Genomic DNA, 55832 nt, shown 5'->3' on the forward strand with positions numbered 1-55832 from the left:
TGAAGGAGGTAAATTCGGCAAACGACAACAAGGAGGTTTGGCTGCCACGCAATCGTTCGGTGCTTCGTCGGACTGGATCGTAGCACAGGGTTGCGATCGCGTGCCTGGCTGTAGTTCCAGTCCAGGCGGAAGGACCGCTCTCCACCATTTTAGGTCGTACGAGCGGCTGACTCAGTCGCCGAGAACCTGCCGTTCAACGAGATGAACGAATGGCCGAAAACGGGAAGCGGCTAGGGGTGCTCGAATGTCCGGGCCTGGGTCAAGGCGGTTCAGGGCGCAGCAGTGTGCTACTGCGCCCAAGTGTATCAGCCGATAGCGTTGAGTTCGACGACGGCCTCCTCGGGCAGCTTTAGCGATGCCGCGGCAAGGTTCTCGTGCAGGTGCGCCACCGACGAGGTGCCGGGGATCAACAGGATGTTGGGCGCGCGTTGCAAGAGCCAGGCAAGCGCCACCTGCATCGGCGTCGCGCTTAGCCGTTCCGCAACGTGGGAAAGCGCCGACGACTGAAGCGGGTTGAACCCGCCGAGTGGAAAAAAGGGGACATAGGCGACGCCCTCAGTTGCCAGCATGTCGATAAGGACATCGTCTCCGCGATGGGCTAGGTTGTAGTGGTTCTGGACGCCAACGATCTCGGCGATGTCGCGGGCTTCCTCGAACTGGGCGGGGGTGATGTTGCTGAGGCCGATATGCCGCACTAGCCCCTGACGTTGCAGATCCGCGACCGCCTTCAGCGGCGCGGCCAGCGATCCTTCCGCCGGGCCGTGCACGTCGAACATCAGGCGGAGGTTGACGACGTCGAGCGCCTCCAGCCCGAGGTTCACGAGATTGGTCTCGACTGCGCGCGCGAGCTCCTCAGGTCCGAACGCCGGCAGCCACGACGCATCCTCGCCGCGGCGCGCGCCTATCTTGGTAACGATCAACAGGTCATTGGGGTAGGGCGACAGCGCCTCTCGGATCAGTCGATTGGTGACGTGCGGGCCGTAGAAATCGCTTGTGTCGATGTGGTTCACGCCCGCCACGATCGCGGCGCGCAGCACCGCGATCGCCTGGTCGGGATCGCGCGGCGGACCGAACACGCGGGGTCCGGCCAACTGCATCGCGCCATAGCCTAGCCGCTTCACGCTGCGCCCGGCCAGCGAATAGGTTCCTGCTTCGTCGATCATGGTCATCTCCTGTGCTGGAACGGAGATACGACTTGCGGATCGTGCAGATAAGCCCGACGGATCCGCACGGGTTGTACGGAAAACCGAACGATGAAAGCCGAGCTTGCCGATCTCAACGCCTTTCTAGCGGTCGCGCGGGCGCGGGGGTTTCGCGACGCCGCCCGTACGGTTGGATCGAGCGCTTCGACGCTCAGCGAAGCCGTGCGGCGCCTGGAAGCGCAACTGGGCGTTCGACTGCTCCACCGCACCACGCGCAGCGTCACGCCGACCGAGGTGGGCACGCAGCTGATCGAGCGACTGACGCCTGCATTGGACGAGGTGAAGGCGGCGCTCGAGGTGGTCGACCTGTTCCGCGAGCGGCCGGCGGGTGCGCTCCGCCTCAACGTGCCGGTAAGCGCGGCGCGACTGGTGCTGCCGACGATCCTGCCCGGCTTTCTCGCCGCGTATCCCGAGATCCAAGTCGAGATCGTCGCCGAGGACAGCTTCGTCGACATGGTGGCATCGGGCTGCGACGCAGGCATCCGCTATGACGAGCGGCTGGAGCAGGACATGATCGCGGTGCCGATCGGCCCGCGCGTGCAGCGCTTCGCAACGGCGGCGTCGCCGGCCTATCTGGACGCGCATGGTCGCCCGAACCATCCGCGCGACCTACTCGACCATGCCTGCCTGCGCGGCCGGTTCACCAGCGGCGCGCTGACCAGTCCATGGGAGTTTGAGCGCAAAGGCGTGATCGTGCGAGTCGAGCCGCACGGCCCGTTGATCGCCAGCGTCACGGGCGCGGCGGATCTGCTGGTCGACGTGGCGATTGGAGGAGGCGGGATCGTCTCCCTGTTCGAAAGCTGGCTGCGGCCAGCGATTGATAGCGGAACTTTGGAACCGGTTCTGCCGGACTGGTGGCAGGCATTCTCAGGACCCTTACTCTACTATTCGGGCCGCCGCCTAGTGCCGCCGCCCCTGCGCGCGTTCGTCGACTTCATTCGCAGCCAGGACGCAGCCGCTGGTGAATGCCCGGCCAAATGAACAGATGTCCGCTCTTGGGAAGCGGCTTTGTGCGTCTGAATGGCCGTTTGTGGGTCAGCCACGCCGGCTGCTGGGGTCGGCTCTCGACCAATATGCGTCGTTGCCAGCTTGGCCTCGAACAACAGCTTCCACCAGAACCTGCCGTTCGCCCAGCGCGAAGCCGTCTGGCCGCAACGCGTCCCATTTTCGCCGTTCAGCGCGTCGATCTGTATCCCTGAAACCGGCCGTTCATCCGGGTTCGCCGTCGCGCGCATTTGATGGTCCGGAGTTGGGGACTTCGCCGCCCGAGCGGCTATCGGGCACATCGAGGTGGATAGCTGCCGCTCGCTACGCGCCAGCTGTCCCGAAAGGCATCATAATTTGGGGTAGTTTGCGAAGGTAGCCTGCCCTTTCGTTGCTAGATATCCTCCTGCAAGCCGTCGCCCCGTTTTGATGCGTCATAGACACACTGCGCGCTTTCGAGCGCGGGACCATTGGCGAGCGCCCAGTTGTAAAGGGCAGCAAAAGGTTCGCGTAGCGAGCAGCCGAGATCCGTAATCGTGTACTCGACGCCGATCGGCTGCGTCGGCAGGACCTTGCGACTGATGAGTCCGTTGCGTTCCAGACGCTTCAATGCCTCGGACAAAGCCTTGTGGGTGATGCCGTCGAGACGGCGCTTGAGGTCGTTGAACCGCGCCGGCTGGGTGCAGAGGACGCTCAGGATCAGCACCGTCCACTTGTTGGCAATATGGTCGAGAACGGGCCGCGTCGCGGCGACATCGAGCGGCAGTTCGAGCACGTCTGTGGCCATCGGTATACGCCTCAATATCTACGCACCATCAGGTGCCTTATTGTGATTAGATATAGAACTTATATCTGTCTGTCATCATCAGTGATGCGAGGACATACGGGCATGGTTTCAGGAAAAATCGCCGTCGTGGTCGGCGGCCACGGCGGCATCGGTGGTGCCATCGCGGAGCGGTTCGCGGCGGAAGGCGCCACGGTTTATGCCACCAGCCGTCGCGCCGAAGAGGGGGAGGTCCAGCATGGGGCGGGCAAGCTGCGCGCGCGCCGCGTCGATGCTGCGGATCCGACGGCGCTTGCCGCCTTCTTCGAGACGGTAAGGCGCGAGGCCGGACGGGTGGACGTGCTCGCCGTCAACGCCGGCATCTCCGAGTTCGCGACGCTCGACGCGATCAGCGAGGATCATTTCGACCGGACCTTCGATCTCAACGTGCGCGCGCTGCTGTTTGCTGCCAAGGCTGCGACGCCGATCATGCCAAACGGTGGCTCGATCGTGTTGGTGGGTTCGATCGCCGCCGCGATCGGCACGAAAGGCTATGGCGTCTACGGGGCGACCAAGGCCGCCGTACGCTCGTTCGCGCGGACCTGGGCCAACGAGCTGGCGCCGCGCAACATCCGCGTCAACGTCGTGGCACCGGGACCGACCGACACCGCCATGATGGCCTCGGCGTCCGACGAGGTTCGCGCGACGCTCGCGAAACTCATCCCGCTCGGCCGTATGGCGTCTGCCGAAGAAGTGGCCGCGGCGGCGCTGTTCCTCGCCAGCGACCAAAGCAGCTTCATCACCGGGGCCGAGCTGCCGGTCGATGGCGGAATGGCGCAGGTCTGATCCCGCCCCAAGAACGACCAACCTGGCTCAGTGGCAGCCGCCGATGCTATGCCATGACCGATCGCGCTGCGGTCGGTCATGGCATAGCCGCCAGCATCATTCTCCGGCGGCGACCGTTGCGTCCTGAGCCTCGGCCGCGATGTTGCGGAGAGCTTGCTCGAAGGCTTCCGGCGGCTGCCCACCGGAGATCAGATACCGCCCGTTGATCACGACGGCCGGAACCGAGCTTATGCCGCGCGATTGCCAAAGCTGCTCCTCCTTCCGGACGTCCTCCGCATATCGGTCCGACGACAAGATCGCCTTCGCCTCGATCGGATCGAGCCCGACGGCCGTCGCAACCTGCACCAGAGCCTCGTGACTGGAAGGATCGCCGTGGGTGGCAGCGGCAGCCGCTTGGTGCCGACGGCCATGCCATTGTGGCCATGATGGCCTCCTATTGTCCTGGTGTTGGCAGCGACGCCGACCAACTCACCGTGGCGGACAGTGCGCATCTGCTCGACCGTTGGGTGTACGTCACTCTCGGCGATCTGATTGGTGGGCATGGTCGGGATCGCTGCACACTGCGATCGCGCGAAGGGACCGGAGAGGGGACGACAGGAAGGGCAAGCGAAGCCCGGAAAGCGAAATGAAAAGCGAGCGGGCCTGATCCGAACCAGTCGGTTCGGGGAACACGCAAGTAAGAAGGCTCAACCTCCATGCCCCGCATATTGCACGAACCGCTGCCGTCCACATCGATCGCGATCCTCGACTACCTCCTCGCTGCGCTCGGCGGTGAGACCTATTACCCGCTTGGTGGCAACACCGGCCTGCCGGCGGGTGCTCTCGAAAGTCTCGATCACAATGTCGTACTGGCCGCTACCCCGGTCAACGTCCGCGTTTTCGATCAGGCCTTGCTGCGCTCGGCTGCGCACCGCGACACGATCCTGGTGCGTCACGGTTTTCATCCCGAGACGCTCGACCCGGTGTGGGTGGATGTTGCGCTAAGATCGACGACCGGGCCGATCCTCATGCCTGATCTTGCTTTCTTCCGGGACACGGACGGGCAGCTTCACCTCGTCCCGCAACACGATAAGCTGTTTCTCACGGTCGGCCCGGACGGGATCTGGGTGTCGCTCGTTGCGCCATTCAACCACTGGACCGACCGTACGGTCGGACTGGAGAAAGCCGCTGCGGAGGTTGTCCGCGCCTGCGCGCACTCCCGCTTCGGCATGTAGGATATAGAAGCGGCGAGGCGGTAAGCGGAAGCTTTCCGATGATGGTAACGGCAAGGCCATGGTCTTATCTGCGGCCTTCGCCAATCCATTTTGCCAAGGGGATGGATACGGTCCGCTCAGGCACTTGTTTCGAGCCTCGAACAGACCGTTTGCGCCAACATCATCCACCGGCACATATCTAATCCTGTCTGGGGATAAAGTGTGCGCATCCGGCCCGTTACGGACGACTTCGATATGGCAGCGTTCCTTGAACCGTTTAACCCTGAGACGCGCTTATCCGCGCTGCTTGGATCAGGCGTGGCCAGTCAATGAACCCGAGATCCAGATTCTTGAGATGACGATACTGGAGCTGGATCGATACAAGGCCGTATTTATCGCCTTCAGTAAGGTTCGCATGTCCCTTGATGCTGTTCGCAACTCGAGTAGGCATCAGGCTAAGATCGGCGCGGTCAGTAAACTCGTGCCGGGTAGAGTGAAAAACGTAGCGCGGATCATCAGTGACCACTCGATCGAGATAACGATTGAGACGCTGGCTCAAGCCTTTGGTGAGCGACGCATTTTAGTGGCTTTGAGATCAAACAGTTGCTGTTTCCCTGCCTTGCGACGCCGTTGGACGTAATCGAGAAAACCGAGGTCGATCAGCTTTTCGTGAAGCACGACATAGCGCTCGGACGCATCGTTTTTGGTATTTTGACCCGAGCCGGTTCCGGTGATGTGAAGGAAGGTGCAATGTCCATCCAGCTCACCATTAAACGTGCGCTTTAAGTCGCAATCGTGAATGTCTTTGAGAGCAATTTGGCCGATTTCGCCCAGGCGCGGCCCACCGACGACGCCAAATAGCAGACACCAGTAAAGCTCGTCCTGAAAGATGTGGGGTCCAGGCCGCGTTCGATCCATGTCGCCGATCCCAGCGCACCCCGTAAACAAGGGGCTGTCGAACCGCCGCTGCATCATCATTGGCGTGAAAGGAAGGTGAGGCCGCTGCTGTCCCTGCCGGGTCCTGGAGTAGCCGGCAATCTGGATGCCAGCTGCGACGTTCGTCCCTTCACCGAGGTCTGAATGGATGGCGCCAAGGATTTGGCTAATCGCACCTAAATCCTTTTTGACCGAACCTGGTGCCAGCCTGCCTGGCTCCGGCTGCTGTCGGTCGCTTTCCTCCCAGATCTTCCGTTTCTGACGCGCCTGATCGATCACCGAGCGTAGTGTGGAGCGGGTAGCGGCGAGCTTGGCGAGTTCGGTTTGAGGCGGGATGTCCGCGATGAGATTGCGGAACTCGATCACCTGCGCCCGGGTAATGTCGCCTACGATGACATCGCCGAACAAGGCGATGTAACGGGCGACACCACGTCTAGCTTCGGTCACAGCCGACTGGCGGGGACGACGCTGATTAATCCAGTATTGCAGGCCTTCCGACAGGCGCATCGCCGAGAGGCTAGGATTGTCCACGGCAACCGGGACAGGTTGCGGTACGGCGATCGGGACAGGTTGCGGTGTGGCAGGCTCTGCCGGAGCCGCAATCCAACCGAGCGGTGACAGTGCTTCGATAAAATTCTCCGGCCAGCTCTCAAACCGATGTTCAACCAGTCGACGTAAATAGGCTTTGGCAACAACCTCGTAGAGTGTGTCGGGTTCGAGAGGCAGGTCGGGCTCCAGCGAGCGCATATAACTGACTACCGACCAGAGTGGATGATACACTCCCCGGTCGAGGAGAATAGCAGCAAGCTCTTGATGCACGAGACCGTCGACGATGCCGCGCCCCTCCAGCAGATTGGCTTTCAGCCGATAGATCGTGCGCTCGCGTTCGCTATCGAGAGAAGGAACGGGTTCATCGCAAATGACTGGCTCACGGACGAGGAAGTCTCCCCACCACTGCTCACCCAAGTCCTGTCCTGCTCCGGCCCAGGAATCCACGACCAGGTTCGCCAGCAGCTGTAGTTGCAATTGAATCGCGCGGTCCATCGAGCCTCGCGGCTTGGCCAGCCGCTGAAAGGCTTGATCCAGCAGAGCTACGGCATCAACCTCCGCCTGGCGGGCGATCTCCGCTTGTGCTGCCGCGATCCCCGCTCGCGCAGCCGCGATCTCCGCAGTGTATCTGGCCACCAGATCGGCGCGCTTTCTGCAAGCTATCAGATGGTCAGTGGTCCGAAGCGATTCCGTCCATGCGGTTTTGCCGATGAGCGCACGGACGTCCTTAGGAACGACCATGCGAAATTGCTCGATATGCGATTTGCTGCGCTTGACGGAATGCGACATGCGACGTCCCATTTGTAGCACCCTTTTGTAGCACCGGGCGCCTTACGAAGCATTGATTTTCTTGGTATTACGCCAGTCTCAACCACTTAGTGGCGAGTTGGTGACCCCTACGGGAATCGAACCCGTGCTTCAGCCGTGAAAGGGCCGCGTCCTAACCGCTAGACGAAGGGGCCGTCCCCGATTGCTCGGGAAGCGAAGGGCCGGTTAGGCAAAGTCTGCGCGGCGGTCAAGCGCTTTACGCATCAATTTGCCCATGCTGCGTCATCGAGGTGTAATTCTGCGGATGGTCGCGTGCCCCAGTCGTCCAGTTTAGCGCGCCCTGCGAGCCACAGGCGGCGGTGGGGCGGGGCGCCGAGCAGGGCCTGGCCCAGCAGCCCTTCTGCTGCGCGAAACGCGACCGTCTTGAGCGTTCCGCCTCCGTCCCCGGAAACAATCGCCCGGACATGCCCGTTGCCGACGATGTCGGCCTTGATCACGCGGACCGGTCCCGCGACGATTCGCGGTTGCGGCCAGCCCATGCCGTAGGGGCCGCCCGCTTCCATCGCCGCGACCAGTTCCGGGTTCACGCCCGCGGTCGTCAGCACCGCGTCGAGCAAGAGGGCGCGGTCGCCCATGGCGCGCGTGACCGCTGCGTCGAGCCGGTCGCTCAGGAAGTCGTCGAGAAGCGCGATTCGGTCTTCGGCAATCGTCAGCCCTGCCGCCATGGCGTGCCCGCCACCCGCGACGAGCAGCTCCGAGTCCTTTGCCGCCAGCACTGCCGCGCCAAGGTCGACCCCCGGGATCGATCGGCCCGATCCTTTGCCCATCCCGGCATCGTCGATCGCAATCACGAGCGCCGGGCGTCCGTATTTCTCCTTCAACCGTCCCGCGACGATGCCGATGACGCCGGGGTGCCAGCCATGCCCCGCGACGACGAGCACCGCACGGTTGCTCTTGGACTGCGCGATGATATCCGCGGCTTCCTGGACGATCGCCTCGATCGCACGGCGTTCCTCATTGAGCCGATCGAGTTCGACCGCGATCGCATCCGCTTCGGCCTGATCGCAAGTAGTAAGCAGCCGCACGCCGAGATCGGACTTGCCGACTCGCCCGCCCGCATTGATGCGCGGTCCGAGCGCGAAGCCGAGATCGCTGCACGTCGGTGCCCGCGTCAGCCGCGACGCGGTGATCAGCGCGTTGAGTCCGATATTGCGACGCTGCGCCATCACCTTGAGGCCCTGCGCGACGAACGCGCGGTTGAGGCCCTTGAGTTGTGCCACGTCCGCAACCGTGCCGAGCGCGACAAGGTCGAGCAGATCGAGCAAGCGTGGTTCGGTACGGGTCTCGAAATAGCCGCGTGCACGCAATGTGCGCACCAGCGCCGCGGCGAGCAGGAAGGCAACGCCAACGGCGGCGAGGTGACCGTGCGCCGCGCCATCGGTCTCGTCGAGACGGTTCGGATTGACCAACGCATGCGTCAGCGGCAGCGCGGCGGCACATTTGTGGTGGTCGACGACGACGACGTCGACCCCGGCTTCGCGCGCGGTCGCGAGCGCGTCGAACGCCTGTGCGCCGCAATCGACGGTGATGATCAGGCTTGCGCCCTCATCGTGCAGTCGGACCATCGCGGGACCGGTCGGACCGTACCCTTCGGTCAGGCGATCGGGAATATAGGGGCGGGCCTCTATCCCGAGATCCCGCAGCAGCAGGATGACGAGTGCGGCGGACGTGGCCCCGTCGACATCGTAATCGCCGAACACTGCGACCTGTTCACCTGCCACGACCGCATCGGCTAGTCGGTTCGCGGCCTTGTCCATGTCCTGGAAGATCGACGGGTCGGGCATGAAGCCACGGATGCTCGGTGCCTTGTACAGCGCGATGTCGTCACGCGAACACCCGCGCGCGAGCAACAGTTGGGTGACGAGGTCGTCGGGCGCGAAGCCCGGGTCGCGGGCGTCGGTTTCGAGCAAACGCCAGCGCCAAGGCTGGCCGAGGATCGAGCGGTCGATATTGAGGACGGTGTTCACGGCCTCGCTGTAGGGGATCGGGCCGCATGCGCAAAGGCCGCGACGCGGTTGACCGATCAGGACTTGATCCAACTGCCTTCGCGAAACCATTTGGTGATGATGTATTTTGTGCCCCCGGTGACGGGCATACCCTCATGCAGGGTGTCGGTATTCGGGCTGCCGTCGGGGCGCATGTTGTTCCACGCGAGCAGCAAGCCGCGTTTGGGCGCGATCCGCACGCCGATCAGCGGGAACCACGTCGCCCCACCCTCGTCGACGTCGTTGAGGTAGATCATCGCGGTCCAGGTCCGTTGCCCGCCGCTTTCGATCATCTTGGGCCAGTAGGGCTGGTCCTGGTTGAAGTAATCGTTGTGCGCGCGGAAATGCTGGCCGACCGCGTAGCGTTGCCCCTGCATTGTCTCGCCGTGGACAGGATCGATCCCGAGCAGCGCGGCGATCGCCTCGTCGGTCGGGCGGACGTCGGGGGACCAGCGATCCATGTCGCAGCTCTCGCTGGTCCGGAATTCCTGCACGGCGTCCTCGGCGAGAACGGTCGAACGACGGCGGTTGGCGTCGATGATCTTGACGAACTTCGCGCAGGTGGCGGCATCGAGGAAATTGGGGTGGCGATAAATCTGTGCCCCGTCGACCGGCGACTGCGTGACGGACGGATTGGCGTCGAGGCGGCGCGATACCGTCTCGCCGAACGTGCGACGCACCGGCGACGTCGCCGGCGACTTTTTGGAAAAGAAGCCCATAGGCCTTAACTTGCCGCCGACTTGGCAAAAGACAAGGGGGGACAGGCTGCCCGAGGGTCGCGTCGCTCGCGCAACGCGACCCCGTCTGGCTTACCAGAAGATGTCGTAGACCGTGTCGACGACGTTACCGGTGCGGACGTCGACCAGTAGTGCGTCGTTATAGTAGCGGACCCAGCGATAGGGGCCGTAAGCGGGCGGCAGGCGGTAATAGTCTGCGTTGTCGATCCAGTAATCCTGCCGGAACAACAGCGAGTTCAGCTGGAAACCGATCCCGAACCGGCGATAGCCATAGCCCCAGCCACTCGGCGCATAATAGCGGGGGAGGCGGTAAGCGGCGTAATTCTGACGTCGATAGGTGCCGTAATTGAACCGATTGTCGCGCCGCCAGTCCCGATTCCAAGCACCGTTGCCACCGTTCCAGCCACGATTGCCACCGTTCCAACCCCGGTTTGCGCCGCGTATGTCGCCCCCGCGGCCATTGCCGTTCTGCCAGTCGTTGCCTCGGCCGTTCAAATCCCGGCGATCGTTTCCGCGCCAATCACTGCCCCGCCGATCGTCGCCCCGCTGATCGAAAGAACGGCGATCGTCAAACCGCCGGTCGCCCTCGGTCCCGCTGCGCTGACCAAAGCCCTGGTTGGGGCGCTGGCCGGGTTGAGCAGTGCGATCCCATCCGCCGGGGCGCTGGAAGCCGCCGCGGTCGCCGTCCGGTCGGTTCGGCCGGTCTGGACGTTCGAACCGCGCCTGGGGTTGTCCCTGAGGTTGTCCCTGCGGCTGTGGCTGCGGTTGAACCTGGGGCTGGGCCGGCGGCTGACCCTGGAACTGGGGTTGCCCGTTGGCGCGCTGCTGCCAGCGTTGGCCGCCATCCGGTCCGCGATCGCCGCGGAACCCCTGGCCCCGATCCTCGCGCTGGAACTGGCCCTGCGGTTGCGCCTGTTGTCCGGGTTGGCCGCCGCGCCCTTCGCCGCGACCGCGGCGTTCGCCGCCGTCCTGCGCGAACGCCGCCGCCGGGATCAGGGCGGTTGCCGCAATGATGGCGGCGAGCAAAGACTTGCGCATCGATGATGTCCTTTACCGCGGCAGGGCAGAAGACCGGGCCGTTATGTACGATCTACTCTGCGCACGCTGCATCATGGCTGAATTGTCATGACAGCATTGCGAAAGCTTTCCTCACCGTCGCACGACCAGCGCGGGAACGCTACGCGCTGCTTCGGCGGGGAGGATGCCGGGGGCAGGGGGCGCGTCGACCGTTTCGTCGCCGCGCTGGATACTCGCCGCGAGCAGGATCGCCTCGACCAGTCGCGGGTAGATGCCGCAGCGGCACAGGTTGGTGATCTCGCGGCGGATGTCGTCTTCGCTGGGGGCGCGATTGTGTTGCAGCAATACCGCCGCCGCCATCACGATCCCCGGAATGCAAAAGCCGCATTGCACGACGTTTTTGGCGATCAACGCGGTCTGGACCGGGTGGCTGCGGTCGCGCGACAGGCCCTCGATCGTGGTGACGTAACTTCCCTCCACCGCGCCGATCGTACGTTGGCAGGATCGGACCGCGGCACCGTCGATGTCGACGATGCAGGCACCGCAATCCCCAGTGCCGCAGCCGTATTTCGTGCCGGTGAGATTGGACGCGTCGCGCAGCGCCCACAGCAGCGGCGTGGCGGGGTCCATCGCATATTGGACGGGCTGATTGTTGACGGTGAAGCGGGTCATGACTGCGTCGGTCTTACGGGAACTTCGAAGGCTATCAAGCGCTTCGAGCGACGGGTGGTGTCGCGCCGTATCAGGGTGTGGCGATCAGGTGCAGGGATTACACGCAATGACGCCGGTTCGGTTGTTACGCGGTGCCGTTCGATACGGTGCCTGGGCGAGCATCGCGGGTGCGCCTGCGCTTGCGGGCGCACAGTCGTTGCCCGCTTCCCCGGCATCATCGACCGAGAAACCGGGGCAGGAGAATACCGCCCCCGCAAAGGACGACAGCGGTCTTCTCGTTACCGCGGCGATGCGCGTCCGGTACGAAACCGTGGGGGGACGGCCTCGCCCGGACTTCGCAAGATCGGAGCAGGCGTTCCTGGTGCGCACGGGGGTTGCGGTGGAATATGGCCCCGGGCCGCTGACGATCGGGGGCGAACTGGTGGATAGCCGGGGCTACGGCATCGGCAGCACCAGCCAGCTCGACAGTGACGACATCAACGCGCTCGAACTCCCGCAGGCGTATCTCAAGCTGCGACTGGATCATGGCAGCGGCCCGGTCGGCAAGGTGGCGATCGAGGGCGGTCGGTTCCTGGTCAACCTGGGGTCCGGGCGGCTCGTCGCGACTGACGAATATCGCAATACGATCACGGGGTTTACCGGCCTGCGCGTCGATCTCGAGCCGCGGCGCAATACCGATATCAGCGTGTTCTACCTCCTCCCGCAGGAACGCCTGCCCGACGGCGAGGACGCTATTCGACGCAATGTGGTCCGGTTCGATCGCGAGACGTTCGACGAGGTGTTCTTCGGGGCCTATGTTCGACAGAAGCAGGTGTTTGGTCGCGGCCAGATCGAAGCGGCCTATTACCGACTGGCAGAGCACGATTCGGTCGATCGCACCACAGCGGATCGGCGGCTCCACACGATCGACGTGCGGCTGTCCCGGGAGCCGGAAGCACGCGCGTATGATTACGATTTCGAAGGGGCTTACCAGTTCGGTCGCGCAAGCGATTCGACGATGGCCGACGCGACCAATGCGCGGATGACGGCGGGCTTTGCGCATGCGGCGGCCGGGTACAGCTTTGGCGGTCCGCTCAAGCCGCGCATCGGACTATTCTATGATTATGCGAGCGGGAACGGGCGGCAGGACGGCACGGGCGGCGTGTCGCATCGGTTCGATACGCTGTTCGGCAGCCGTCGCGACGACTTCGGTCCGTCGGGCACCTATTCGGCGCTGGCGCGGGAGAACATCAGCGCACCCGGCATCCGGTTCGAAGCGAAGCCGACCAAACGCACCGAGGTTCTGGCGGACTATCGCGGCGTCTGGCTCGCATCGCGCTATGACAGGTTCTACAACATCCTGGACCGTACGGGTCGATCGGGTCGGTTCGGCGGGCAACAGGTCGAGGGGCGCCTGCGCTATTGGGTCATACCGGAGCATCTCCGTCTCGAGAGCAACTTCGCCGTGCTGTTCAAGGGCGACTTCCTGCGGAACGCGCCCGATGCGATCGCGCAAGACGATACGACCGTGCGCTTCATCGAAACCAACCTGCTCGTCACATTCTAAAGACGGCGCCCAGAATCCTGAGATCGAAACCTGACATCGCCAGCAGAGTCCGATGTTTGCCGGATCGGTTCGGTACCGATACGGCTATATCCCATCATCGGCATAACGGCAGCGATTCGGAGCCAATCGAACCGCGATCCAGGGAGAGAAACGAATGACGTTCCGTGTCGCGGCTGCGCCGCTGTTGCTGATCGCCGGGGCCGCATCGGCGCAGGTCGCCGCGCCGCCTCCGCCCGCCAAGGTCGCACCCGATGCGGGGATGCCGGCACTACCGGCATGGGACAAGCCTGCGCTGAAGGGCGCATGGAACGACACGAAGCGGACCCCCGAAGCACGCGCCAAGGCGCTCGTCGCCGCGATGACGCGCGATGAGAAGCATACGTTGGTGTTCGGCTACTTCGGCACCGATTTTCCCATCTCGCGCTACACCGCGCCCAAGGAAGCCCTCGCGGGATCGGCTGGCTATGTTCCGGCAATCCCGCGCCTCGGCATTCCAGCGCAATATCAGACTGACGCGGGCGTCGGCGTCGCCACGCAGGGCGGGGCGAAGGTCAAGCGGGAGCGGACTGCCCTGCCATCGGGGATTGCGATCGCGGCAAGCTGGGATCGCGACGCGGCCTATGCGGGCGGCGCGATGATCGGCGATGAGGCGCGGCGGTCCGGGTTTAACGTGATGCTCGCGGGCGGGGTCAACTTGATGCGCGAGCCGCGCAACGGGCGGAACTTCGAATATGGCGGCGAGGATCCGGTCCTCGCGAGCACGATCGTCGCGCAGCAGGTGATCGGCATCCAGTCGAACCATGTCATTTCCACGATCAAGCATTACGCGTTCAACGACCAGGAAACCGATCGCAACGCGGGTAACTCGGTGATCGACCATAGCGCCGCACGCGTCTCCGACCTGCTCGCGTTCCAGTTGGCGATCGAGGCCGCCAAGCCCGGATCGATCATGTGTTCGTACAACCGCGTCGACGGCGCCTATGCCTGCGAGAACAGCTGGTTGCTGACCGACGTGCTGCGGCGTGACTGGGGCTTCAAGGGCTATGTGATGAGCGACTGGGGCGCGGCGCACAGCACGGTCGCCGCCGCCAACGCCGGGCTCGACCAGGATTCGGGTTTTCCGTTCGATACCAAGCCCTTCTTCGGGCGTCCGCTGGCCGAGGCGCTTGATCAGGGGACGGTCAAACCCGCGCAGCTCGACCTGATGGCGGAGCGCATTCTGTACGGGATGTTTGCGCAGGGGCTGTTCGAGCATCCGTTGCAGCAACAGACAATCGACATGCCCGGCCATGCCGCGATCACGCGCGCCGCGGCCGAGGCGGGAACAGTGCTGCTCAAGAACGAGCGCAACCTGCTGCCGCTGACTGCCAGCGCCAAGCGGATCGCGATCATCGGCGGCAACGCCGATAAGGGCGTGCTGGCGGGGGGCGGATCGTCTTTGGTCTATCCCGTCGGTGGCAATGCGGTCCCCGGGATCACCCCGGTCTACTGGCCGGGCCCGGTGATGTATTATCCGTCCTCGCCGATGGAGGAGATCAAGCGGCAGGCCCCCGGTGCGGACGTCCGCTTTGCCGACGGCAACGACCCTGCCGCCGCCGCCGCGCTGGCGCGGGACAGCGACGTCGTGATCGTGTTCGCGACGCAATGGGCCGGGGAATCGTTCGATGTGCCGATGGCGCTCGACGGGAAGCAGGACGCGCTGATCGATGCGGTCTGCGCGGCCAATCGCAACACGGTGGTGGTGCTCGAGACCGGTGGGCCCGTGGCGATGCCGTGGCTCGACAAGGTCAGCGCGGTGCTGGAAGCCTGGTATCCGGGCACTGCAGGCGGGGCGGCAATCGCCAACGTTCTGACCGGCAAGGTCAATCCGTCCGGTCGTCTCCCCGTCACTTTCCCGCGCGGGGTGGACCAGTTGCCTGATCCGGCGGTGCCGCATAGCGGCGACGTCGTGTACCGAGAGGGCGCTGCAATCGGTTACAAATGGTTTGACGCAAAGGCTATTAAGCCGTTGTTTCCGTTCGGTTATGGTCTGTCCTACACGCAGTTCGCCGGCAGCGGGCTGAAGGCAGGCGTAGCAAACGGGGCGATCACCGCGCGCTTCCAGATGCGCAACACCGGGGCGCGGGCGGGGGCTGCCATTGGGCAGATTTATGTCTCGCCGGTCGCGGGCGGATGGGAAGCGCCCAAGCGGCTTGGCGGGTTCGCGAAGGTGGCACTGGCCCCCGGTGCGAGTAAGGGTGCGTCGGTGACGGTCGATCCGCGGGTGCTGGCGACGTGGGACGAAGCCGGGCAGCAGTGGCGCATCGCCGGTGGCGCTTACCGTGTGATGTTGGGGACCTCCGCTGCGGACATCACCCAGACGGTGACGGTGACCGTCCCGGCGCGGACGATGCCTGCGACGTGGCGGGCGCGGTAACTGGCTGGCCGTTGACCTGAGCGAGGTGGGCCAGTGCGAAGGTGGCGCTGGTCCTTCGACTTCGCTCAGGACGAACGGTGGTGGTGAGGACCGAATTGCGGGTGCGTAGGTGCTTACCGTTGCACCCGCCCCCCGTTCGGGCTGAGCGAAGTCGAAGCCGCTTACCGGGCGTGCCCTTCTTCAGGCGCGCCACCCGGTGTCGATCTTGTCGACCAGCCGTACCATCGCGGCAAAGTCGGCCTGGCCGGGGCCACCCGGGACCTGCGCCATGTGCAGGTCGCGCTGGTGGACCGCGACCACCTCGGGGGATACCTTTAATGGGGTCCCCATGCTCGCCGTCGCGATCTGGATCTCGCACGCGCGTTGCAGCGACCAATGCTTGATGAACGCCTCGGGCAAGGTCCGGCCCATCACGAGAATGCCGTGGTTTTTGAGAAGCATGACGCGCTTGCTTCCCAGGTGTTCTAAAAGACGCGCGCCTTCCTCGTCGCGTACGGTGACGCCCTCGAAATCATGATAGGCGATCTGGCCTGCGAAATTGCACGCGTAGAAGTTGGTCGGGCGTAACCCGCCCTCGACCGAACTGACCGCCATGCCGGCGGTGGTGTGCGTATGCATGATGCAATGCGCATCGGGCAGGTGGCGGTGGAACAGCGCGTGCTGGACGAACCCGGCACGGTTGACGGGGTAGGGGCTGTCGTCGAGCTTGTTGCCGTCGATGTCGATCTTGACGAGGCTGGAGGCGGTGACTTCGCTGAAGTGCAACCCGAACGGGTTGATCAGGAATGCGCCGTCCTCGCCCGGGATCTTGAGCGTGATGTGGTTGTAGATCATCTCCGACCAGCCGAGCATCGCGAACACGCGGTAGCAGGCGGCGAGCTGCTGGCGCGCCTCCCATTCGGCCTCGGACATCGGCACGGTACGGACTGCGGCGGTGGCCATGGATCGTCTCCTATCTGTGCTTTTCTGGAATTATCGCATGATCGCCGGGAGCGCGCAAATCACAGCAGCGCCGCGATCTCGGCGGTGCTGAACCCCGCTTCCTGGAGGATTGCCGCGCTGTCTGCCGCGCCTGCCATCCGGGGCGGAACGGTCGCGCTGGCGGAATAGCGCGGGGCGGGGGCGGGTTGAACGACGTTTCCGCTGGTGACGAACGTTCCCCGCGCGACGTTGTGCGGATCGGCGAGCGCTTCGTCGAAACCGAGCACCGGGGCGACACACGCCTCATGCCCGGCGAAGGCTTCGATCCAGGCATCGCGCGAGCGTTCCCGGAACCGCTCGGCGAGCGCGATCTTTAGTCGTGGCCACTGCGCCACGGCGAACTGTCCGTCCCATTCCGGCCCGTCGAGTGCCATGACGCGACGCAAGGCTGCATAGAATTGCGGTTCGATTGCGCCGACCGCGATCCACTTGCCGTCGGCGGTTTCGTAGGTGTCGTAGAAGGGCGCGCCGCCGTCGAGCAGGTTGGTGCCGCGCGCTTCGTTCCACAGCCCCATCGCGCGGAAACCCCAAACCATGCTGGACAGCACCGCCGCCCCCTCGGTCATCGCGGCATCGACGATCTGACCCTCGCCGGTCGCTTTGGCGTGCAGGATCGCGGCGAGCATCCCGAACGCGAGCATCATCCCGCCGCCGCCGAAATCCGCCGCGAGGTTGATCGGTGCGGTCGGTTTGCGCCCCGCCTCACCGAGCGCGTGGAGCGTGCCTGAGATCGCGAGATAATCGATGTCGTGCCCGGGCGTATCGGCGAGGGGGCCGGTCTGCCCCCAACCGGTCATGCGCCCGTAGACCAGCCGCGGATTGTCCGCGAGTAACAGATCCGGGCCGAGCCCGAGCCGCTCCATCACCCCCGGACGGTATCCTTCGATCAGGCCGTCGCACGTGCCCGCCAGCCGCCGCACCGCGGCGACCGCATCCGGCCGCTTCAGATCGAGCACGATCGTCCGGCGCGATCGCAGCAGGGGATCGCGCGACGGATCGGTCAGGCCGCCGCTGGACGGGCGCTCGACACGGATGACCTCGGCACCGTGGTCCGCCAGCATCATCCCGCAAAACGGCCCCGGCCCGATCCCCGCCAGCTCGAGGATGCGCAATCCGGCGAGGGGCGGGGCGGCGGTCATTAGAAGGCCGCGATGCCGGTGATCGCGCGCCCGAGGATCAGCGCGTGGACGTCGTGCGCGCCTTCATAGGTGTTGACCGTCTCCAGGTTCATCATGTGGCGCATCACCTGATATTCGCCCGAGATGCCGTTGCCGCCGTGCATGTCGCGCGCCATCCGTGCGATATCGAGCGCCTTGCCGACGTTGTTGCGCTTGACGATCGAGATCATTTCCGGCGCGAACCGGCCCTGGTCCATCAACCGCCCGACCCGAAGGCTCGCCTGCAGCCCGAGCGCGATTTCGGTCTCCATGTCGGCGAGCTTCTTCTGGAAGAGCTGCCGGCCCGCCAGCGGGGTGCCGAATTGGTTGCGATCGAGCCCGTATTGCCGCGCCGCATGGAAACAGAACTCCGCCGCACCGAGCGACCCCCAACTGATCCCGTAGCGTGCGCGGTTGAGGCAACCGAACGGACCCTTCAGGCCCTGCACGTTCGGCAGCAGCGCGTCTTCGCTCAGTTCGATCTCGTCCATCAGGATCATGCCGGTGATCGATGCGCGCAAGCTGAGCTTGCCCTCGATCTTCGGCGCGGACAGGCCCTTCGCACCCTTCTCGACGATGAAGCCGCGGATGCCGTCGCCATGCGCGTCCGACTTTGCCCAGATGACGAAGACGTCGGCAATCGGCGAATTGGAAATCCACGTCTTCGCGCCCGACAGCAGATAGCCGCCATCGACCTTCTTCGCGCGCGTCGTCATGCCGCCGGGGTCGGACCCCGCATCGGGTTCGGTCAGACCGAAGCAGCCGATCCACTCGCCCGTCGCGAGCTTGGGCAGATACTTGTGCTTCTGCTCTTCCGAACCATAAGCGAGGATCGGGTACATCACGAGGCTCGACTGGACCGACATCATCGAGCGGTAGCCCGAGTCGATCCGCTCCACCTCGCGGGCGACGAGGCCGTAAGCGACATAGGACGCGCCGACGCCGCCATATTCCTCGGGCACGGTCGGGCCGAGCAGGCCGAGCGCGCCCATCTCTCGGAAGATCTCCGGGTCGGTCGTTTCGTTCTGGAACGCGTCGACGATCCGGGGGGCGAGCTTGTCCTGCGCATAAGCCCGCGCGGTGTCGCGGATCATGCGTTCGTCGTCCTCGAGCTGGTCGTCGAGGAAGAAGGGGTCGGCCCAATCGAAACGCGCCATGTCGGCCATGAGATACTCCGTTGACTGTCTTACTTGCTTCCCCGGTCTGGTCCGCTTCCCCGGCGGAGGCCGGGGCCCAGGGGCGGAACGATCGTTGTCGAACGCTGCGTCCGCCTGGCACGTCCATCGCTCCTGGGCCCCGGCCTTCGCCGGGGAAGCGTAGGATGGGGGGGTAGGTTATGTGTTCAGCACGCGATCATCGAACAATCCGAACACGATGGTGGATGCATAATAAGCGATCGCGCGGTCGCGTGGCATCGTGCCAGCCCACTTCCGCATGTCGAACGCGGCATTCTGCAATGCCATCAGTGCCTGTGCCGCGATCAGCGGATCGACCGCACGGATCGACGCTTCGGCGACGCCGTCGCTGATCGTCCCCGCATAGCGACGCGCGATGCGGTTGGAGCGATCGACCATCTCGCGCCGTCCCTCGGCCGGGAGCCCGGACAAGGCGGTCGTGCGCAACAAGGGCCCGCGTTCGGAGAATTGGACGTCGAGCAGTGTCGCAATCGTCCCCGAAAGCCGATCCCATTGCGACCCGCCGCGTTCGTCGGCGAGATGCTGCGCGTCGGCGATCGTGTCGAGGCTGCGCTTGTAGCAGGCGAGCACTAGGTCGTCCTTGGCATCAAGGTGATGGTAGAAACTGCCCTTGGTGACGTTCAATTGCGACGCGATCCGCTGAACCGACGCGCCGCGATAGCCGAGTTCGTTGATCAGCCGGGTCGCCGCAAGCAGGAAAGCCTCGCGCCCGGGCTCGGGTTCGTCATGCGCGAGGTCGATCAGCTCGGGATCCCAACGCGCCTTGGGCGCGGCGATGCCGTGCGCGAAAACGTCCATCAGGCGTTCCTCGACCCGGGCAAATTGATCGGGTTCGTAGCGCACCAGCCAGATCGGCAACCAGAACGTATTCTCCAGCAGGACGTGCGCGCGTGCGCCGAACAGGTCGGTCTGGGCGCGTGTTGTGGCGGTGCCCCACAGGCTGCGGGTCTTTCGGAAGACTTCGCGCCAGCCTGTCATCAGGCGGCCCAGCACGGGTTCCTCCATCGCGCGGAGATCGGACAGAATCGCGAACGCGGTCTCCTCACCCCGCTGGATTGCGGCCAATCGTTCGAAATTAAGCGCGAGATAGCGTGCGACGCGGTCGCGTGGCGTCGCTTCGGCGAGCGATTCGTCGAGCATCGCCTGAAGCCGTTCGAGCGTCTGTTCGAAACACGCGGCGGCAAGGTCCTCCTTGCGCTTGAAATAGTAAGTGACGCTCGTTGTATTGAGCCCGACCCGGCGCGCGACATCGGCGAAGGTCATGCCCTTGGCGCTCTGTTCGTTGATCGCTTCCGCCGCAGCGGCCAGGATCGCATCGCGCTTGGCGCGGAATCGCTTGGTGCTGGTGCCGGGATCCGCCGCTTCGGCGGTCTGTTCGATAGCTGTTTCCTCCATGCCGGAAACCTTACCAACATCTTTTAGAAGAAACAGTCCTTTTTCGACTGACCGCTTTGGGCCGCAATTTCCCGCTCGAAGCGGCTTTACCGAAAACCCGGTACGGTATACCCAACGCCGGTGAAGGCCGCAAACGGCCACCCTTGGAGAGACGCGATGGACTTCAGCTTCACCGAACGCGAAACCTATTTCCGGGATCGCGTGAAGAGCTTCATCGACGAACAGATCCGCCCGCGCCAGTCCGAATATGACGCGCAGGCGCATGAAGGCGAGCGCTGGAAGGTTATTCCGGTGATCGAAGAGGTGAAGGAGAAGACCAAGGCCGCTGGTCTGTGGAATTTCTTCATGCCTCCGCATTCCGGGCAGAACCACGTCGACGACACGTTCGAGTTCGAAGGCACCCAACTCAGCAATCTCGAATATGCGTTATGCGCCGAGGAGATGGGCAAGGTCGGCTGGGCAAGCGAGTGTTTCAACTGTTCGGCACCGGACACCGGCAACATGGAAGTGTTCCATCGCTACGGTACGCGCGAGCAGAAGGATCGCTGGCTGCGGCCGCTGATGCACGGCGAGATTCGCTCGGCCTTCCTGATGACCGAACCGGCGGTTGCCTCTTCGGATGCGACCAACATCGAGACGTCGATCGTCCGCGACGGGGACGAGTATGTCATCAACGGCACCAAATGGTGGTCGTCCGGCGTCGGTGATCCGCGCTGCAAGGTCGCGATCACGATGGGCAAGACCAACCCTGATGCCTCGCGCCACAGCCAGCAGAGCATGATCCTGGTGCCGATGGACACGCCCGGCGTGACGATCAAGCGGATGCTGTCGGTCTATGGCTATGACCATGCGCCGCACGGCCACGGCGAAGTGGTGCTCGAGAACGTCCGCGTGCCCGCCGAGAACATCCTGCTCGGCGAAGGCCGCGGGTTCGAGATCGCACAGGGGCGCCTCGGGCCGGGCCGGATTCATCATTGCATGCGCACGATCGGCGTTGCCGAGACCGGGATCGAAGCCATGGCCAAGCGGCTGCTGAGCCGTGTCGCGTTCGGCAAGCGGATCGCCGACCAGTCGGTGTGGGAGCAGCGCATTGCCAAGGCACGGATCGACATCGAGATGACCCGGCTGCTGTGCCTCAAGGCCGCGGACATGATGGACAAGGCGGGCAACAAGTCCGCGCAGCTCGAGATCGCGATGATCAAGGTGCAGGCCCCCAACATGGCGCTCCAGATCCTCGACGACGCAGTTCAGGCGCATGGCGGCGGCGGGGTATCAGGGGACTTCCACCTCGCGCATGATTGGGCGGCGCTGCGCACGTTGCGTTTCGCCGACGGGCCGGATGAAGTCCACAACCGGGCGATCGCGCGCAACGAGTTCGGCAAATACGCCGATCTGCCCGCAGCGGTGACGGCGAAGGATGCGGTGCGGCGCTGACATACTCCCTCTCCCCGCCTGCGGGGAGAGGGTCGGGGAGAGGGGCAGTCCGCTAACACAAGAGACATGGGCCGATGTGGAGAGACTGCCCTCTCCCCGGTCCTCTTCCGCAAGCGGGAGAGGGAGAAGATATGAAAGCCGCCGTCCTCCACGCCCCCAACACCGACCTCGTCATCGAGGATATCCGCGTCGCCGACCCGGCGCCACGCGAAGTATTGATCCGCACCGTCGCGTGCGGGGTGTGCCGATCCGACCTGCACTTCGTCGATGGGGCGTTCCCGCATCCGATGCCGACGGTTCCCGGCCACGAAGCCGCCGGGATCGTGGAGGCGGTCGGATCGGACGTCGCGCATCTGAAGGTGGGGGATCACGTCGTCACCTTCTTCACGGTGTTCTGCGGGGCGTGCGAGATGTGCGTGACGGGACGGCCATCGTTGTGTGTCGATCCGTCGACCCGTCGGCCCAAGGGCGCGGACCCGCGGCTCAGCCTTGCGGACGGGACACCGCTCGCGCCGTTCCTCAATCTGTCCGCCTTTGCCGAGATGATGCTCGTCCACGAAAACGCCTGCGTCGCGATCGACAAGGCGATGCCGCTCGACCGGGCGGCTCTACTCGGTTGTGCGGTCATCACCGGTGCGGGATCGATCTTCAACGACAGCCAGTTGCGGCCCGGCGAAACCGTCGCGGTGATCGGGTGCGGTGGGATCGGGCTCGCTGCGATCAACGCCGCAAAGATCGCGGGGGCAGGCATGATCCTCGCGATCGACCCGGTCGCCGAGAAGCGCGCGTTTGCGGAGAAACTCGGCGCGACGCACAGCTTCGATGCGAATGCGCCGGATCTGGCGAAGCAGGTCGCGGCGTTGACCGGGGGCGGGGTGCACTATGCGATCGAGGCGGTCGGGCGGTCCAACACCGCCGAACTCGCCTGGACGATCCTGCGGCGCGGCGGGACCGCGACGATCCTCGGCATGATCGCGCCGGGCAATGAGGTGAAGATTCCCGGGCCGACCTTCCTGACCGGCAAGAAGCTGCAAGGCTCGCTGCTGGGGTCGACGCGCTTCCCGATCGACATGCCGCGCCTCGTCCGGCTGTATCTCGACGGCAAGCTCGACCTCGACACGATGGTTGCCGAACGGATTCGACTGGAGAACGTCAACGACGCTCTGGCCAAGCTGCGCAGCGGGGACACCGTTCGCTCGGTGATCGAATTCGCATGACCGACTTTGCCCCGCAGACGATGGCGGTTCCCGACAAGGACCGGCTCGACGAGGATCGGCTGACCGCGTGGATGGTGGCGAACGTCGCCGGGTTCGAAAGCCCGCTGACCTATGCCAAATTCTCGGGCGGGCAATCCAACCCTACGTTCAAGATTTCCGCTGGCTCGGGCGACTATGTCCTGCGGCGCAAGCCGTTGGGCAATCTGCTTCCTTCCGCCCATGCGGTCGACCGCGAGTATCGCGTGATTGACGGACTGTACCCGACCGGCTTTCCGGTCGCGCGGCCTTATGGGCTGTGCACCAATCCGGCGGTGATCGGGACCGAGTTTTACGTCATGGGGTTCGCGGATGGGCGTAACCTGTGGGACGGGACGCTCCCCGGTTTTGCGCCCTCCGAGCGGACCGACATTTACAATGCGATGTGCGATACGCTGGCGGCGCTGCACACGACTGATCACGAGGCCGCGGGCCTCGGCGATTACGGACGTCCCGGCAATTACTTCGAGCGGCAGGTCGCCCGCTGGACCAAGCAATATTGCGCGTCCGAAACCGAGCGGATGGAGACGGTCGAGCGGTTGATCGACTATCTCGGGCGTACCGTGCCGCCGCAGACGCGCACGTCGATCGTCCACGGCGATTACCGCATCGACAATATGATCTTCCACAAGACCGAGCCACGCGTGATCGCGTTGCTTGACTGGGAGCTGTCGACGCTGGGTGATCCGCTCGCCGACTTCAGCTATTTCCTGATGAGCTGGGTGACCGCGCCCGAGGGGCGTTCGGGTGTGCTTGGCCATACCGGGCCTGCGACTGGCATCCCGACGATCGACGAGATGGTCGCACGCTATTGTGCCGCGACCGGGCGGGATGGGGTGCCCGACCTCAACTGGTATTTCTCGTACAATCTCTTCCGGCTGACCGGCATCGTTCAGGGGATCAAGAAGCGGATCGTCGAGGGTACGGCGTCGAGCGCGCAGGCCGAGAAGTCGGCGGCTGGGGTGTATCGGCTAGCCGATGCTGCGTGGGAATTTGCGGTGAAGGCGGGGGCTTAGCATATCCCCCTCCCGCTTGCGGGAGGGGTTAGGGGAGGGGATTGAGGGGAGCGCTTGCGGACAAGCCCTCCCCCGACCCCTCCCGCAAGCGGGAGGGGAGGAGAAGACGCATGTCTCAATTCGATTTGACCGGCAAAGTCGCCATCGTGACCGGTTCCTCACGCGGGATCGGCAAGGCGAGTGTTTGCGAACTCGCTGAACACGGCGCGAAGGTCGTCATCTCCAGCCGCAAGCAGGACGCGTGTGATGTGGTCGCAGCGGAAATCAACGCACGTTTCGGCGAGGGCACTGCGATTGCGGTGGCGGCGAACATCTCCGACAAGGCGGGTCTGCAGCGGCTCGTCGATGCGACGCGCACCGCATTCGGGCAGATCGACGTGCTCGTCTGCAATGCAGCCTCCAACCCCTATTACGGCCCGCAAGCCGGGATTGCCGACGATCAGTTTCGCAAGATCCTCGACAATAACATCGTCTCCAACCACTGGCTGATCACGATGGTCGCCCCCGAAATGCGCGAACGGCGCGCCGGATCGATCATCATCGTGTCGTCGATCGGCGGCTTGCGGGGGTCGACGCTGATCGGCGCCTATTGCATTTCCAAGGCTGCCGACATGCAGCTTGCGCGCAATCTCGCGCATGAATTCGGGCCGGACAACGTTCGCGTCAATTGCATCGCGCCGGGGCTGATCAAGACCGATTTCGCGCGCGCCTTGTGGGAAGATCCCGAACGGATCGAAGCCGCGAACAAGACCGTACCGCTGCGGCGGATCGGCGAGCCGGAGGAGATCGCGGGCGCGGTCGTCTTCCTTGCTAGCCAGGCGAGCAGCTTCATGACCGGGCAGACGATCGTGCTCGACGGTGGCGTGACGATTTAGGGGGAGCAGCACATGACACAGCGTTTCACGGGCAAGTCGATCATCGTCACCGGGGCAGGGTCCGGCATTGGCCGCGCCACCGCGTTGCTGTTCGCGCGCGAGGGGGGATCGGTGCTCGTCGCCGACCAAAGCGATACGGTGCATGAGACCGCGGCGCTGATCGATAAGGCCGGGGGTACGGCGCACGCTATCCAGATCGATGCAGGCGACGAGGCGGATATCGTCCGCGCGGTACAGGTTGCGTGCGAATATTACGGCGGGCTCGACATCATGTTCGCCAACGCAGGCATCTCCGGCGGGATGGCGAACCTGTTCGATACCGATGTCGCGCTGATTACCGAGGTGTTGCGGGTGAACCTGATCGGTCCGTTCCTGGCGATCAAACATGCCGCCCCCAGAATCGCCGAGCGTGGCGGCGGCGCAATCGTGCTGACTGCGAGCGTTGCGGGAATCCGTTCGGGCGCCGGGTCACCGGCGTATTCCGCTTCCAAGGCGGGGGTCATCAACCTGGCGATGGTTTCTGCGCAGCAGTTGTCGGGATCGAACGTGCGGGTCAACGCGATCTGCCCGGGGCTTACCGAAACCGGCATGACCAAACCGACGTTCGACTATGCGCGCGAGGCGGGGAAGATCGACCGGGTCGGGCGGCTCAATCCGCTTCGGCGCGGTGCCCAACCCGAAGAACTCGCCGAAGTCGCGGCCTTCCTCGCATCGGATGCCGCAAGCTACGTCAACGGCCAAGCGATCGCGGTCGACGGGGGGCTGTCGAGCAGCCACCCCGTCACCAAGCAGGAATATGGCAAGACCGCGGTCTGATCAGTCGAGTGCGGGCAGTGCCTTGGGTTCGTGGATCGGGCAGCGGTTGAAGTCGGCCCGGAAGTCCGACGACATCTGATACGCCGACTTGCGCACCCGGTTGACCTGGCCGAGCGGCTGATGGGCGGCGAGCCCGGTCCACACGCTGAACCGCATCCCGTCGTCGATCGCCTTGGCGCGATCGGCGGTCCAGCTTGGCTGCGCCGCTACGCGGATCGTCGCGACCGTGGTGTAGGGGCTTTCCGCCTCGTCCCAGACCGCATCGGCTTTCTCGATCGGCATGGTTTCGAGGTCGCGGCACAATTGCACGCGAAGCTCCCACATGGCGTCACCGGCCGTCATCACCGCGTTGATTTCCTCGCGCAACGCATCGGGCCGGTTGTGCGTGTCGACCTTTTCCTTGGTGTGCGCGGTCAGATTGCCAGACACCGGGGCGAGCGAGAACTTGGCGATATAGCTGCCGAACCGGAACGGCGTTGCGCTATAATAGGTCTCGCCAAGCGGGTGGACGTTGGGCGCGCCGCCAAGCGTCTGCAACGCAGGGCTGGGCAAGCCGATCGCCTCCAGCGCCGCTTCGGTTCCGCGCAGGACCGCGGACAGGACCTTCTTTGCACCCTCCGCCTTGTCGGTGGTCTTGGCGAGCAGCTTGAGGTTGGCGAGGAACGGCTTGGCGTTGGGGGTCGCGAACGCGGGGCCGTTGATCATGATGAAATCCTGCGTCGTCTCGCTCTCCGAGCCCGGCAGGCGATCGCCCACAACGTCGAGCAGCTTGAACGCAAGTCCGCGCGGCACCGAGATCGAATCGTCCAGGATATCGCCCGGGTTGGTCGAGAAGCGCATTACGACAGGATGGTCGCCCGGCGTGGCGAAGACGCCCTGCGCGAGCTCGGCGGGCAGATTGTCGTTGATCGTCAGCGTGCCTTCGAGCAGCCCGTGGCTTTTTGCATGGACCGACCGAACGGCATGGCCGTAGTTTTCGGACGTTGTCTCGAGGATGTCGTGCAGCGCCTTGTTCAGGCCCTGCGATGTTTCGCTTTCGTCTTCGGTGGTCGTCTCGACATTGGGGGTGAAGGCGACGGGGGGCTTGAGCGCTTCGGACATCGGATACTCCATACAACGGTACGCCGATGATAACCTGCCGATCCGTCCGGTGTTCCGCGCGCCTATTCCCCCCAGCTATTCCCGGAGGCGGATAAGGCCTTCCTGTGCGACACTCGCCACCAGCCGGCCGTCACGCGCGAAGATCTTGCCGCGATTGAACCCGCGTGCGTGACCCGCCCATGGGCTGTCGCAAGCGTAGAGCAGCCATTCGTCCGCGCGGAAATCCTCGTGGAGCCACAGCGAATGGTCGAGGCTCGCGGTCTGGAGCTTGTTCATCATCCAGTTGACGCCGTGCGGCAGCGTCGCGGTGCCGAGCAGCGACATGTCCGACGCATAGGCCAGGATCGCGCGGTGCATCGCCGGGTCGTCGCCGATCGGCGCGACGACGCGGAACCAGCTGTTCTGGAACGGCGCGTGCGGAACCGGATCGAGCCAGCTGCGGGGCGAGACCGGGCGGATCTCGACCATCCGCGGGCGGAGGAACATCGTACGATATCGTTCAGGGATCCGATCGATCATCGCGAGCCGAAGGTCGCGGTCGTTGGTCAGATCCTCGGGCGGGGGGACGTCGGGCATCGCGTCCTGATGCGCGAGGCCATCCTCGGGCACTTGTAGCGAGCAGGCGAGGTTGAGGATCGGCACCCCGCGCTGCGTCGCGATCACCCGGCGGGTCGAGAAGCTCTTGCCGTCGAAATCGCGGACGACGCGGTAGAGGATCGGGTGATCCTCCGCGCCGGGTCGCATGAAATAGGCGTGGAGCGAATGCGCGGCCTTGGGGGCATCGGTCGACCTTTGCGCTGCCTGGAGCGCCTGGGCGATCACTTGTCCGCCGAATACGCGCCCGAACCCGTCGTTGCCGCGTGGGCCACGATAGAGGTCGGTGTCGATCTCCTCGACATCGAGCAGTTTGATCAGATCCTGGGCGAGCCGGGCTGCGTCGAATTGGGGGTCGGTCATCAGCTCGTCACTCTCTTGCACTTCTCCGGCGAAGGCCGGGGCCCAGTCGCGCAGGCCAGCGTCATCGCCGTGCAGCGCCTACCATTACCCGCTCACGACTGGGCCCCGGCCTTCGCCGGGGAAGCTTAGTTTGGCAAGGGGCGCGCTCAGTATCCAGCCGCCCGCGCGATCCGGTCCGCGTGGAAATTCGCATCGCCGAACATCTCCGCCAGCACGCGCGCGCGCTTCATGTAGAAGCCGATGTCATATTCGTCGGTCATCCCGATCCCGCCGTGCATCTGGACACCCTCCTGCACCGACAAGGTGGTCGCGAGCGCTGTCATCGCCTTGGCGACCGACACCGCTTCGTCGGCATGCGCGCTGCCCGCATCGAGAAGCTGCTGCGCCTTGAGCACCGCCGCCCGCGCAACTTCCATCTCGGAATAGAGATGCGCCGCGCGGTGCTGGAGGGCCTGGAAACTGCCGATCAGCATGCCGAACTGCTTGCGCTCCTTGAGGTAGCCCACCGTCATGTCCATCGCGCCGCCGCCGACGCCGAGCAACTCGGCCGACGCGCCCGTCCGGCCTGCGCGGAGCAGGCGGTCGAGCGGAGTGCGCCCGCCGTCGACGTCGCCGATCACCGCGTCGGCATCGACCTCGACGCCGTCGAATTCGAGCCGCGCCGCGATGCTGGCATCAGCGAGGCGTTCGGGGGTGGCGGTCAGGTTCGCCGCGTCCTTCGGGATCGCGAACAGCGTTACGCCTTCGGCATCGGAAGCGCTGCCGGCGGTGCGTGCGGCGACGATCAGCAGGTCGGCGACGTGGCCATGCGTGACGAACTGCTTTTTGCCCGAAAGCTTGAAGCCGTTGCCCGATCGTTCGGCGGTCAGCGTGACGGTGTCGCGGTGTTTGGCGCCCTCGTCGATCGCGAGCGCGGCGACGGTTTCGCCGCTCAGGATGCCGGGGAACCAGCGTGCAGCGTGCGCGCTGCCCTTGAGCGCCGTGACCGCGGCGACGGCGGTCGTGAGGAAGGGGGAGGGCGACAGGTTGCGGCCGATCTCTTCCAGCACGACGCCCGCCTCGACATGGCCGAGCCCGAGGCCGCCGTCCGCCTCATCGATCAGGATGCCGGTGAAGCCCATTTCGGCGAAACTGCGCCACAGGTCGCGGCTGAAGCCGGTTGCGTCGTCTGCGTCGCGCAAGCCGCGCATGTGGCTGACGGGGGCCTGCTCCGCGACGAAATCGCGGATCGTGTCCTGGAGGGCGGTTTGGTCTTCGTTGAGATACAGCGGCATTGTTCTTCCTTCTTCTCCCTCTCCCCGGTGGGGAGAGGGTCGGGGAGAGGGGCTGTTCCGGACGCTACCGTCCGCGTTTCTGCCCTCTCCCGACGTTCGCTTCGCTCGGCCACCCCCTCCCGCGAAGCGGGAGAGGGAGAATCAGGCCGGCAATTCCAGGATGCGTTTGGCGATGATGTTGAGCTGGACCTCGCTGGTCCCGCCCTCGATCGAATTCGCCTTGGTGCGCAGCCAGGCGCGTGCCTCGCGACCGCCCCCCGAGGCTTCGCTCTCCCATTCGAGCGCGTCGGAGCCGCCTGCCGCCATCTGGAGTTCGTGGCGGCTCTTGTTCAGCTCGGTGCCGTAGTATTTCATCATCGATGGCTGCGCGGGGTGGGCGCGGCCGGCTTTGAGTTCATCGATGAAGCGTTCGGACATCGCCCCGAACGCCTTCGCGCGGACTTCGAACATGGCGATCGTTGCACGCAGGAGGGGGTCAGCGAGGCGGCCTTCATGGTCGAGGCCGACCGTCGCAATTGCGCCTTCGATCAGTGGGTTGCCGCCGGAACTTGCGAGGCCCATGCCGGAGATCATCTCGCGTTCGTGACCGAGCAGATATTTGGCGACGTCCCAGCCCTTGCTCTCCTCATGGATGCGCTGCGACTTGGGCACCTGCACATTATCGAAGAAGGTCTCGCAGAACGGGGAATAGCCCGAGATCAGCAGGATCGGCTTGGTCGACACGCCTTCGCTCGCCATGTCGAACAGGACGAAGCTGATCCCGCCCTGCTTGGAGTCCTTGGACGTGCGGACGAGGCAGAAGATCCAGTCGGCCTTGTCGGCGTAGGAGGTCCAGACCTTCTGGCCGTTGATCACATAATGGTCGCCCGCATCCTCCGCCGACGTCGCGAGCGAGGCGAGGTCCGAGCCGGCGTTGGGCTCGCTATACCCCTGGCACCAGCGGATTTCTCCGCGCGCGATCTTGGGGAGATAATCAAGTTTCTGTTCCTCGGTGCCATATTTGAGCAGCGCCGGTCCGAGCATGGAAATGCCGAACGAATTGAGTGGGTTGCGCGCCTTGATTGCGGCCATCTCTTCGCGCAGCACCTTGGTTTCCGCGGGCGACAGTCCGCCACCGCCATAGGCCGCGGGCCAGTCGGGCACGGTCCAGCCGCGCAATGCCATCGCGTCCATCCATTCTTTCTGGCCGGGCTGGAAATCCGGGTTGCGACCGCCCCAGCAGGCGTCCTTCTCGGAACGGACGGGCTGGCGCATTTCGGGCGGGCAATTTGCCTCCAGCCATGCGCGCGTTTCGAGGCGGAATGTGTCGATATCCTGCATCATTGGGTCAACTCCTCACCAGTTCGTGCGCCGCGCGCGCCACGGCGATCGCGGTAAAGTCGCGGTTATAGTCGGCGATCACCTGCACCCCGATCGGCAGGCCGTCGGGGTCGGTCCCGATCCGGACGCTCGTCGCGGGGAGCATCGGGAAGGTGGCTAGACCGGGATAGGCCATCTGAAGCCCGGCGGGGGTGTCGAGCCCGTCGATCGCGGTAATGCGGGTCATCAGCGGGGTGTCGTCGTGGGGGTAGCCGGTGGTGCCCCAGATCGGCGCGATCACCGCGTCATAGTGTGTGAACAGTCGCGCCCAGTCGCGGCGGCATTTGGCCTGCGCGTCGATCAGCGTGAACCAGTCGGGGAGGGCGAGCGGCTGCCCGCCGTCCATCGGCGCGCCGCGCGCCATCGCGACGACGAGCATGTGGATGTATGCGCCGTGCTGCGCGACGAGATCGGGCAGGAGTGCGCTGGCGTCGTCGACCTGCGCGCCCGCTGACCGGAAGGCGGTGCCGACGGCGGCGATCGCGGCCTGGATCGAGGTCTGGGACTTGGCGAGTGGGTGTTCGGGGAGGAGCAGGATGCGCCAGTCGCCGGGGCCGCGCGGGGCGGGTCTGGCGAGCGCGTCGCCGCCCATGACGTTGAACAGCGTTTCGAGGTCGTCCGCGTCGCGGGCGAGCGGGCCAACTACGTTGAGCGCCACGCCACAACTCTGTGTTCTCGGGAAGTTATGGCCGAAGGATGACAGCGCGTTGTAAGTCGGCTTGTGGCCCCAGACGCCGCAGAAGGCTGCGGGGAGGCGGATCGATCCGCCGATGTCCGAGCCGATCTCGATCGGCACAAACCCAGCCGCCAGCGCTGCGGCGGCACCGCCCGAGGAGCCGCCGGGGACTCGGGTCTCGTCGAGCGGGTTGCGGGTGCGGCCGTAGACCGGGTTGTTGGTTTGCAGGTCGGCGAGCGCGACGGGGATGTTGGTCTTGCCGAGGATGACCGCGCCCGCTTGCTTGAGGCGGGTGACCTGGACGGCGTCTTCGGTTGCTGTGAAGTCGGCGTGTTCTTCGAAGCCCCAGCAGGTGACGAGACCGGCGACGTCGAAGCTTTCCTTGACCGTCATGGGGACGCCTAGGAGGGGGCGGGTGTCGTTCTTGGGGGCGGTGTCGATGGCACACGCGGCTTCGCGGGCGCGGTCGAAATCGCGGACTACGACTGCGTTTATAGTGGTGTCGCCGGATTCGATGCGGGTGATGGCGGCTTCGCATTCTGCGAGCGCGGTGGTTTCACCGCTGCGGATGGCGGCGGCGGTCTGGAGGGCGGTGCGCATTACTTCTCCCTCTCCCCGCTTGCGGGGAGAGGGCCGGGGAGAGGGGCAGTACAGCAGAGCGACCTCTCTGTACTGCCCCTCTCCCGCGCTTCGGCTGCGCCTCGCTTGCCCTCTCCCCGCAAGCGGGGAGAGGGAGAAGAAAGTGCGTTACCCATTGAACCGGCCACCGCTCTCAGCTTTCGACTTCAGCAGTTCCGCCACCGCGAACCCGTGCTTCTCCAGCCCCGCGACGATCGTCTTCAGCCCCTCGGTATCCGCCCAGAACATCGGCCCGCCGCGATAGACCGGCCAGCCGTAGCCGTAGATCCACACCACATCGATATCGCTCGCGCGCTGCGCCATCTTCTCCTCGAGGATCAGCGCGCCTTCGTTGACCATCGTGTAGAGCGTCTTCTCGACGATCTCCTGGTCGCTGATCTCGCGCTTCTGCAGGTTCGATTTCGAGCGGAAATCCTCGATGATCTCGGCGACCCGCGCGGAAGGCGTAGGGTTCCGTTTCTCGTCGTAATCGTAGAAGCCCTTGCCGGTCTTCTGCCCCCAGCGACCTTCGGCGGCGAGCGCGTCGCGGATGTTCTCGATGCGGGTGGGGTCGCGGTGCCAGCCGATGTCGACGCCCGCGAGGTCGCTCATCTGGAACGGACCCATCGGCATCCCGAACGCGACATGGACCTTGTCGATCTGCTCGGGCGTGGCACCTTCCATAAGCAGCTTCATCGCCTCGACCTGGCGGGGCTTGAGCATCCGGTTGCCGATGAACCCGTCGCACACGCCCGCGACCACGGCGACCTTCCGGATCGTCTTAGACAGCGCCATCACGGTCGCGAGCACATCGTCGTCGGTCTGTGCGCCGCGGACGACTTCGAGCAGTTTCATCACGTTGGCAGGCGAGAAGAAGTGCATGCCGAGCACGTCGCCGGGGCGGTTGGTGGCCGCCGCGATCTCGTCCACGTCGAGATAGGAGGTGTTGGACGCTAGGATCGCGCCGGGCTTGGCGATCGTGTCGAGCCGCGCGAAGATGTCCTTCTTGACGGCCATGTCCTCATATACCGCCTCGATGATCAGATCGCAGTCCGCGAGCGCATCGAAATCGAGCGTCGGGGTGAGCGCGCACATCGCGGCTTCGACCTGCTCGGGCTTCAGGCGGCCCTTGGCGGCGGAGGCTTCGTAATTCTTGCGGATCGTCCCCGCGCCACGGTCGAGCGCTTCCTGCGCCATTTCGACGATCGTCACGGGGATGCCCGCCGACAGGAAGTTCATCGAGATGCCGCCGCCCATCGTGCCCGCGCCGATCACGCCGACGCGCTTGATCTCGCGGAGCGGAATCGTTGGATCGATGCCGTCGATCTTGGCGGCCTGACGTTCGGCGAAGAAGATGTGGCGCTGGGCTGCGGATTGCACCCCCATCATCAGCTTCATGAATTCCTGCCGCTCGAACGCGATGCCCTCGTCGAAGCTCGATCCGTCGGTCGCTTTCTCGACGCAGGCGATGTTGGCGGCGGGGGCGTCGAAGCCGCGGAAGCGCTTGGCGTTATCCTTCTTGAACTGGGCGACGGCTTCGGGGTCTGCTGCTGCGACCTTGTCGCGCGCGCGGGGAAGGGGCTTGGTGTCGGCGACTTCGCGCGCGAAGGCAATCGCGTCGGCTTCGAGGCTGTCTTCATTGGCAAGTCTGTCGATCAGTCCGGCGGAAAGCGCGAGCTTGGCGGGGATCGGGTCGCCCTTGGCGGTGAGTTCGAGCGCGAGTTTGACGCCCGCGATGCGCGGCAGGCGTTGCGTTCCGCCCGCGCCGGGGAGAAGGCCGAGCTTGACCTCGGGGGTGCCGATCTTCGCGCTCGGGACGGCGATGCGATAATGGCAGCCGAGCGTCACCTCGCACCCGCCGCCGAGCGCGGTGCCGTGGATCGCGGCGACGACGGGCTTGTCGGATGCTTCGATCATGTCGACCACCGTCGGGAGGCCGGGCTCCTGCATCGGTTTGCCGAATTCGGTGATGTCCGCGCCCGCAAAGAAGGTGCGGCCGTCGCAACGGATCACCATCGCCTTGACCTGCGGGTTGGCGAGACCTTCCTTGATCCCGGCTTCGAGGCCCTGCCGAACGGAAGCGCCGAGCGCGTTTACGGGCGGGTTGTTCGAGATGATGACGAGGACGTCGTCGTGGAGCTGGGTGGTGATCGGGCCGGTCATCGTCTTCTCCTGTTTCTTCCCCGGCGAAGGCCGGGGCCCAGTCGCGGAGGTTTTTGTAACTTGGCGCAGCGCCCACCAACTCAGGTGGCGCTCCTGGGCCCCGGCCTTCGCCGGGGAAGGGAAAGGTTTAGGTCAACGCACTGTAGATCAACGTCTTCAACTCACGGCGGATTGGGTAGAGGCTGGACGGCGACAGCTGCGTCATAAATACCATGTGCAGTTGCTCGACCGGATCGATGAAGAAGGCGGTCGAGAACATCCCGCCCCAATAATATTCGCCGACCGACCCGGGGATCATCGAGCGCGCAACGTCGATGTTGACTGCGAAGCCGAGGCCGAAGCCCGTCCCGGCATTGGCCGCCTCGCTGAACAGCGATTTGGACATTTTCGACAGGTCCGATCCACCGGGGAGGTGGTTCATCGTCATCAGGTCGACCGTCTTGCGCCCGAGGATGCGGGCACCCTCAAGTTCGCCGCCGTTGAGCAACATCGAGCAGAAGCGGTGATAGTCGAGCGCCGTCGAGACCAGCCCGCCGCCGCCGGACACGAGTTTCGGCGCACGGCTCCACGCGCTGGCAGCCCCCCGGTCGTAAAGGATGCGGCCCTTGCCGGGGACTAAGGTGTAGCAGTCGGTCAGCCGGTCGATCTTGTCCTCGGGGACGTGGAAGAAAGTGTTGTCCATCCCGAGCGGCGCGAAGATGCGGTCGCGGACGAAGGTCTCGAGCGGCACGCCCGACACGCGCTGGACGACCGCGCCGAGGACGTCGGTCGCGACCGAGTAATTCCACGCGTCGCCCGGCGAGAATTCGAGCGGCAGCTTGGCGAGCGCGGCGATGAAGCCGTCGAGGTCGTGATTGCCGTGCCAGCTTTCGAGCCGGAGCTCGCGGTGCGCGGCGTCGATGTTGGTGCGGTTCTGGAAGCCGTAGGTGAGGCCCGCGGTGTGGCGCAGCAGGTCGATCATGCGCATTGGCTCGGCGGTCGGGCGAATCTGGAACGGCGCGCCGCCACCGCCACCGGCATAGACGCCGACCCCCTTGAACTCGGGGAGGACGTGGTGGACTGGCGTGTCGAGCGCGACCCGGCCCTCCTCCACGAGCATCATGAACGCGACCGAAGTGACCGGCTTGGTCATGCTCGCGATGCGGAACAGCGAGCGTTCGTCGATCTGTGCTGCTTCTCCCTCGCGGGCCGGGCCGAGCGAGGAAAAATGTGCGATCTCGCCGGCTTGCGCGATAAGGATCTGCGCATGCGGAAGCTTGCCCGTGTCGAGATAGCGATCCTGCAGGAAAGCATCGATCGCCGCCAGGCGGCGGGTGTCGAATCGGCCGGATACGGGTGACGCGATGTTCATCTCGGCTTCCATACCCCCCATTCGAAACGCTTGCCACCCTATTGCCTTGAGTGGCGCGCAAATCAACACTAACCTGTGCGAAACAGGATCACGCGGCAAACCCGACCTTCAACTTCGGGTCCGCGCGCCGTCAGGAGAGAGTCGTCTTGGATATGCAACCGCTTGTCGCGCTGGACCCGGCCTGGCCCCGGATGACGCTCGCCGATGTCGCTGCCGCGCTGACCGCCGCGGGGACGAAGTTCGAGATGGAGACGGTCGCCGTCGAGGGTGTCCCGACTCGCGTCTGGAAGCATGCGCCGCCCTCGCTCGGCTGGCTGGCGGCGGCGTCGCGGGCGCATGGGGAGCGGGTGTTCACGGTGTATGAGGACGAGCGCGTCACGTATGACGCCAATGCGCGCGCGGTTGCGGCGCTGGCGCAGGCTTTGCTTGCGCGCGGCGTGACGAAGGGGGACCGGATCGGGCTGGCGATGCGCAATCTGCCCGAATGGCCGGTGATCTTCTTTGCGGCAGCGAGCGTGGGCGCGATCGTGGTGCCGCTCAACGCGTGGTGGACCGCGGGGGAACTGGCGTACGGGATCGCCGATTCGGGATGCCGGATGCTGTTCGTCGATGACGAGCGGTATCGGCGGCTAATCGAGCATGGCGTCGATTTCCCGGCGCTGGAGACGATCATCGTCGCGCGCGCATCGACGCCGCTTGGCGGGAATGCCGAGCGGCTGGAGGATCTGATCGGCACGCCGCATGATTATGCCGCGCTCCCCGAGCCGGTGTGGCCGGAGGTGGCGGTCGCGCCCGATGATCCCGCCACGATCTTCTACACCAGCGGCACGACCGGCGCGCCCAAGGGGGCTTTGGGGTCGCATCGCAATCTGACGACCAACATCCTGTCGGCGGCCTATTCCTCCGCGCGCGCGAGCTTGCGGCGCGGCGAGATGCCGCCCGAGCCCACGCCCAAGACGCTGCTGATGGTGATCCCTTTGTTCCACGTCACCGCTTGCTCGGCGACGATGATGGGGTCGATCGCGGCAGGCAATACGCTCGTCTTCATGCGAAAGTGGGACACCGTGCGCGCGATGGAGCTGATCGAGACCGAGCGCGTCCATATGACCGGGGGCGTGCCGACGATCGCGTGGCAGATCCTCGAACATCCCGACCGGTCACGCTACGATCTCTCGTCGCTCGAGGCGATCGCTTATGGCGGCGCGCCGTCCGCGCCCGAGCTGGTCAAGCGGATCTATACCGAATTCGGCGCGCTGCCCGGCAACGGCTGGGGGATGACCGAGACGATGGCGACCGTCACCAGTCATGCGGGGGAGGATTATCTCAACCGCCCGACCAGTGCGGGGCCGCCGGTCGCGGTCGCGGATCTCCGCATCATGGACGAAGCGGGCGAGCAGGAACTTCCCATCGGCGAGGTCGGCGAATTGTGGGCGCGCGGGGCGATGATCGTGAAGGGCTATTGGAACAAGCCCGAGGCGACCGCCGAGACGTTCGTCGACGGCTGGGTCCGCACCGGAGACCTCGCGCGGGTGGACGAGGAGGGGTTCGTCTATATCGTCGACCGCGCGAAGGACATGATCATCCGCGGCGGGGAGAACATCTATTCGTCCGAGGTCGAGAACGTCCTCTACGCGCACCCGGCGGTGACCGACTGCGCGCTGATCGGCGTGCCGCATCGTACCCTGGGCGAGGAACCCGTCGCGGTCGTTCATCTCGCCGCGGGCAAGACCGCGACCGAGGCGGAGCTGCAGCAATGGGTCAAGGCCCGGCTGGCGATCTTCAAGACCCCCGTCGCGATCCGCTTCGTGCCCGAGACGCTCCCGCGCAACGCCAATGGCAAGATCCTCAAGAAGGACCTGAAGGCGCTGTTCGCCGATCGGTTCGAGGCCGCCGCCTGATCCGTGCTGGGGTAGGCGAAGCACCGTCGCCGCAGTAACGGGCGATATGTCGCTGCGGTCACGCCTCATTATTCCCCTCGCACGAGTCCGACGGGGGATCCGTGCCAGCGAGTTCGCGCTGATCGCGCTTGCGGTCGCGATCGGCGCGGCGGCGGGGCTGGGCACCGTCATCCTCGGCGCGATCGCACGCACGTTGCAGCACTGGATGTTCGCCTTGCCGACCGGGCAGCGGCTCAGCGCGACCGATTCGCTGACATGGGCGCAGCTTGCGATGGTGCCGGTCGGCGGCGGGGTGCTGTCGATCTTCTCCTGGGGTGTTCGCAGTAAGCGGCGGCGGATGGTCGACGCGGTCGAAGCCAATGCGTTGCACGGCGGGCGGATGTCGGTTTCCGACAGCCTTGTCGTATCGGGGCAGACGCTGATCTCGAACGGCTTTGGCGCCTCGGTCGGGCTGGAAGCCGCTTATGCGCAAATGGGCAGCGTGATTGCTTCGGTTGCGGGCGCGGCGCTGCAATTGCGCCGGAGCGATTTGCGCAATCTCGTGGGCGCAGGCGCGGGCGCGTCGATCGCCGCGGCGTTCGGGGCGCCGCTTGCGGGGGCCTTCTACGCGTTCGAAATCGTGATCGGGGCCTATACCCCGTCGGCCATCGCGCCGATCGCGGCGGCGGCCATTTCGGCGGTCTTCGTCTCGCAACTGTTCGGCGCGCAGCCCTATGTCATCGATTCGTTCGCGAGCATCCCGGCCGAGACGCACCATTACCTGTTGTTCGCCGGGCTGGGCGGGGCATGCGCCTTGATCGGCATCGCGCTGATGCGGCTGGTGGCGCTGGTCGAGCAGGGCGTACGGGCGACACCGGTACCCGACTGGATGCGGCCGATCCTGGGGGGGCTGCTGTTGATGCCGATCGCCTTCTGGTCGCCGCAAGTCCTGTCCTCGGGACATGGTGCGCTTCACATGGATATTGCGGTCGGCGCGTCGCTCGGGTTCGTGGCGCTGGTGTTTTTAGCCAAGGCATCGGCCTCGATCGTATCGCTTGGCTTCGGGTTTCGCGGGGGCCTGTTTTTCGCTTCGCTGTTTCTCGGCACGCTGATCGGGCATCTGTTCGCCGGGGTGCTGGAATGGCTCGCGGGATACCCGGTGGTCGATCCGCACAACGCCGCGATGGTCGGCATGGCGGCGCTTGCCGTGGCGGTCGTCGGCGGGCCGATGACGATGGCGATGCTCGTGCTGGAGGCGACGCAGGATTTTGCGCTGACCGGCGCGGTGCTTGCCGCCGCCTTGGTGTCCTCGACGATCGTGCGTGAGACGTTCGGCTATTCCTTCTCGACGTGGCGGCTTCACCTGCGCGGCGAAACGATCAAGAGCGCACGCGACATCGGGTGGATCCGCACGCTGACGGTCGGCACGATGATGCGGCGCGAGACCCGTGCGACCGACAGCACCCTCAGCATTGCCGCATTCCGTCAGCGCTTTCCGCTCGGGGCGACGAGCCGGGTCGTGCTGGTGGACGGGGAACAGCGCTATGCCGGGATCGTGCAGACCCCGGCGGCCTACGCCGATGGGCTGGACCCGGAAGCCCCGGTGGGATCGATCGCGATCAACGGCGACGTGGCCCTGTCGACGGAACTCGACATCGCAAGCGTGATGAAACGCTTCGATGCAAGCGGCGCGGACGAACTGGCGGTGATCGACGGCGCGCGGCACGTGATCGGGATCCTGTCGGAATCGCACGTCCGTCGCCGCTACGCCGAAGAACTTGAAAAGGCGCAGAACGACCTGTTTGGGGAGCGGTAAGGCGCGAATGTACCTCAACTCATCATTCGCGACTGAGCAAATTGGTAAGCGCGCTTATGCTGACCGATCCCGCACTTGAAAACTTCGCAATCCTAGAGGGATGAGCGGTAATCGTCAGAATAGTTGATCTGATTTGGTATTGCGCTGCACATGGTTAATATTCTAGCAGCGATGTCGTGTCGGCCGCATTCGTGCGGACCGGTTCGGTCTGTGGATCGGCCCGGCTAAGCAGAACAGAAGACGGCTACACCGCACTCGGCGAGGATAAGAACAGAGCCCCAAGATGCTTCCTGCGTATCCGGGATGGCATCTTCGTCCGATTCACGTCGGGCGTAGTCGAAGTAAGAACACGGGAATTTGTGCTATGTCCTTGGTCGCAGGCTTGCGGGATCGCAACGTAAACGGACTGGCCGTGGGGCTGCTCGTCATCGGTGCGATCGAGCGCGTGGGGTGGCTGGTATCGCGGCACGAGTTTCGCTCGGCCAGCGGCGAGGCGTTCAATGTCGCGGCGTCGGTGGCGCGGGACGGCACGATTGCGGACGTGTTTGCCAAGGGCAGTGGCCTGACCACGCACTTCACGCCGATCCTGCCGTTCATCGCGGGGCACATCTACCGCATCTTCGGCCTGCAATCGCCCATCGCCGAATCGATCCTTGCGGCGTTTTCCATCGGGACGGTGCTGGCGACGGGCTATCTGCTGTTCCTGTGCCTCGGCAGGCTGGGTACGCCGCCGTTGTGGCGTCTTGGCGCACTGGCGATCTATTGCGTAGCGGCGATCTTCCCGGAACTCGAGACGACGACCTTCCGCATTTGGGAGGGTGCGCTCGCGTGTTTGCTGAGTGCCTGGGTGCTGTTGCGTGTACTCGATGCGGATCTGGCGTCCGATCGGCGGCTGAAGACCTGGATGATCACGTGCTTCATTGCGTGCGTCCTCTTCTTTCTCAATCCGGCCACCGGCCTCGCTTGTTTCGCAATGCTGGGCATCTGGCTGCTTCGGCATTGCCCGATCCGAACCTGGCTTCCCTATTTCGTGAGTGCGGCGGTGATCCTGCTGGCAGTCCTGACACCGTGGACGGTGCGCAATTACGAGGCGTTCGGCCGGTTCATCCCGTTGCGCAGCAACATGGGGCTCGAACTGGCGCTGGCCAATCATCCCGCCGCGGTCGGCACCGGGGATCAGCGCGAAGTGTTCTGGAACAGGTTGCAAGAGATCCATCCGCAGGAAAGCCAGGCAGCGTTCGACCGGATGCAGGCGATGGGCGGCGAGCGAGCCTATGCCGACGCACTGGGCGTCGAAGCCAAGCAGTGGATCCGTGCGCATCCGGTCGAGTTTGCCGCGCTCTCGTTGCGGCACGTCGTGCAATTCTATTTCCCGCCGGAATGGCAGTGGAACATCTACAGCAAAATCAATGCCGCGATGAAGCTGAAGCTCACGCTGACATGGGTGTTCGCGGGACTTGGGTTGATCGGCGCGTTGGCCAGTGCGCTGCTGTGGCGGGGCCGGTACTTCTATCCTGCGGCGCTCGTGCTGATGACCGCGCTGCCCTATGCGATGGTCCAGCCGGTGCTGCGCTATCACTATCTGATCTACGCGATCACGCTTTTCCTCGGCGTCGAGCTGGTACGGCGGTGCGTCATGGCCGTCTTGCCGAACCGCGCGTCGGCCACCGTAGACGTCGCTGCTGCTACCGGACGGCGCTGAGCGCTAGTCCCATCGGGGATCAGGCGGTCGGGACCAACGGCGCTTTCCCGGCGAAGGCATGACCTCTGCGGATCTAGCTGTTCTCCCGCGAAGGCGGGAGTCCAGGAGTCGCGAGAACTGTAAGCTGTTGTATTGCTTGGCTCTGGGTTCCCGCTTTCGCGGGAAAACAGCAAATGACGGGTCAGCCAACCGGCTCGCGCAAAGCTCTGGCGAAGACTGAGATTCAGTCGAAGGTGCAAGCGCCGCGGCGGAACTGCCGGGCTATGCGGCGCTCTCGCAGGAATGTTCTTGCCAAGGGCTCACGCTGTCCAACCAGCGCGAGCCCTCGGGAAACCTCAGTCCCGCTTGCCCGGCGCCGGATACGCCAGATACGCCAGCCGCCGCACTTCGAGGCGTCCGCGTACCACGGTGTCTAGGATCAGCCCGGTAAAGCCGTTGAGCGCCCCGAGGATGACAAGACCCGAAATGAGGATGAAGGTCGGGAAGCGCGGGACCAGGCCAGTCTGCATATAGGTGACCAGCAACGGCACCGACAGGATCGCGGCGATCAGCAGGAACACTGCGCCGATCGCGCCGAAGAACAGCACGGGCCGCTCGATCCGGTACAGCGCGAGGATCGTGCGCAGGATGCGCCAGCCGTCGCGATAGGTCGACAGCTTCGAGGTCGAACCCTCGGGGCGCGCATAATAGGGCGTTTCGATCTCGGCGACCGGCATCTTGAGCTCGAGCGCGTGGACGCTGATCTCGGTCTCGATCTCGAATCCGGCGGAGAGCGACGGGAAGCTCTTGGTGAAGCGGCGCGAGAAGACGCGGTAGCCCGAAAGGATGTCGGTAAAGGACCGGCCGAACAGCTTCGCCAGCATCCCGGTCAGCAACGCATTGCCGAAGCGATGCCCGCGACGATAGGATTCCTGGACTTCGCTGATCCGCGACCCGACGATCATGTCGAGCTGTTCGTCGACCAGACGCGCGATCAGCGCAGGCGCAGAGGCCGCGTCATACGTCGCGTCGCCGTCCGCCATGATGTAGATGTCGGCGTCGATGTCGGCGAACATCCGACGCACCACCGCGCCCTTGCCCTGGATCCGTTCGCTGCGCACGATCGCGCCTGCAGCCTTGGCGACCTCGACCGTACGGTCCTTGCTGTTGTTGTCGTAAACGTAGATCCGGGCGTCGGGCAAAGCAGCACGGAATCCCGCGACGGTCTGCGCGATCGCAGCTTCTTCGTTATAGCATGGCAACAGGACGGCAATCGACGGCGCGGTCATTATGAACTCCCTAAACTCGGTGTGGTTGTCCCCGCGTCAGGGATTTCCGAGTCGGGCGATAGCCGCTGCGGCCAGCCAGTGCCACCGTCGAGGCATTAATTTGCGGTAAAGTCGTCGGGAAAAGATGTCGGATCGTCAGAGTGTGACAAGGATTCAGCCGACTTTCGCGCCCACGCCGTCCGCAAGTTCCTCGGATCGGCGCTTCAATTTGATGGCTTCGTCGATCAATTCGGCGGCATGGTTCGCGTCGCGTTCGCTTACAGCAAAGGTCACGCAGTTCATTGCCTCACGGTGCAACCGTGTTGCGCGGGATTGGGATCTGTCAGGTTTTGCGGGCATTGGTCTTCAAATGGGTATGGGGTGATATGGAGAACAAAGCCTTCCCGGCTCAATAGGTTCCAAGGTGTTAACCGGATCGGACAAGCCGATGCGGCGGCGCAGGCAGGGCGATTTGCACGCGGCAAAGAATCGCCTCGATCTTGCCGATACCGTCGATTGCGCATCGACGGAATAGCGCTACGGTCACGGTCATGGCCGAACGAGACGACATCCCCACAGGCGCCTTCGGGCTGGCACCATCCGGTGGCGAGCCGGACGACGAGGCGCGGATTGCGCTCCGCCGTGACCGGTTGCTGGCGGCGCTTACGCTGACCGCCGGCGTGGGGCTCGCGATGGCGACGCCGTTCGCGCTCAAGGCGGGGGCGGAGTTTTTCCTCCCGACCACCGCTGCGCTGGTAATCGCGGTTGCGCTCGTCCCGATCCTCGAATGGCTCGAGCGGCGGCGCGTTCCGTCGGCGTTGGCGGCGTTGGTGTGCGTGCTGCTGTTCCTCGTCGCGGCGAACGTCGCGCTGGCGGCGATCATCGTTCCGGCGACCGAATTCTTCCGGCGGTTGCCCGAACGGATCGACCGGATCCAGATGAACATCGCGCCGCTGATCGACCTGTATTCGAGCCTCGAGAAATATCTCAACCGGACGGTGCAGCATCTTGCGGCGTCGGGGCCGGTGAAATCGCCGCAGACGACCGCGGTGACCCCGCCCAGTTCGATCCTGGAGCTCGCCGCCACCTCGGCCCCGCAAGTCATCATCCAGGTGTTCTTCGGGGTGCTGGTGGTGTTCTTCTTCCTCGCCGGGTGGACGCGGCTGCGCAAGCGCACGATCACCAGCCGGTCGAGCTTCGGCGGCGCGATGGCGACCGCGCGCGTGATTCAGAACGTCGTCGACGATACGTCCGCCTACCTCGGCACGATCACGATCATCAATCTTGCGCTCGGTGTCGCGATTGCGGGCGTATTGTACGTCATGGGGATGCCCTATCCGCTGATGTGGGGCGGGATCGTCGCATTGCTCAACTACGTCCCCTATTTCGGCCCGATCGCGGCGGCGGGGCTACTCGCGCTCGGCGGGTTGATGACGTTCCAGGACATCTGGGTAGCATTGCTGCCCGCATTCATCATGATCGGGTTTCATCTGGTCGAGGCGAACGCGCTGACCCCGCTGATCGTCGGGCATCGGCTGACGATCAACCCGATCCTGATCCTCGTCTCGATCAGCTTCTGGTCGTGGGTATGGGGCACCGCGGGGACGCTGCTGGCGGTGCCGCTGCTGATCATCCTGCAGACCGTGATCCGCGCGGCAGGCAAGCCCGACATCGCCGGATTCCTGTTCGAGCACGGCACGTTGACGCAGCGCGGGCCGGCAAGTTTCGCGACTTCTGCGGATGATGCAGAAACGGTTGTTGACAGGGTAGGGGGTGTCGCTTAGGAGCCGCGCCTCACGCTTCTCAAGCGGGTGTAGCTCAGTTGGTTAGAGCGCCGGCCTGTCACGCCGGAGGTCGCGGGTTCGAGCCCCGTCACTCGCGCCATCCTTCCGAAATTTTCGGTGCAGGGTGGTGTGGAACGTGTCATAATCCGTATCTCGGGCCCTAACCGGTCCGATCTGCGCGGGTGTAGCTCAGTTGGTTAGAGCGCCGGCCTGTCACGCCGGAGGTCGCGGGTTCGAGCCCCGTCACTCGCGCCATTCCTTGCCCCTTGGGCGGCAGGAATGGCGCGATGAGCTACGGCTCGTTCAGCCCCAGCGCCCGGTTTCCATCCAGACCAGCATGCGCTTGAGCGGCAACACCCAGATCCAGGCAATCCCAGCAACCAGATAATAGATCGCCTGCACCAGCGGGTGCCATCCACCCACAACGGTGGACAGGCTTGCGGCGAGTACGCACCAGATCGTCACCGCAGCGAGAATCAGGAGCATCCCGACCGGTTTGCGCCAACTCGGGGTCATTGTGCTGCGTCCATCGGTCGGGCGATCCATCCGCATTCGGTGATGATCGCGTGGAGCGGCATGTCCCACGCATCGGTCGGCAAGGTGTCGACCTGTTGCACGCTCCACGCAACCCCGATCCTGATCGCATCCGGGAATTGCGCGAACGCCCGATCGTAATAGCCCGCGCCCTGACCGAGCCGGTCGAGCTTCTCGTCGAACGCGAGGAGCGGGGTGAGGATGATGTCGGGCGCGAGGGCGAGTGATTCGGCATGGGGCTGGCTGAGGCCGAACGGGCCGGGTTGGAGATCCTCCGCCGGATCCCAGGCAAGGAAGCGCATCGGCGCGGCGCGCGTGGTGACGTGCGGCAGCGCGATGCGGCACCCTGCCGCCACGGCGGCGCGGGCGAGCGGGGCAGGGTCTGCCTCGCTGCCGACGGGGATGTAGGCGGTGACAGTGAGACCGGGCTTGAGGAGCGCGAGGAAGGGGGCAGGCGGGGTGAGTTCGGGGGCGGCGGCGGCGTGGAACGCGTCGCGCGCGGCACGGACCCGGGCGCGGAGCGCGGGTTTGTCGATTGCGGGGGTGGCGGGGGGCGTCATCCGGCCGGTGATAGGCGCAGGCGGCGGCGGGCGTCGATAGCGTCGCACGCACCCTCCTCAGCACACCGTCACCCTGACCTTGTTTCAAGGTCCACCGTGGTGCGCGCTCTCCGGCCGCAGGATTGGCGGCACGGTGGATCCTGAAACGCGTTCAGGATGACGGTTGTGGTGGCGTGGGCGCTGTCATTGCGACGGCGTGGTCGCGGCTCGCGCTCACCTGCCTCGAAGCCCTCATCGAGGCGGGCGGACGCAATTATAAAAAGCGGGTGGCGGGACCGCCGTGGCCGTGTGCCGGGTTATCCTCTGACGCACGGTACGTCAGGTGGGGATCATGTGCGTCGGGCCAGGGCCCGGGCAGGGACAACCCCCTTGGATGAAGAATAGCCTCAGGGATAATAAAGGCTCGTACCGGGCAGTGCCCGCCACCGATCGATATAGGCGCTTGCGTCCTATTGCTCAAGCCGGTGTGCGAGCAATTCGAGTTGCTCGGCGACCAGCCCGAGCAGGACTTCGTCGGTATTGATCGCCGGGGCGACCGCCGGGCGGCGATCGGCCTCGTCGAGCGCATCGGCGAGCATCAGCGCGATGAACAGCATTGTGCGCTCCCCGCTTAGCCCGGCCGAGGCGCGTTCCGCGACCTCATATTTGCTGGCGAGCATCGCGCCGAGGCGGCGGAGGTGATCCTCCTGCCCGTCGGGGCAGGCGACGGTGTGACGGCGCGTGCCGATCGTGAGCGTAACCTCGGCCATCAGGCGTCTTCCCCCTCGTCGACAGTCCTGTCCCCGCCGTCCTTCGCGTCGCCCTCAGCCCCAGCTTCGGCTTCGGCCTCGGCCTCAGCCTCAGCCGCGTTGGCGGCATCCGCTGCGGCAAGGACCGTGTCGAGCGTCGTGATCGCCTGGGTCATCCTGTCGCGCAACACGTCGTGACGCTGCTCCATTCTGGTCATGTCGTCCACGCGCTTGCGCGTCGCGACGTCGATCCGCGTGAGCGCATCCTCGATGCGATCGATCAAGATCCTTTGCGCGTCTTCGGGGGATACTGCTGGGGGTGCCTGGGTGGCGGTGGGGTCTGCCATCGTCGCGAGATAGCATGGCGCAGCGCCGCGACAAGGCGCATTTGTGACGTCTTTGCGTCATGCCGGGCGGTTGACGCGCCCGCTTGCGCCCCGCAAAGACGCGCACGTCCAATAAGAGTCGGCGCTGGCCCGTGGCCGCGCCCGGCACAAGCTTGAGGAGCGCATCACGATGACGGTCAAGGTAGCGATCAACGGTTTCGGGCGCATCGGTCGCCTCGTCGCGCGCGCCATTCTCGAACGCGCCGATTGCGGGCTCGAACTCGTCACGATCAACGATCTCGCCGACGCCAAGTCGAACGCGTGGCTGTTCAGCCGCGATTCGGTCCACGGTCGCTATCCGGGTGAAGTCTCGGCCGAAGGCAACGATCTGGTCGTCGACGGCAAGCGCATCCGCGTCACCGCCGAGCGTGACCCCGCCAATTTGCCGCACGCCGAGCAGGGCATCGACATCGTGCTCGAATGCACCGGCTTCTTCACCGATCGCGAGAGCTGCCAGAAGCATATCGACGCGGGCGCCAAGCGCGTACTGATCTCGGCCCCGGGCAAGGGCGTCGATCTGACGGTCGTCTACGGCGTCAACCACGACAAGCTCGAAGCGGGTCACACGATCGTGTCGAACGCCTCGTGCACGACCAACTGCCTCGCGCCGGTCGCCAAGGTGCTCAACGATTCGATCGGGATCGAGCGCGGCCTGATGACGACGGTCCACGCCTATACTAATGACCAGAAGATCCTCGATCAGATCCACCCCGATCTGCGCCGCGCGCGTGCCGCCGCCATGTCGATGATCCCGACCACCACCGGTGCCGCCCGCGCGGTCGGCGAGGTTCTGCCCGAGCTCAAGGGCCGGCTCGACGGGTCGGCGATCCGCGTTCCCGTGCCGGACGGCAGCCTGGTCGACCTGACCTTCATGCCGAAGCGCGACACGACCAAGGAAGAGGTCAACGCGATCCTCAAGGCAGCATCCGAAAGCGGCCCGCTCAAGGGCGTGCTGGTGTATTCGGACGAGCCGCTGGTTTCGATCGACATCGTCCACACGCCCGCGTCGTCGACGATCGACAGCCTCGAGACCAGCGTGCTCGACGGCAAGCTCGTCCGTGTCGTCAGCTGGTACGACAATGAGTGGGGCTTCTCGAACCGCATGATCGACACCGCGGGGGCGATGGGCAAGTTCCTCTGATGGGAACGCTGGCGGGGATCGCTCGCCACGGTCGCCCCAAAGGACCGATGGAGACCATCGACCACGTCGACGTGACGCTGGAAGGTGGTCTCCACGGAGACTTTCGGGGGGCGATCAAGCCCGGCGGCAGGGGGCGGCGTCAGGTGACGCTGCTTGAGCGCGGCGACTGGGACGCCGCGCTGGCCGAGGTCGGGCATAGCCTGCCGTGGCAGGAACGGCGCGCCAACCTGCTGGTCGACGGGCTCGACTTGCCACAGGTGGCGGGCGCGCGCGTGCGCATCGGCGATACGGTCGAGCTGATGATCACGCGCGAGACCGATCCGTGCGAGCGAATGGATGCGCTCGCGCCGGGCCTGCGCGCGGCGCTGACGCCCGACTGGCGCGGCGGCGCGTGCTCGCGCGTCGTGGTCGGCGGGACGATCCGCGTCGGCGATACGATTATAGTTCTCGAGGAGTGACGACATGACACGGGCCTTCAAGACGCTGGACGATATCGGTGACGTTCGGGGCAAGCGCGTGCTGGTGCGCGAGGATCTCAACGTGCCGATGCAGGACGGTGCGGTCAGCGACGACACGCGGCTGCGCTCGACGCTGCCGACCGTCACCGAACTGGCCGACAAGGGCGCGATCGTCCTGATTCTCGCGCATTTCGGGCGGCCCAAGGGTAATCCTTCCGCCGAGCTGTCGCTCAAGCAACTGGTCGAGCCTTATGCCAATGTGCTCGGGCGACCGGTTACCTATGTCGACTGGGAAGGCGATGCGGCGGCGGTTGCTGCGCTTGCGCCGGGTGATGTCGCGATCCTCGAGAACACGCGCTTCTTCGGCGGCGAGGAGAAGAACGATCCGGCGACGGTCGACCGGTTCGCATCGCTTGGCGACCTCTACGTCAACGACGCCTTTTCCGCCGCGCACCGCGCGCATGCCTCGACCGAAGGTTTGGCGCACAAGCTTCCGGCCTTTGCAGGCCGCGCGATGGAGGCTGAACTCGACGCGCTCGACAAGGCACTCGGCAACCCCGAGCATCCGGTTGCGGCAGTCGTTGGTGGGGCGAAGGTTTCGACCAAGCTCGACGTGCTCAAGCATCTCGTGACTCGCGTCGATCATCTCATCATCGGCGGCGGGATGGCGAACACCTTCCTCGCGGCGCGCGGCGTCAACGTCGGCAAGTCGCTGTGCGAGCATGAGCTGACCGGCACCGCGGACGAGATCTTCGCGGCGGCGGACGGGGCGAACTGTACGATCCATCTGCCGTATGACGTGGTTGTCGCAAAGGAATTCCGCGCCAACCCGCCGATCCGCACGGTCAACGTGCATGAGGTTGCGGCGGACGAGATGATCCTCGACGTCGGGCCTGCCGCGACCGAAGCGCTGGCGGACGTGCTGAAGAACTGCCGGACCTTGGTGTGGAACGGTCCGCTCGGCGCGTTCGAGACGCCGCCGTTTGATACGGCGACGGTTGCGCTCGCGAAGACCGCGGCGGCGCTGACGAAGAGCGGGTCGCTCGTTTCGGTCGCTGGCGGTGGGGATACCGTTGCCGCGCTCAATCAGGCGGGCGTGGCGGACGACTTCACCTTCGTCTCCACCGCAGGCGGCGCGTTCCTCGAGTGGATGGAAGGCAAGGACCTTCCCGGCGTCGCGGCGCTGGCGCGCGGGTAACCTCCCGGTATCCGTGAACGACCCTCTGTTCTCCCGCGAAGGGGGGAGTTCTGCAAAACCGTTCGTCATCCTGAACTTGTTTCAGGATCCAGTCCACCGCGAGTCCGGACTATGCCTGTTCCGCGGTGGATGCTGAAACAAGTTCAGCATGACGGCAGCTTTTGGGGCGCGGGGTGGCGATCAAACCGCTGATTACCTTTATGCAGAGGTCTCGCGAAAGCGGGAGTCCAGGGGGCCGGGATCAACAGATGTTGGACGGCTAGACACTGGGTTCCCGCATTCGCGGGAACACCGCTACGTCAGGCGGGCTTCAACCGCTCCTGAATCTCCTGAATGCGCGCCGCCTGCTTCTGCAGCGCAGCCTGTGCCTTCTGGCGCAACGTCGCGATCGCGGGATAATCCGGCTTGCCGGCCGCGGCCCGGGTCAGCGCCAACTCATCCAGATCGGTAATCGCGGACGACGTGGTCGCGCGCAGCCCGTCGAGCTGCCCCAGCGCAGTCTGCGCGGTGATCCAGCGTTCGCTGCCCACCGCATCCCCCTGCGCAGCCCTGGCGAGGCGGTCCGCGCCGTCCGCAGCGGCTTCGAACGTCTTGCTTGCGGCATCGATCGCCTTCTCCAGATCGACCAGCGTCGCATCGGTGGCAGGTTCGGCCTCGACGATCGTGACCGGCGCGACCGGCTCGGCGTCGCTGCGCGATTCTATCGGGCGGGGCAGCAGCGATGGGAAGCTGGCAGCGCGCGGTGCGGCGCATCCGCCGGTCAACAGGAGGAGTGCCACGACAATGCGGCGCGGATGTGGACGGTTGGTCATCTGCAATCGCTCTATGCGGATGCTTCCGCGTTCGCAACGTTCGAGGATCACCACAAAAAAATGCGGCAATGCGGAAAAGTTCTTGCGCCCCCCGAACGGCCCGGCTAACAGCGCGTCTCCAGGCACCCATAGCTCAGCTGGATAGAGCATCAGACTACGAATCTGAGGGTCGGGCGTTCGAATCGCTCTGGGTGCACCATCTATTTCCGCGGGAGCGGGCAGGGGCCGGAACAGCAATGTTCCGGCCCTTTTTGCGTCCAGGCACAGTGGTTTGTCGTTGTTCCTGCGAGGGGAAGAGCCTGGGGTAGCCTACGCTATCAGGCGTTGTTCGGCTGAACCCTGGGCTCCTGCCTTCGCAGGAGCACTGCCCGCTTAATCTGTGCCGCAGACGGCGGCTTACACGCTTGCCTTGGCAACCTCAGCCAACACCCGCTCGGCATATTCGGGACGGCAGATCAGCACGTCGGGCAGCAACGGATCGCGGCAATTATAGACGAGATCGCTCCCGTCGATCCGCGACGTATGCAGCCCGGCGGCGCGTGCGACCGCGACGGGGGCGCAATTGTCCCATTCATACTGTCCGCCCGCGTGAAGGTAGATTTCAGCGCGGCCGTCGACCACCGCCATTGCCTTCGCCCCGGCCGACCCCATCGGGATCAGTTCGGCGCCAATCGCCACGGCGACTGCGGTGACGATCGGGTGCGCGCGCGTGCGGCTGACGACCATCCTGGGGCGCGCCGGGGCGGCGTCCCATTGCGGCGGCGCATCGTCGGAGGCGAAGACCCGCTCCGCTGCGGGGAGTGCGACCGCCCCGACCGCGGGCACGCTGTCGATCGAGAGCCCGATATGCACTGCCCAGTCGTCACGCCGCTCGCGGAATTCGCGCGTGCCGTCGAGCGGATCGACGACCCACACCCGCCGTTCCGCGCAGCGAAGCCCGTCATCTGCGGATTCTTCGGAAAGGATGAAGTCGTCGGGGCGTGCCTGGCGTAGCAGGTCGAGGATCAGGACATTCGCCTCGGCATCGCCACGCGGACCGAGATCCGCATCCGCGCACGCCCCGGCCACGCACAGATCGCGCAACAATGCCGCCGCCGCCAGCGCGACGCTCCTCGCGACCTGCGCATCTGTCTGATCGAGGTGGCTCAAAGATCGGGGCTCCACACACCAAGGATATGTTCGACAATTCGCTCGGCCGCAGCTTCGGGGCTTTCGCGGGTGGTGTCGATCCGGATGTCGGGACGCTCTGGCGCCTCATATGGGCTACTGATGCCGGTGAAGTTGGCGATCTCGCCGCTGCGCGCCTTGGCGTAGAGCCCCTTGACGTCGCGTGCCTCGGCTTCCGCCAGCGGGGTGTCCACGAAGATCTCGACGAATTCGCCCGGAAGCATCGCCCGCACCATGTCGCGCTCGGCGCGGAACGGCGAGATGAACGCGGTCAGCACGATCAGCCCGGCGTCGGTCATCAACCGCGCGACCTCGCCGATCCGCCGGATATTCTCGACCCGGTCGGCATCGGTGAAGCCCAGGTCCTTGTTAAGCCCGTGACGCACATTGTCGCCGTCGAGCAGGAAGCTGTGGCGGCCGAGCGCGAACAGCTTCTTCTCGACCAGATTGGCGATCGTCGACTTGCCCGACCCCGACAGGCCAGTGAACCACAGCAGGCGAGGGGTCTGCCCCTTCTGTTGCGCATGTGCTTCGCGCGTGATGTCGATCGCCTGCCAGTGGACGTTCTGCGCGCGGCGCAGCGAGAAGCTCAGCAGCCCGGCAGCGACGGTCGCGTTGGTGGTGCGGTCGATCAGGATGAATCCACCCAGGTCCGCGCCGTCCTCGAACGGCTCGAACACCAGCGGGCGATCGGTATAGACTTCCGCCACCCCGATGTCGTTGAGGCCGAGCGTCTTGACCGAGAGTTCGGCCATCGTGTTGACGTCGATCGCGTGGCGCGGCTCTTGCACCGTCGCGCCGACGGTCTGCGTGCCGAGCTTGAGCCAGTAGCTACGTCCGGGCAGCAACGCGGTTTCGCCGAGCCACACAACCGTTGCCTGGAACTGGTCGGCGACTTGCGGCGGTGAATCGGCGGTGGCGAGAACGTCGCCGCGCGAACAATCGATCTCGTCTTCGAGCGTCAGCGTGACCGACTGGCCCGCGACCGCTTGGGGCAGGTCGCCGTCCATCGTCACGATTCGCGCGACCCGCGAGGTGCGACCGCTCGGCAAGATGCGGACGGGATCGCCGGGGCGGACGGCCCCGCTCGCGATCAGCCCCGAGAAGCCACGGAAGTCGAGGCTCGGGCGGTTGACCCATTGCACTGGCAGCCGGAACGCGCGCTGCTGCGCGGCGTCGGTGCCGATATCGACGGTCTCGAGATGCTCGATCAGCGTCGGCCCGGCATACCATGGCATCGTGTCCGATCCCGCGGCGATATTGTCGCCCCCGAGACCTGAGATCGGGATGGCGGTGAAGTCCGCGATGCCGATCGAGTCCGCAAAGGCGCGATAGTCGGCGACGATCCGGTCGAACACCGCCTGATCGTAGCCGACGAGGTCCATCTTGTTCACTGCGAGCACGACGTGGCGCAGCTTGAGCAGGTGGACGAGGAAGCTGTGGCGGCGGGTCTGGGTCAGCACGCCCTTGCGCGCATCGATGAGGATCACCGCGGCGTCCGCGGTCGAAGCGCCCGTCACCATGTTGCGGGTATATTGTTCGTGGCCGGGCGTGTCCGCGACGATGAACTTGCGCCGCGCGGTCGAGAAGAAGCGGTACGCGACGTCGATCGTGATGCCCTGCTCGCGTTCGGCCGCAAGGCCGTCGACCAGCAGCGCGAAATCGATGTTCTGCCCCTGCGTGCCGACTCGCTTGCTGTCCGCCTCGAGCGCGGAAAGCTGATCCGCGAAGATCGCGTGGGTGTCGTAGAGCAGGCGGCCGATCAGTGTCGACTTGCCGTCATCGACCGACCCGCAGGTGATGAAGCGGAGCAGCGACTTGTTTTGGTGCTGGAGGAGATAGGCGTCGATGTCTTCCGCGATGAGGGCGTCGGGCCGATACTCCCTCTCCCCGCTTGCGGGGAGAGGGCCGGGGAGAGGGGCAGTATCGAGCGGTGTCGCCATTGGCAGCCCCTCTCCCCGACCCTCTCCCCGGAGGGGAGAGGGAGAAAATGTGGTGCCACTCATCAGAAATACCCCTCCGCCTTCTTCTTTTCCATGCTCGCGCTCTGGTCGTGGTCGATCGCGCGGCCCTGGCGTTCGCTCGTCGTGGTCAGCAGCATTTCCTGGATGACTTGTGACAGGTCGGTCGCCTCGCTCTCGACCGCGCCGGTCAAGGGATAGCAACCCAGCGTGCGGAAGCGGATCGAACGTTCGACCGGGACTTCGCCGGGGGCGAGCCGGAAGCGGTCGTCATCGACCATCAACAGCATTCCGTCGCGCTCCACCGTCGGGCGCGGCGCGGCGAGGTACAAGGGCACGATCTCGATCTGCTCGGCCAGAATATATTGCCAGATGTCGAGCTCGGTCCAGTTGGACAGCGGGAAGACGCGCATGCTCTCGCCCCGCGCCTTGCGCGCATTGTAGAGCCGCCACAGTTCGGGCCGCTGCGCCTTCGGGTCCCAGCGTTGATGGGCGTTGCGGAAACTGAAGATCCGCTCCTTCGCGCGGCTCTTCTCCTCATCGCGCCGCGCGCCGCCGAACGCCGCATCATAGCCGCCCGCGGTGAGCGCCTGCTTGAGCCCCTCGGTCTTCCACAGATCGGTGTGGAGGCTGCCATGATCGAACGGATTGATCCCCTGCGCCTCGGCGTCGGGGTTCTTGTGGACGATCAGCTCCATTCCGGCGTCGGCGGCGGCACGGTCGCGCAGGTCGTACATCGCGCGGAATTTCCACGTCGTGTCGACATGGAGCAGCGGGAAGGGCGGCGTGCCGGGAAAGAACGCCTTCTTGGCGAGGTGCAGCATCACCGCCGAATCCTTGCCTACCGAATACAGCATCACCGGCCGTTCGGTCTCGGCGACGACTTCGCGCAGGATGTGGATGCTTTCGGCCTCAAGGCGCTGCAAGTGAGTAAGCGAGACGGTCATGGTTGGCCTGAATAAGGCACATTCGGGACAAGGCGACCAACTTCTACTGTTGGCTAAGAAAGCTGACGGCACCTTGGCCTGCCGTTGTGGGACACCGCCGTGCCGCGAGTCGCTTGCGCCGTACGCGCCCGACAGGTAGCGATGATCCGTCGTGTTCCCAGTAGCGTAGCGTAGAGTATTGATGGATATTATTCCAAGTATCGCGCCACGCGCAGGGCGCAGTGCGTCCAATCGCATCGGTTTCGTGATCCTGTCGCATGGGGATCAGGCGTTGCTGGCGCGGCTCGTCGCGCGGCTCGACGACCTGTACGGCAAGCCGCCGATCGCCTGCCACCACGACTTTTCGCAATCCCGCATCGACACAGCGGCGTTCGCGGACAACGTCCGTTTTGTGAAGCCGTCGGTCGCGACGGGCTGGGGAAAACTGTCGGTCGTGACGGCGGGGCTGGCGGCGCTGCGGCTGCTGGTCGAGACCGCCGACCCCGACTGGTTCGTGCTGCTGAGCGCGACCGACTATCCGGTGCGCTCCGCCGAGGCGGTGCTGGCCGAACTCGAATCGGCGCCGTTCGACGCCTATCTCGATGCGCGGCCCGTGCGCGGGCAGGCGCCCGGCGCCGCGACCTTCGGCGGTGCGCCCAATCCCAAGCTCGATCACTTCGTCCTGCCGAGCAATATCCAACTCAAATGGCGGTTCTACGTCGGGGCACAATTATGGGTGCCGGTCGTCAAGAACAAGCCGCACTGGCGGCTTGGGCGCGTGACTTTCCCGCTGCCGTTCGCCGCGCCGGGGCCATTCGGGCCAGGCTTTTCAGCCTACTATGGAGACCATTGGTTCACCGCCAATCGTCGCGCGGCGGCCACGTTGCTGAAGGACGATGACCGGGCGCAGGCGCTGCGCAAGCATCTGGTCCGCCGTGCGCAGGCGGACGAATGCTATTACCAGACGATCCTCGCCAACACGCCCGGCTTACGGATCTGCCTCGACAACAAGCGCTATGCCGAGTGGAATGGCGGCGGCGCGCATCCGGTGGCGGTGGAGGTCGACCACGTGCCCGCGATCCTCGCCTCGGGCCAGCATTTCGCGCGCAAGTTCGCGCTCAAGTCCCCCGCGATCGCCGAGATCGACCGTGCGGTCGATGCCGGCGTGGCGGATGTCAGCCGTGATCGAGCTCGACCGAATCCAATATCCGCGCGCCGGCCATGAAGACCGCGATCGGGCAGACCGCAAACAGAAGCCAGCCGCCGAAACCGGGATATTGCTCGAGATAATGCGCCCCGCGCTCGACGGCGCCGACCGCCAGGGCGTAGATCACCCCAAAGGCTTCAAATTTGTTCTTGATGACGAACAGGCTGGCGAATTTGCTCCACATGCAACCATATCAGCAACAACCGAGCCAATCGCGGATTGCGGTCGGTTCACCTTAACGGCCGTGGTTAATCGTAAGCTAACGCGACGATAGTGCGCCGATCCGTCAGGCGAGGACGCTCAGATCCAGGGATGCCAGCAAGGCGTTTCGTGCCGCACGGATCGTGCTCACCAGTGCGAGATCGGGTGCCTCGCCGAGGATCTGCGACGGCACGATCGTTTCGGGCCAATAGTCTGCGATGATCGCGGAGATGCGGTCGAGCTTTGCCGCATCGACGAGAAAACGCGGATCGATCGTGGCCGGATCCGCAACGACGCGGAGCCGCAGACAGGCTGGCCCGCCGCCGTTCGCCATCGATTGCCGCACGTCGACCGTCCTGAACGCGCGGATCGGGCCGTTGCTCTCGGTCATCGCGGTCAGGTACGCCGCGACCGCCGGATCGCCGGATGCTTCGGCGGGGACGATCAGGGTCATCCGTCCGTCCGCTGGCGTGACGAGCTGCGCGTTGAACAGATAGGACTTCACCGCCTGAGCCAGCGATACCCGGTTCGCGGGAACCTCGACGATCTCGACGAACGGCGCCGCTGCCCTGATCGCGGCATAGGCGGTGGCGGGATCGGCGAACGCCTGTTCGTGGACGAACAGTACGCGTTCGTTGGCGACCGCGACGACATCGTTGTGGAATGCGCCCGCCGCGATCGCCTCGGGCGATTGTTCGATGAACACCGTCCGCGCAGGGTCGAGGCGGTGCGCGCGCGCGATTGCCGCGCTGGCGTCGCGCGACTGGCGCGCGGGGAAGGCGCCACCTGTGATGCCATAGACGAACAGTTCGACACCCGCTTCGCCATGCG

49 protein-coding genes, 4 tRNA genes and 1 pseudogene (1 of these 54 running past the window's edge) are annotated in these 55832 nt (G+C 65.1%); 22 read left to right on the forward strand and 32 right to left on the reverse strand.

The window, feature by feature from the left end; genetic code table 11:
* Window positions 1–305: 305 nt before the first annotated feature.
* Entirely contained in the window at window positions 306–1169 is an 864-nt protein-coding gene (locus ABIC17_RS07600) for an aldo/keto reductase family oxidoreductase (protein WP_354280627.1), read from the reverse strand.
* Between the two features lie 84 nt (window positions 1170–1253).
* Here ABIC17_RS07600 and ABIC17_RS07605 point away from each other — a divergent pair, with 84 nt between their 5' ends.
* A complete protein-coding gene (locus ABIC17_RS07605; RefSeq protein ID WP_354280629.1) occupies window positions 1254–2183 on the forward strand; it encodes a LysR family transcriptional regulator in 930 nt (309 codons plus the stop codon).
* A gap of 397 nt (window positions 2184–2580) precedes the next feature.
* Here ABIC17_RS07605 and ABIC17_RS07610 read toward each other — a convergent pair whose 3' ends face one another.
* Window positions 2581–2961 carry a winged helix-turn-helix transcriptional regulator gene (locus ABIC17_RS07610; protein WP_354280630.1) on the reverse strand — a complete coding sequence of 127 codons (381 nt, stop codon included), beginning with the start codon at window positions 2959–2961 and terminating at the stop codon, window positions 2581–2583.
* Between the two features lie 114 nt (window positions 2962–3075).
* Between ABIC17_RS07610 and ABIC17_RS07615 the strand changes: the two genes are divergently transcribed.
* Window positions 3076–3795, forward strand: a complete 720-nt coding sequence (locus tag ABIC17_RS07615; protein WP_354280632.1) for an SDR family NAD(P)-dependent oxidoreductase — start codon at window positions 3076–3078, stop codon at window positions 3793–3795.
* A gap of 96 nt (window positions 3796–3891) precedes the next feature.
* Here ABIC17_RS07615 and ABIC17_RS07620 read toward each other — a convergent pair.
* Window positions 3892–4158, reverse strand: a pseudogene (locus tag ABIC17_RS07620) (DsbA family oxidoreductase); the annotation flags it as partial.
* 332 nt (window positions 4159–4490) lie between these two features.
* On the opposite strand from ABIC17_RS07620, the gene ABIC17_RS07625 reads away from it, so the two are divergent.
* Window positions 4491–5009: a hypothetical protein gene (locus ABIC17_RS07625; RefSeq protein ID WP_354280634.1), complete on the forward strand. Its 519-nt coding sequence runs from the start codon at window positions 4491–4493 to the stop codon at window positions 5007–5009.
* A 256-nt stretch (window positions 5010–5265) separates the two neighbouring features.
* Here the strand turns inward: ABIC17_RS07625 and ABIC17_RS07630 are convergent, their stop codons facing one another.
* From ABIC17_RS07630 to ABIC17_RS07655, 6 genes are all read right to left on the reverse strand, one after another.
* Complete coding sequence (locus ABIC17_RS07630) at window positions 5266–5547, reverse strand: site-specific integrase (protein ID WP_354280636.1); 282 nt, start codon at window positions 5545–5547, stop codon at window positions 5266–5268.
* Entirely contained in the window at window positions 5544–7262 is a 1719-nt protein-coding gene (locus ABIC17_RS07635) for a DUF6538 domain-containing protein (protein WP_354280638.1), read from the reverse strand. Before ABIC17_RS07635 ends, ABIC17_RS07630 begins: the two co-directional genes overlap by 4 nt.
* Window positions 7263–7360: 98 nt before the next feature.
* Window positions 7361–7435 (reverse strand) — tRNA-Glu (locus tag ABIC17_RS07640).
* A 69-nt stretch (window positions 7436–7504) separates the two neighbouring features.
* Window positions 7505–9268, reverse strand: coding sequence for a single-stranded-DNA-specific exonuclease RecJ (gene recJ / locus ABIC17_RS07645; RefSeq protein ID WP_354280640.1), 1764 nt, complete (start codon window positions 9266–9268; stop codon window positions 7505–7507).
* A 56-nt stretch (window positions 9269–9324) separates the two neighbouring features.
* On the reverse strand, window positions 9325–10005 hold the full coding sequence (locus ABIC17_RS07650) for a prolyl hydroxylase family protein (protein WP_354280642.1): 681 nt from the start codon (window positions 10003–10005) through the stop codon (window positions 9325–9327).
* 90 nt (window positions 10006–10095) lie between these two features.
* Window positions 10096–10518: an RcnB family protein gene (locus ABIC17_RS07655; RefSeq protein WP_354280644.1), complete on the reverse strand. Its 423-nt coding sequence runs from the start codon at window positions 10516–10518 to the stop codon at window positions 10096–10098.
* A 138-nt stretch (window positions 10519–10656) separates the two neighbouring features.
* Between ABIC17_RS07655 and ABIC17_RS07660 the strand changes: the two genes are divergently transcribed.
* Complete coding sequence (locus tag ABIC17_RS07660; RefSeq protein WP_354280646.1) at window positions 10657–11067, forward strand: hypothetical protein; 411 nt, start codon at window positions 10657–10659, stop codon at window positions 11065–11067.
* A 105-nt stretch (window positions 11068–11172) separates the two neighbouring features.
* On the opposite strand, the gene ABIC17_RS07665 is transcribed toward ABIC17_RS07660, so the two are convergent.
* Complete coding sequence (locus tag ABIC17_RS07665; protein WP_354280647.1) at window positions 11173–11712, reverse strand: (2Fe-2S)-binding protein; 540 nt, start codon at window positions 11710–11712, stop codon at window positions 11173–11175.
* A 106-nt stretch (window positions 11713–11818) separates the two neighbouring features.
* Between ABIC17_RS07665 and ABIC17_RS07670 the strand changes: the two genes are divergently transcribed.
* Together ABIC17_RS07670 and ABIC17_RS07675 are read left to right on the forward strand one after the other, a co-directional pair.
* Window positions 11819–13258, forward strand: a complete 1440-nt coding sequence (locus ABIC17_RS07670; protein ID WP_354280649.1) for an alginate export family protein — start codon at window positions 11819–11821, stop codon at window positions 13256–13258.
* Between the two features lie 154 nt (window positions 13259–13412).
* Window positions 13413–15674 carry a glycoside hydrolase family 3 C-terminal domain-containing protein gene (locus ABIC17_RS07675; RefSeq protein ID WP_354280651.1) on the forward strand — a complete coding sequence of 754 codons (2262 nt, stop codon included), beginning with the start codon at window positions 13413–13415 and terminating at the stop codon, window positions 15672–15674.
* A 180-nt stretch (window positions 15675–15854) separates the two neighbouring features.
* Here the strand turns inward: ABIC17_RS07675 and ABIC17_RS07680 are convergent, their stop codons facing one another.
* The 4 genes from ABIC17_RS07680 to ABIC17_RS07695 all read right to left on the reverse strand — a co-directional run bounded on the left by ABIC17_RS07680 (window position 15855) and on the right by ABIC17_RS07695 (window position 20403).
* Window positions 15855–16616: a class II aldolase/adducin family protein gene (locus ABIC17_RS07680; protein WP_354280653.1), complete on the reverse strand. Its 762-nt coding sequence runs from the start codon at window positions 16614–16616 to the stop codon at window positions 15855–15857.
* A gap of 59 nt (window positions 16617–16675) precedes the next feature.
* Entirely contained in the window at window positions 16676–17794 is a 1119-nt protein-coding gene (locus ABIC17_RS07685) for a CaiB/BaiF CoA transferase family protein (RefSeq protein WP_354280655.1), read from the reverse strand.
* Window positions 17794–18978 carry an acyl-CoA dehydrogenase gene (locus ABIC17_RS07690; RefSeq protein ID WP_354280657.1) on the reverse strand — a complete coding sequence of 395 codons (1185 nt, stop codon included), beginning with the start codon at window positions 18976–18978 and terminating at the stop codon, window positions 17794–17796. The genes ABIC17_RS07685 and ABIC17_RS07690 overlap by 1 nt, the downstream gene beginning before the upstream one ends.
* Before the next feature lie 168 nt (window positions 18979–19146).
* A complete protein-coding gene (locus tag ABIC17_RS07695; RefSeq protein WP_354280658.1) occupies window positions 19147–20403 on the reverse strand; it encodes a TetR/AcrR family transcriptional regulator in 1257 nt (418 codons plus the stop codon).
* 156 nt (window positions 20404–20559) lie between these two features.
* Between ABIC17_RS07695 and ABIC17_RS07700 the strand changes: the two genes are divergently transcribed.
* From ABIC17_RS07700 to ABIC17_RS07720, 5 genes are all read left to right on the forward strand, one after another.
* Complete coding sequence (locus ABIC17_RS07700) at window positions 20560–21837, forward strand: acyl-CoA dehydrogenase family protein (protein ID WP_354280660.1); 1278 nt, start codon at window positions 20560–20562, stop codon at window positions 21835–21837.
* A 131-nt stretch (window positions 21838–21968) separates the two neighbouring features.
* On the forward strand, window positions 21969–23054 hold the full coding sequence (locus ABIC17_RS07705; RefSeq protein WP_354280661.1) for a Zn-dependent alcohol dehydrogenase: 1086 nt from the start codon (window positions 21969–21971) through the stop codon (window positions 23052–23054).
* A complete protein-coding gene (locus tag ABIC17_RS07710; protein WP_354280663.1) occupies window positions 23051–24106 on the forward strand; it encodes a phosphotransferase family protein in 1056 nt (351 codons plus the stop codon). The genes ABIC17_RS07705 and ABIC17_RS07710 overlap by 4 nt, the downstream gene beginning before the upstream one ends.
* A 110-nt stretch (window positions 24107–24216) precedes the next feature.
* Window positions 24217–24981 carry an SDR family NAD(P)-dependent oxidoreductase gene (locus ABIC17_RS07715; RefSeq protein WP_354280665.1) on the forward strand — a complete coding sequence of 255 codons (765 nt, stop codon included), beginning with the start codon at window positions 24217–24219 and terminating at the stop codon, window positions 24979–24981.
* Between the two features lie 12 nt (window positions 24982–24993).
* Window positions 24994–25797, forward strand: a complete 804-nt coding sequence (locus ABIC17_RS07720) for an SDR family NAD(P)-dependent oxidoreductase (RefSeq protein ID WP_354280667.1) — start codon at window positions 24994–24996, stop codon at window positions 25795–25797.
* On the opposite strand, the gene ABIC17_RS07725 is transcribed toward ABIC17_RS07720, so the two are convergent.
* The 7 genes from ABIC17_RS07725 to ABIC17_RS07755 all read right to left on the reverse strand — a co-directional run bounded on the left by ABIC17_RS07725 (window position 25798) and on the right by ABIC17_RS07755 (window position 35308).
* Window positions 25798–26898, reverse strand: a complete 1101-nt coding sequence (locus ABIC17_RS07725; protein ID WP_354280669.1) for a catalase family protein — start codon at window positions 26896–26898, stop codon at window positions 25798–25800.
* 75 nt (window positions 26899–26973) lie between these two features.
* Window positions 26974–27855 (reverse strand): acyl-CoA thioesterase, encoded by an 882-nt coding sequence (locus tag ABIC17_RS07730; RefSeq protein WP_354280670.1) that lies wholly within the window; start codon window positions 27853–27855, stop codon window positions 26974–26976.
* A gap of 146 nt (window positions 27856–28001) precedes the next feature.
* Window positions 28002–29129 (reverse strand): acyl-CoA dehydrogenase family protein, encoded by a 1128-nt coding sequence (locus ABIC17_RS07735; protein ID WP_354280672.1) that lies wholly within the window; start codon window positions 29127–29129, stop codon window positions 28002–28004.
* A 141-nt stretch (window positions 29130–29270) separates the two neighbouring features.
* Window positions 29271–30452: an acyl-CoA dehydrogenase family protein gene (locus ABIC17_RS07740; protein WP_354280674.1), complete on the reverse strand. Its 1182-nt coding sequence runs from the start codon at window positions 30450–30452 to the stop codon at window positions 29271–29273.
* A gap of 4 nt (window positions 30453–30456) precedes the next feature.
* Entirely contained in the window at window positions 30457–31764 is a 1308-nt protein-coding gene (locus tag ABIC17_RS07745; protein WP_354280676.1) for an amidase family protein, read from the reverse strand.
* 147 nt (window positions 31765–31911) lie between these two features.
* The gene (locus ABIC17_RS07750) at window positions 31912–33945 is read right to left on the reverse strand and encodes a 3-hydroxyacyl-CoA dehydrogenase NAD-binding domain-containing protein (protein ID WP_354280678.1); all 2034 of its coding nucleotides are present in this window, start codon (window positions 33943–33945) and stop codon (window positions 31912–31914) included.
* Window positions 33946–34072: 127 nt separating this feature from the next.
* The gene (locus ABIC17_RS07755; RefSeq protein ID WP_354280680.1) at window positions 34073–35308 is read right to left on the reverse strand and encodes a serine hydrolase domain-containing protein; all 1236 of its coding nucleotides are present in this window, start codon (window positions 35306–35308) and stop codon (window positions 34073–34075) included.
* A gap of 140 nt (window positions 35309–35448) precedes the next feature.
* On the opposite strand from ABIC17_RS07755, the gene ABIC17_RS07760 reads away from it, so the two are divergent.
* From ABIC17_RS07760 to ABIC17_RS07770, 3 genes are all read left to right on the forward strand, one after another.
* Window positions 35449–37194 (forward strand): class I adenylate-forming enzyme family protein, encoded by a 1746-nt coding sequence (locus ABIC17_RS07760; RefSeq protein WP_354281642.1) that lies wholly within the window; start codon window positions 35449–35451, stop codon window positions 37192–37194.
* Window positions 37195–37240: 46 nt separating this feature from the next.
* Window positions 37241–38989, forward strand: a complete 1749-nt coding sequence (locus ABIC17_RS07765) for a chloride channel protein (protein ID WP_354280682.1) — start codon at window positions 37241–37243, stop codon at window positions 38987–38989.
* A 364-nt stretch (window positions 38990–39353) separates the two neighbouring features.
* A complete protein-coding gene (locus tag ABIC17_RS07770; RefSeq protein WP_354280684.1) occupies window positions 39354–40691 on the forward strand; it encodes a hypothetical protein in 1338 nt (445 codons plus the stop codon).
* A 335-nt stretch (window positions 40692–41026) separates the two neighbouring features.
* Here ABIC17_RS07770 and ABIC17_RS07775 read toward each other — a convergent pair whose 3' ends face one another.
* A complete protein-coding gene (locus tag ABIC17_RS07775; RefSeq protein WP_354280686.1) occupies window positions 41027–41959 on the reverse strand; it encodes a glycosyltransferase family 2 protein in 933 nt (310 codons plus the stop codon).
* A 530-nt stretch (window positions 41960–42489) separates the two neighbouring features.
* Here ABIC17_RS07775 and ABIC17_RS07780 point away from each other — a divergent pair.
* From ABIC17_RS07780 to ABIC17_RS07790, 3 genes are all read left to right on the forward strand, one after another.
* Complete coding sequence (locus ABIC17_RS07780) at window positions 42490–43722, forward strand: AI-2E family transporter (protein ID WP_354280688.1); 1233 nt, start codon at window positions 42490–42492, stop codon at window positions 43720–43722.
* 23 nt (window positions 43723–43745) lie between these two features.
* A tRNA-Asp gene (locus ABIC17_RS07785) sits at window positions 43746–43822 on the forward strand.
* A gap of 78 nt (window positions 43823–43900) precedes the next feature.
* Window positions 43901–43977: transfer RNA gene (locus tag ABIC17_RS07790), tRNA-Asp, on the forward strand.
* Between the two features lie 48 nt (window positions 43978–44025).
* On the opposite strand, the gene ABIC17_RS07795 is transcribed toward ABIC17_RS07790, so the two are convergent.
* From ABIC17_RS07795 to ABIC17_RS07810, 4 genes are all read right to left on the reverse strand, one after another.
* On the reverse strand, window positions 44026–44238 hold the full coding sequence (locus ABIC17_RS07795) for a DUF2842 domain-containing protein (RefSeq protein ID WP_354280690.1): 213 nt from the start codon (window positions 44236–44238) through the stop codon (window positions 44026–44028).
* On the reverse strand, window positions 44235–44816 hold the full coding sequence (locus ABIC17_RS07800; RefSeq protein WP_354281644.1) for a 5-formyltetrahydrofolate cyclo-ligase: 582 nt from the start codon (window positions 44814–44816) through the stop codon (window positions 44235–44237). Before ABIC17_RS07800 ends, ABIC17_RS07795 begins: the two co-directional genes overlap by 4 nt.
* A gap of 449 nt (window positions 44817–45265) precedes the next feature.
* On the reverse strand, window positions 45266–45565 hold the full coding sequence (locus ABIC17_RS07805) for a cell division protein ZapA (protein WP_354280692.1): 300 nt from the start codon (window positions 45563–45565) through the stop codon (window positions 45266–45268).
* On the reverse strand, window positions 45565–45891 hold the full coding sequence (locus ABIC17_RS07810; protein ID WP_354280694.1) for a hypothetical protein: 327 nt from the start codon (window positions 45889–45891) through the stop codon (window positions 45565–45567). Before ABIC17_RS07810 ends, ABIC17_RS07805 begins: the two co-directional genes overlap by 1 nt.
* 169 nt (window positions 45892–46060) lie before the next feature.
* On the opposite strand from ABIC17_RS07810, the gene gap reads away from it, so the two are divergent.
* Genes gap through ABIC17_RS07825 form a run of 3 tightly spaced genes read left to right on the forward strand, consistent with a single transcriptional unit; the run spans window position 46061 to window position 48727 of the window.
* Complete coding sequence (gap, locus tag ABIC17_RS07815) at window positions 46061–47071, forward strand: type I glyceraldehyde-3-phosphate dehydrogenase (protein ID WP_354280696.1); 1011 nt, start codon at window positions 46061–46063, stop codon at window positions 47069–47071.
* A complete protein-coding gene (locus tag ABIC17_RS07820) occupies window positions 47071–47529 on the forward strand; it encodes an MOSC domain-containing protein (RefSeq protein WP_354280698.1) in 459 nt (152 codons plus the stop codon). The genes gap and ABIC17_RS07820 overlap by 1 nt, the downstream gene beginning before the upstream one ends.
* Before the next feature lie 4 nt (window positions 47530–47533).
* The gene (locus ABIC17_RS07825; RefSeq protein WP_354280700.1) at window positions 47534–48727 is read left to right on the forward strand and encodes a phosphoglycerate kinase; all 1194 of its coding nucleotides are present in this window, start codon (window positions 47534–47536) and stop codon (window positions 48725–48727) included.
* A gap of 299 nt (window positions 48728–49026) precedes the next feature.
* On the opposite strand, the gene ABIC17_RS07830 is transcribed toward ABIC17_RS07825, so the two are convergent.
* Complete coding sequence (locus tag ABIC17_RS07830; protein WP_354280702.1) at window positions 49027–49539, reverse strand: hypothetical protein; 513 nt, start codon at window positions 49537–49539, stop codon at window positions 49027–49029.
* Window positions 49540–49661: 122 nt separating this feature from the next.
* Between ABIC17_RS07830 and ABIC17_RS07835 the strand changes: the two genes are divergently transcribed.
* A tRNA-Arg gene (locus ABIC17_RS07835) sits at window positions 49662–49738 on the forward strand.
* A gap of 197 nt (window positions 49739–49935) precedes the next feature.
* Here ABIC17_RS07835 and ABIC17_RS07840 read toward each other — a convergent pair.
* From ABIC17_RS07840 to cysD, 3 genes are all read right to left on the reverse strand, one after another.
* Window positions 49936–50688, reverse strand: coding sequence for a 3'(2'),5'-bisphosphate nucleotidase CysQ (locus tag ABIC17_RS07840; protein WP_354280704.1), 753 nt, complete (start codon window positions 50686–50688; stop codon window positions 49936–49938).
* Complete coding sequence (gene cysN, locus ABIC17_RS07845; protein WP_354280706.1) at window positions 50685–52649, reverse strand: sulfate adenylyltransferase subunit CysN; 1965 nt, start codon at window positions 52647–52649, stop codon at window positions 50685–50687. The genes ABIC17_RS07840 and cysN overlap by 4 nt, the downstream gene beginning before the upstream one ends.
* A gap of 62 nt (window positions 52650–52711) precedes the next feature.
* On the reverse strand, window positions 52712–53614 hold the full coding sequence (gene cysD, locus ABIC17_RS07850) for a sulfate adenylyltransferase subunit CysD (RefSeq protein WP_354280708.1): 903 nt from the start codon (window positions 53612–53614) through the stop codon (window positions 52712–52714).
* Window positions 53615–53795: 181 nt separating this feature from the next.
* On the opposite strand from cysD, the gene ABIC17_RS07855 reads away from it, so the two are divergent.
* Window positions 53796–54818, forward strand: a complete 1023-nt coding sequence (locus ABIC17_RS07855; RefSeq protein WP_354280710.1) for a beta-1,6-N-acetylglucosaminyltransferase — start codon at window positions 53796–53798, stop codon at window positions 54816–54818.
* Here ABIC17_RS07855 and ABIC17_RS07860 read toward each other — a convergent pair.
* Complete coding sequence (locus ABIC17_RS07860; RefSeq protein ID WP_354280712.1) at window positions 54769–54984, reverse strand: hypothetical protein; 216 nt, start codon at window positions 54982–54984, stop codon at window positions 54769–54771. The genes ABIC17_RS07855 and ABIC17_RS07860 overlap by 50 nt on opposite strands.
* 102 nt (window positions 54985–55086) lie before the next feature.
* Window positions 55087–55832, reverse strand: partial view of an N-succinylarginine dihydrolase gene (locus tag ABIC17_RS07865; RefSeq protein WP_354280714.1) — the 3' portion only. It continues 517 nt past the right edge of the window; only the last 746 of its 1263 coding nucleotides appear in the window; the start codon falls outside the window, past its right edge — the gene reads right to left on this strand; it ends in the stop codon at window positions 55087–55089.

It is taken from the genome of Sphingomonas sp. PvP056, assembly GCF_040549155.1.
Taxonomy (GTDB): Bacteria; Pseudomonadota; Alphaproteobacteria; order Sphingomonadales; family Sphingomonadaceae; genus Sphingomonas.

What these genes read in the sequence shown, in the direction of transcription:
- ABIC17_RS07765 (WP_354280682.1), top strand. Translation starts at nt 37,241, where the DNA reads ATGTCGCTGCGGTCACGCCTCATTATTCCCCTCGCACGAGTCCGACGG.
- ABIC17_RS07600 (WP_354280627.1), bottom strand. Translation starts at nt 1,169, where the DNA reads ATGACCATGATCGACGAAGCAGGAACCTATTCGCTGGCCGGGCGCAGC.
- ABIC17_RS07635 (WP_354280638.1), bottom strand. Translation starts at nt 7,262, where the DNA reads ATGTCGCATTCCGTCAAGCGCAGCAAATCGCATATCGAGCAATTTCGC.
- ABIC17_RS07715 (WP_354280665.1), top strand. Translation starts at nt 24,217, where the DNA reads ATGTCTCAATTCGATTTGACCGGCAAAGTCGCCATCGTGACCGGTTCC.
- ABIC17_RS07665 (WP_354280647.1), bottom strand. Translation starts at nt 11,712, where the DNA reads ATGACCCGCTTCACCGTCAACAATCAGCCCGTCCAATATGCGATGGAC.
- ABIC17_RS07735 (WP_354280672.1), bottom strand. Translation starts at nt 29,129, where the DNA reads ATGCCGCTGTATCTCAACGAAGACCAAACCGCCCTCCAGGACACGATC.
- ABIC17_RS07810 (WP_354280694.1), bottom strand. Translation starts at nt 45,891, where the DNA reads ATGGCAGACCCCACCGCCACCCAGGCACCCCCAGCAGTATCCCCCGAA.
- gap (WP_354280696.1), top strand. Translation starts at nt 46,061, where the DNA reads ATGACGGTCAAGGTAGCGATCAACGGTTTCGGGCGCATCGGTCGCCTC.
- ABIC17_RS07805 (WP_354280692.1), bottom strand. Translation starts at nt 45,565, where the DNA reads ATGGCCGAGGTTACGCTCACGATCGGCACGCGCCGTCACACCGTCGCC.
- ABIC17_RS07770 (WP_354280684.1), top strand. Translation starts at nt 39,354, where the DNA reads ATGTCCTTGGTCGCAGGCTTGCGGGATCGCAACGTAAACGGACTGGCC.
- ABIC17_RS07830 (WP_354280702.1), bottom strand. Translation starts at nt 49,539, where the DNA reads ATGACCAACCGTCCACATCCGCGCCGCATTGTCGTGGCACTCCTCCTG.
- ABIC17_RS07755 (WP_354280680.1), bottom strand. Translation starts at nt 35,308, where the DNA reads ATGGAAGCCGAGATGAACATCGCGTCACCCGTATCCGGCCGATTCGAC.
- ABIC17_RS07650 (WP_354280642.1), bottom strand. Translation starts at nt 10,005, where the DNA reads ATGGGCTTCTTTTCCAAAAAGTCGCCGGCGACGTCGCCGGTGCGTCGC.
- ABIC17_RS07705 (WP_354280661.1), top strand. Translation starts at nt 21,969, where the DNA reads ATGAAAGCCGCCGTCCTCCACGCCCCCAACACCGACCTCGTCATCGAG.
- ABIC17_RS07680 (WP_354280653.1), bottom strand. Translation starts at nt 16,616, where the DNA reads ATGGCCACCGCCGCAGTCCGTACCGTGCCGATGTCCGAGGCCGAATGG.
- ABIC17_RS07745 (WP_354280676.1), bottom strand. Translation starts at nt 31,764, where the DNA reads ATGCGCACCGCCCTCCAGACCGCCGCCGCCATCCGCAGCGGTGAAACC.
- ABIC17_RS07775 (WP_354280686.1), bottom strand. Translation starts at nt 41,959, where the DNA reads ATGACCGCGCCGTCGATTGCCGTCCTGTTGCCATGCTATAACGAAGAA.
- ABIC17_RS07730 (WP_354280670.1), bottom strand. Translation starts at nt 27,855, where the DNA reads ATGACCGACCCCCAATTCGACGCAGCCCGGCTCGCCCAGGATCTGATC.
- ABIC17_RS07700 (WP_354280660.1), top strand. Translation starts at nt 20,560, where the DNA reads ATGGACTTCAGCTTCACCGAACGCGAAACCTATTTCCGGGATCGCGTG.
- ABIC17_RS07740 (WP_354280674.1), bottom strand. Translation starts at nt 30,452, where the DNA reads ATGATGCAGGATATCGACACATTCCGCCTCGAAACGCGCGCATGGCTG.
- ABIC17_RS07685 (WP_354280655.1), bottom strand. Translation starts at nt 17,794, where the DNA reads ATGACCGCCGCCCCGCCCCTCGCCGGATTGCGCATCCTCGAGCTGGCG.
- ABIC17_RS07720 (WP_354280667.1), top strand. Translation starts at nt 24,994, where the DNA reads ATGACACAGCGTTTCACGGGCAAGTCGATCATCGTCACCGGGGCAGGG.
- ABIC17_RS07750 (WP_354280678.1), bottom strand. Translation starts at nt 33,945, where the DNA reads ATGACCGGCCCGATCACCACCCAGCTCCACGACGACGTCCTCGTCATC.
- ABIC17_RS07760 (WP_354281642.1), top strand. Translation starts at nt 35,449, where the DNA reads ATGCAACCGCTTGTCGCGCTGGACCCGGCCTGGCCCCGGATGACGCTC.
- ABIC17_RS07695 (WP_354280658.1), bottom strand. Translation starts at nt 20,403, where the DNA reads ATGGAGGAAACAGCTATCGAACAGACCGCCGAAGCGGCGGATCCCGGC.
- ABIC17_RS07710 (WP_354280663.1), top strand. Translation starts at nt 23,051, where the DNA reads ATGACCGACTTTGCCCCGCAGACGATGGCGGTTCCCGACAAGGACCGG.
- ABIC17_RS07615 (WP_354280632.1), top strand. Translation starts at nt 3,076, where the DNA reads ATGGTTTCAGGAAAAATCGCCGTCGTGGTCGGCGGCCACGGCGGCATC.
- cysD (WP_354280708.1), bottom strand. Translation starts at nt 53,614, where the DNA reads ATGACCGTCTCGCTTACTCACTTGCAGCGCCTTGAGGCCGAAAGCATC.
- ABIC17_RS07825 (WP_354280700.1), top strand. Translation starts at nt 47,534, where the DNA reads ATGACACGGGCCTTCAAGACGCTGGACGATATCGGTGACGTTCGGGGC.
- ABIC17_RS07860 (WP_354280712.1), bottom strand. Translation starts at nt 54,984, where the DNA reads ATGTGGAGCAAATTCGCCAGCCTGTTCGTCATCAAGAACAAATTTGAA.
- ABIC17_RS07795 (WP_354280690.1), bottom strand. Translation starts at nt 44,238, where the DNA reads ATGACCCCGAGTTGGCGCAAACCGGTCGGGATGCTCCTGATTCTCGCT.
- ABIC17_RS07605 (WP_354280629.1), top strand. Translation starts at nt 1,254, where the DNA reads ATGAAAGCCGAGCTTGCCGATCTCAACGCCTTTCTAGCGGTCGCGCGG.
- ABIC17_RS07725 (WP_354280669.1), bottom strand. Translation starts at nt 26,898, where the DNA reads ATGTCCGAAGCGCTCAAGCCCCCCGTCGCCTTCACCCCCAATGTCGAG.
- ABIC17_RS07780 (WP_354280688.1), top strand. Translation starts at nt 42,490, where the DNA reads ATGGCCGAACGAGACGACATCCCCACAGGCGCCTTCGGGCTGGCACCA.
- cysN (WP_354280706.1), bottom strand. Translation starts at nt 52,649, where the DNA reads ATGGCGACACCGCTCGATACTGCCCCTCTCCCCGGCCCTCTCCCCGCA.
- ABIC17_RS07855 (WP_354280710.1), top strand. Translation starts at nt 53,796, where the DNA reads ATGGATATTATTCCAAGTATCGCGCCACGCGCAGGGCGCAGTGCGTCC.
- ABIC17_RS07670 (WP_354280649.1), top strand. Translation starts at nt 11,819, where the DNA reads ATGACGCCGGTTCGGTTGTTACGCGGTGCCGTTCGATACGGTGCCTGG.
- ABIC17_RS07800 (WP_354281644.1), bottom strand. Translation starts at nt 44,816, where the DNA reads ATGACGCCCCCCGCCACCCCCGCAATCGACAAACCCGCGCTCCGCGCC.
- ABIC17_RS07820 (WP_354280698.1), top strand. Translation starts at nt 47,071, where the DNA reads ATGGGAACGCTGGCGGGGATCGCTCGCCACGGTCGCCCCAAAGGACCG.
- ABIC17_RS07675 (WP_354280651.1), top strand. Translation starts at nt 13,413, where the DNA reads ATGACGTTCCGTGTCGCGGCTGCGCCGCTGTTGCTGATCGCCGGGGCC.
- ABIC17_RS07690 (WP_354280657.1), bottom strand. Translation starts at nt 18,978, where the DNA reads ATGGCCGACATGGCGCGTTTCGATTGGGCCGACCCCTTCTTCCTCGAC.
- ABIC17_RS07625 (WP_354280634.1), top strand. Translation starts at nt 4,491, where the DNA reads ATGCCCCGCATATTGCACGAACCGCTGCCGTCCACATCGATCGCGATC.